This window comes from Prevotella ihumii (assembly GCF_900155655.1).
GTDB classification, from domain to species: domain Bacteria; phylum Bacteroidota; class Bacteroidia; order Bacteroidales; family Bacteroidaceae; genus Prevotella; species Prevotella ihumii.
Map to the genome: position 1 here is coordinate 2394974 of NZ_LT706987.1, position 57671 is coordinate 2452644.

Genomic DNA, 57671 nt, shown 5'->3' on the forward strand with positions numbered 1-57671 from the left:
CGGCAAGCCTGAAGACATTTGTCACCAATGACGTCGACTTCGGTTATGGCATACGGTCGCTGAAACTACCTAAGGGTAACACCCTCACCAAGCTGAGTTTGAAAAATATGGCTATCGACCAACTGGATATAAATGGCTGCACGGGACTGAAAAACGTTGACTTTATGAACTGCCAATTTAAGGAACTCGACTTCTCCACTGCAAAGAACCTAGAGAAGGTCTCCATTGGCGGAAAGAATCTTGAGAAAGTTTCTTTCGCACAAGATGGTAATATCAAAGAGCTACAGATAACAAATTGCTACGGCTTGCTCACTCCAGTTGTCCTGCCTGCAAACGTAGAGATATTCCGCCTTACTCACTGGAAACAGCAGCAACTCCCAGCGTTACCGACAGGGCTGCGTATCCTTGATTGTCTTATGCTTGATGAACTTACGTCAATGCCTGTTCTGCCAGCTTCATTGACGGAAATAAAAGTTTCTATGAGCAACCTGACTTCGTTTGACTTCACACCCTGCAAGGAACTGACCACGCTGATCTTGGAACACAATCAGATACACAGCGTGAAGTTCCCGACCGAAAGCAAACTGAACACCATTTCTATTGCAGACAACAGCATGAGCGAAGCCGATATGACAGTCTTCATCGAGGCGTTGCCGACTGTCAGCAGCGGAACACTGACGATGTGGTCGGGAGAGACTTCTGTCGCCAACCACTGCAATACCAAACATGTTGCAGCAGCCAAAGCAAAGGGCTGGAACGTCATTGATAAGCAGGGAAAGCCTTATCCGGGCATAACCCCGACAGGCATCAGCACCCCGACAACCGTTATGGAGGACGCAGCTCCTTATTATGACCTACAGGGTCGCCGCATTAAGAAGCCGACACAAAGCGGCATCTATATCCACAACGGCAGAAAGATTGTCGTCCGATAAAAAAAACTATTCAACGTAAGTTCCGATGGAAAGTCCTTCTTTCTGTCGGAACTTACATTCTCAATACAACAATAAAAAATCATACGAAAGGATGAAACATTACGCATGGATATTACTTCTCTTCGCAGGCTACACTTCGCTTTCGGCGCAGAACTACACGATGAAGGTGGAAAAGAAGAACGGCGAGGCTGTGGAAACACGGGCTGACGATGTAAAGGAAGTTCTCTTCAATAATGGAAGCATACGGATAAAGGGAAAGAATGGTACACAGACGGATTATGAGAAAGGTGCTATCAGGAGAATACGTTTCGTCCTCGACGAAAACGGACAAAGAAAAACTGCTTTTTCATTGCCACACTCCATTAAAAGTCCTATGGCAGCACAATTGCAGCTCACACTGACCAATCTCGAGACAAAGCAAACCTACAGGACTACGGCAGAACGCATAGAAGACAAAATAATCGTGGCAGAAGCAAACATTCCCAACGGAAGATACAGCATTGCTGCGCTCGGAACGATAGACTTTGAAAAAAGAATATGGAGCGAACTGCAAAAAAAATGGAACGTATTGGAAATGACCGCACAGGTGAAAGCTGACAAGGAAGTTGATTTCTCTGGCGACAACATTTCTGATGCTGTGGAAATACCGCTCAAGACTTATACCGATGCCGACGGCTTCCTGATTACGGAAGTATTCTTCGCCTCACCTCCAAGCAGAGAATACGACGACCAATACATCAAAATCGGCAATAATACGGACAGTGTGAAGTATGCCGACGGACTTGCCATTGTGGAAAGCAGATTCAACACCAATGACAGCACAGTAAACAATCCGCAGTTCAAGGATGAGATGATGACCATCACATGGGCATACGTTATTCCGGGAACAGGACGCGATGTACCCGTACAGCCGGGTGAGGAACTGGTCATCGCTCTCAATGCTGACAATTATAAAACGAAATATGGAACGTTCGACCTTAGTCATGCCAACTTTGAGTTCTACGACAATACGGGGATGGACACACAGAATGAAGATGTGCCGGACTTGGAAAACTGGACCAACGTCCACGGCGGACAGACTACACTCTCCACACGCGGCTGCAAGGCACTCGGATTGGTGAAGATTGGCGTGGACAGGAAGAAGTTCAAAGACGATTTTTACTATACCTATTCCGAAAAAGACATTCCTTCTGGATACGTCAATCCGTATGTGGGCGGTCATATCGTTCCCAATGCGTGGGCAGTAGATGTAGTAGAGATTGCCGCAAGTGCAGACCGACAATGGAACGTCTTTGACTGGGAACTTGATTGCGGTTTTACCTATGCCACCACACACCATGTGGGCGATGATTATGGGAAAGCTGTAGTAAGACGGAAGGTGCGCGGAAAATGGCGTGATACCAACAACTCAACCAAAGACTTCCGCCACGAAGCAACTTCAACGATGTACTGAAAATATCGTGAGTAAGGGGAGAGAGAATATTTTACAAATTATATTAACATAAAAAAAGAATGAAAATGAAGAAAAATTTACGAAATGCGTTTATTGCCGTCTTGGCAATGGTAGGAGTAAGTGCTAATGCACAAACTCTTGTAACTTTCACAGCAGGTACTGACAAGGGAAAACAGACAATGGTAGCTTCAGACCCTGACATGATGACTAAAAGTGATGTTACCATCAAAAGTAATAAAGCTGCTTTTGCAACAGCAGAATATCGTTTTGCCAAAAGATCAACGACAAATTTTTCATGTACAACAGGTAATATTACGAAGATTGTAATTACGGAATCTGCAAAAGCTTCCAAAAAAAATAAAAATCAGATTACTGGGTTTAATTCTGAGAATGGTTGGGTTGTTGACGGAGATGCTAAGACTGCAACTTGGACAGGAGAAGCAAATAGCGTTGAAGTTATTGCAGCAAACAACAAAGTGTATGCTGATAAAATTGTAGTTACTATCGCTGCAGCTGCCCCTGCTGCTATTGCTCCTCCAACTATCTCTGGTGAAACAACATTTACAGAAAAGACTACTGTAACTTTGACAGCTGAAGGTGCAAAGATTTATTACACTACAAATGGCGATGTACCAACTGAAAAGTCAGAATTCCTTTATACAAAACCATTCGACCTTACTGCAACTGCAACAGTTAAGGCAATTGCTGTAAAAGAAGGCAAGACAAGTTCAGTAGCAGAAAAGACTTTCACTAAGGAAGAAGTTAAAGTTGTAAATTCTATTGCTGAATACAAGCAACTTACTGCAAAGGAAAAGGCTACTTTGAAACTCAACGATGCTCAAGTTCTTTATACTTGGACAACCAATAAGGGCAATACTTCAACTTACGTTCGTGATAACTCAGGTGCAATTCTTTTCTATCAAGCAAAGGCTAACTTAGGTTTGAAGCAAAACGAAATGTTGAACGGCGAAATTACAGGTACATTCGACCTTTATAATAAAAGAATTCCTGAATTGGTTTATGCTGCTGGTTTAACAAATCTTGATAAGGTTGAACGTGCAGCAGGTAGCGATGCAAAACCAAAAGCAATCAAGGTTGGTGAAGCTATAGATAACCTCTGCGACTTAGTTGCACTTGATGAAGTTAAGTTCACAATTGAAAAAACAACAAATAAAAAAGGCAATCCAGTTAAGAATTTCTATGTTGTAGACGGCAATAAGAAAGTTCAAATTTATAATGGTTTCCACCTCGCTGCATACAACGATATGGCTTTTGATGCTGAAACAGAATATAATGTTGTAGGTATTGTAGGTTCTGTTTACAAAGAAGTTCCTTCTATTTATATCATCAAAGTTGAAAAGAATACAGCTGACGGTATCAACACTGTTGCAACAGAAACTATCAATGCAAACGCTCCTATGTATAACCTTGCTGGACAACGTGTTGGCAAGAACTATAAGGGTGTAGTTATTCAGAATGGTAAGAAGTTCATCAACAAGTAATTTCATTAATACTTATTGAATGTTTCATAAATCAAGGCGGCTCCAAATGCGGAGTCGCCTTTTTTAGTTTTATGGTAAGCATCCAATATTAGCCGCCTTTCACACCAACAAATAATCCTTATTATTGCTGTCCGGTAAAAATAAACTGAAAGCTCTGTATCTCTTTATCCATCGGTATTGCAGCCGTTTTACTCATCCAGGGGCTTGGTTTTCAGTTTCAAACTGTAAGCATTATAAAATGCACTTATTTTGACAAGAAAAGACCTATAATAACCGATAATTCTAAGAAATAATAAGTTTAAGTCTATTTTTACTAACACAGATAGCCACCAAAAAGTTTTACCGGACAGCAATATATCTTTTTCTTCGGTAGCAATTAGGATTTATACCTTCTATATAGAGTACCAATTTGTCCCAGCGAAGTTCATAAAATCCATTTCTCGCCCGTATGATTTTAGGACTCAGGCAACCCTGTGCCATCTGTTTATGATACACGACAAAACCACAGCGTTCCCAGTGCAGCAATTTAATTCGGTTACGGGATCGATTGTAGAAAACGTAGACAACACCATCAGAAGGATTGAAGTCATTGCGGCGTACCAATTGGGACAGGCGAAGGATACCCTGACGCATGTCCACAGGAGTGCAACAAACCCGAAAAACATTTGTTTCGTTGAGTACAAACATAAGTTTTTCGGGCAAAGGTAGTAAAGCAAGAATGCTACACAAAGGCGGCTAATATTGGATGCTTACACAAAACTTTGTAGAAATATGCAAGTTTGAAAACGATTATTTTATTGATAACCAGATGGTTAAATATTTTTCAAGGGGAGACTACTTACTACATTGCTCATTTACGTCTATGGTGTGCAATGAAGTATTCTCTTTTTTCTCTATTTAGGGTGTAAAACGATGATAAATGTAAAGGAATTGAGAAAAATAGTAGCGTGTTGGTTTGTGGAAGAATAGAACAACCTTATTTTTCACTTGATGTATTAAAATCCAGTTTGTAACTTATTGATTATTAAAGCGTTATAATCCTATTTCAAAACATATATGTTTTACCTTCCCAAACATATATGTTTTAGCCCCTCAAAGTTGAACTTTGACAATGCCAAACATATATGTTTTGGAAACGAAACATCGATGTATGATTTTTAAAAGTATGGGCGAGGAAAAATAGGACAATAAGAGTCTTGTGTGGTCTTGTTTTTGTATTGCAAATGTAAAGTTTATTTTCTGTTTATCCCAAATCGGTCGTTAGAATGAGAATGTATTTTGCGATTATTTTGAGATTTATTTTGCATATATCAAAGGAGCATAGCGGGCTATGTGACTGCAGATATAGGTAAAATAAAGCCAAAATAATCCAGAAGACAGCTCATAAGTTTCAAAAATAATAAAGTAAGCACCTAAACTGGTCTAATGACCAAATTGGGTTTATTTAGTGTCTCGACTTTGAAATCGCTTGTGTAAGTTGTATCTTTTTGTAATAAATGCGGTTATATAATAAGGTAGAGCAAAACAACAGTGTTTATTCTTGTACAATCAAGTAGAAATCAGTAACTTTGCGAAGACTCTATTTTAGTTCTTAAAAGTATCTTATGGCTACACATCCTTTATGGTCTGACGAATATTGGCTACTGCTTTTGCAACTCTATTTGCAAAAACCTGTGGGCATCAAACCTCAATACTCACGCGAGTTGGTAGAATTGAGTTTGGATCTACATATCCCACCCGTAAACTTGTACGAACAGCAGTTTGTGTTGAGGCGCAGAGAAAGTGCTGTACTCCAACTCGTTTGGGACAGCTATGCCGAAAGTCCACGCAAGCTGAAACGAGACGTAAAACGGCTGAGAGAGCTGAAAGGGTTTGGACATCAAGAAGAATTTTATGAAGGGGTAGAGGTGAAAGAAACCTTTGAGACAGATTTTCTGCCTTTGGAAAGCAACAGCGAACTGAAGCCCGTAATGCTGATAATGGTACTCGACCTCTACTTCCGCTTGACGCCTATCACGATGGTAAAGGACACACCAGAGGTGCAAGACTTGGCACGAATGATGAAAATATCGCCCTCAACTGTGGTAGAGATTATGGACGTGTTCCAGTTTTGTGACCCCTATCTTAATCGTGACGACTTTATGATTTCGCCACTCTTGCTGCCTTGTAGGGCGATATGGGACAGATATGGCAACGAAAATCCTACAAAACTTTCGGCTTTGGCAGCACAATTACGTGATTATTTCAAGTAGTTTGTCTTAGAAATTTAGTAATTTTGCATCGTAATTCAGGTTTCAATGGCACAGAGAAATATACAAATACAAGAACAAAAGCTTTTGCAATTGCAGCGACTTTCTCAACAACAACTGTTGCAGGTGAAGTTGCTCGAAATGCCGTTGACCGAATTGGAAGAAAGCGTTTATGCCGAATTGGACGATAACCCCGCCTTGGAAAAGGGAACAGACGAGGGAGAGACCAACGACAATGCTGACTTGGGAGAGGCGAACGACTTAGATTTTGACTCGCAAAAGGAGCAGGAAGAGCGCCAAGACGCATTGGATACGGCTTTGGAACGTATGCGGTCGGACGACGATTTGCCCACATACAGCGGTCAGATGCAAAACAACAATGCCGACTATGAGGAGATAGTGTATGGCGACACTACATCGTTTATCGACAAGCTCAACGAGCAAGTGGGCGAAAGAGAGATGAGCGAGAAGCAACGGAGTGTGTTGGAATATCTTATAGGTAGTCTTGATGACGACGGACTGTTGAGAAAAGAGCTTGATACTATAGCCGACGAATTGGCTATTTATCACGGCATAGACTGTACAGAGGACGAGATAATGCAGGCATTGAAGCTGTTGCAGGATTTCGACCCTGCTGGTATTGGAGCTCGCTCGTTGCAGGAGTGTTTGTTGTTGCAGATAGACCGAAAGGTGATAAACGAGGAATGGCAGAAAGACAATCCTGTTTACGTTTATCTTCACAAGATATTTTCACGATATTTTTATGCCTTTTCGCAGAACAATTGGGCAAAGATAAAGGAGCGTTTGCACCTTAACGATTTGCAAATAGGAGCTTTGCAGCGTGAAATACGTAAGCTCAACCCGAAACCGGGTGCAGCGATGGGCGAAACAATGGGCAGAAACTTGGAACAAATAACACCCGACTTCATTGTAGACACCGAAGACGATGGCACGATAAGTTTCACGCTCAACAGCGGACACTTGCCCGAACTCTACGTTTCGGAGAGCTTTAGCGAGATGTTGGCTGCCTATAAAGAAAACAAAAAAGGTATGAGCCGACAAGAAAAGGAGGCTCTGCTGTATGCAAAAGGTAAAGTGGAAAAGGCGCAGGGCTTTATTGATGCCATCAAGCAACGCCGCCACACGCTCTATGTTACGATGAAAGCTATTATTGACATTCAACGCCGATTTTTCCAAGAAGGCGATGAGGCCGAACTAAGGCCTATGACAATGAAGGATGTGGCTGAACGTACAAAGCTCGATATTTCTACTATTTCGCGTGTTAGCAATATCAAGTATGCGCAAACACGTTGGGGAACGTTTCCGTTACGCTTCTTCTTTACCGACAGTTATACCACAGATGATGGCGAAGAGCTGTCGACAAGAACCATAAAGTTGGCATTGAAAGAAGTGGTTGAGGCGGAAGATAAGAAGCACCCGATGAATGATGACGAGTTGGCAAAGGCAATGAAAGAACGTGGTTATCCCATTGCACGCCGCACGGTGGCGAAGTATCGCGAACAATTGAATATACCTGTGGCAAGACTTCGCAAGGAGTGAGAACAAAAGTAAATAGAAACAACGTAGGTTATAACACCATCTTTTATGAGTGAAAAGAACATCATCTTGACAGCACGTGTGGTAAGTATGCTGCTTACCCCATTCTATTTGCCTGTAATAGGTGTGTTGGCTATTCTTGTTTTCTCGTACCTTAGCACCTTTCCGTGGCAAGTAAAACTGTCGTTGGTGCTGATGGTTTACCTCTTTACGGTCTTGGTTCCCACCTTATTAATACATATATACAGACAGTATCACGGATGGACACTCCTTCAGTTGGGAACTAAGGAGCGACGAATGATGCCTTACATCATTTCTATCCTTTGTTATTTTGGCTGTTTGTACATTATGGATCTCATTCATTTGCCCCACCTTATCACGTCAATGCTTATGGTAGCATTGGTTATACAGGTGCTTTGTGCGGTTATTAATGTGTGGTGGAAAATCTCAACTCATACCGCTGGAATGGGAGGAGTATTGGGTGCGTTGGTTGCCTTTTCCTTTATTCTCAACTTCAACCCCGTGTGGTGGCTCTGTTTGGCCATTGTTGCATCGGGAATAGTGGGTTCGAGCCGTATCATATTGCGCCAACACACGCTTACACAGGTTACGGCAGGGCTTTTCTTAGGTATCGTCAGTGCGTTCTGCACCATTATGTTGATATAATAAAACAAGAAATAAACGTTCGTCAAGAACAAATTTAAAATCAGGAAATATGAAACCATTAGTAAGTATAATTATGGGTTCTACAAGCGACCTTCCTGTGATGGAGAAAGCTTGTAAGTGGTTGGAAGAGCAAGAAATACCATTCGAGATAAATGCACTTTCGGCTCATAGAACTCCTGCAGCCGTAGAAGCATTTGCCAAAGAAGCAAAGGGACGTGGCATTAAGGTGATTATTGCAGCGGCAGGAATGGCAGCAGCCCTACCAGGAGTTATTGCTGCTTCTACCTCATTGCCTGTCATTGGTGTGCCTATTAAGGGTATGTTGGACGGCTTAGACGCAATGTTGTCTATCATTCAGATGCCTCCCGGTATCCCTGTAGCCACAGTTGGTGTGAACGGAGCGCAGAATGCAGCCATCTTAGCTGCTGAAATGATTGCTCTTGGCGATGAAGAAGTGGCGAAGAAGGTAGACAATTGGAAGTCTACATTGGGCAAAAAGATTGAAAAAGCTAATCAAGAACTTGCTGAGATTAAGGACTACAAGTTTAAGTGCTAAGGCTTTTTAAAGGAGTTAAGAGGCTTTTTAACCCAAATCGGTCATTAGCCCGCAAAGGCTTTTAAAAGCGTTTAGCTGTTATGCTTTTCTTCGTCTTTGCACCTTATTTTGGCTTTTTTCGTTTGTTTTTTCAGTTGTTTAGCTCGCTAAACGTCTTCAAAAACAACCAAAAATAGCTCAAAATAAGCTCGCAAATCTCGAAGAAGTCTAACGACCGATTTGGGTTTAAACTTGTATTAGCGAAGGCTTTCCCTTGCTAAGAATAAATGTTTTTGAGATGATAGATTTATTTAATTACGAGCGAAGACAAAGCTCTACAACTCACGTTGGCACACTCGATATTGGTGGAACTAATCCTATCAGAGTGCAGTCAATGACCACCACCAACACAAACGATACAGAGGCAAGTGTAGAACAAGCCATTAAGATAATCGAAGCTGGAGGTGAATTGGTGCGACTGACCACTCAAGGAAAGCGTGAGGCTGAAAACTTGAAGCACATTAATGCGCTCTTACGCTCGAAAGGATACAATACACCGCTTTGCGCTGATGTACATTTCAATGCCAATGTGGCTGATGTGGCTGCTTTATATGCCGAAAAAGTGCGCATCAACCCAGGAAACTATGTTGACCCTGGACGCACGTTTAAAGTGTTAGCGTACACCGAAGAGGAATATGCAAAGGAGTTGCAGCGCATAGAAGACCGTCTTGTTCCGTTTATCAATATCTGTAAAGAAAATCATACGGCTGTGCGTATAGGTGTAAACCACGGAAGTCTTTCCGACCGCATTATGTCGCATTACGGCGATACGCCCGAAGGTATCGTTGAAAGCTGTATGGAGTTCTTGCGCATATTCAAGAAGTACAACTTCCACGATATTGTGATTTCCATCAAAGCATCTAATACTGTTGTGATGGTACGTTCGGTTCGCTTGTTGGTAGACGCTATGGATAAGGAGGATATGCACTATCCGCTTCATCTTGGAGTTACAGAGGCTGGCGAAGGAGAAGACGGCAGAATAAAGAGTGCGGTGGGTATCGGAGCATTACTCAATGATGGTATTGGCGACACAATACGTGTTTCGTTAAGCGAAGACCCCGAATGTGAAATCCCTGTGGCAAGCTATCTTGCACGTTATATACGCAAAAAACAAGGTCATCTTATCGTACCTGCAGAGGTTGCAGATGACTTCGATTACTTGCGTCCTGAGCGTAGAAAGACCACAGCTGTGGGCAATATCGGTGGCGAAAACGTACCTGTTGTCATCAGCACACGCAATGCCAACGACAATAAAGTGATAGTAGTAGCGACAGGAACACCAACCCCCGACTATATATATGTGAATGATAGGCTGCCCGAACACTTAATAAAAGGTCAGAAATACATCATCGATTACAACGTATATATCGAGTTAGCAACCAAGGGCGAACTACCTTCTGAAGATATTTATCCCATCTTCCCAACTCCAGCTATTCCTTTTATAGGAACAGTAAATGCAAAGGTGAAGTTCCTTGTGTTGAAGTATGGAACACCTTCAGAAGAGTTTCTTGCTTGCTTAAAGTATCACCCTGAAGTAGTGGTGGTAGCGGTGAGCAATCATCAAAACAAATTGGCGGAGCAACGTGCATTGACCCATCAGATAATGAAGGCAGGACTACAAAACCCTGTAGTTTTTGCTCAAATGTATCAACACTCTAACGATGAGGCGTCAACCACCAACGATGGCGAACCAACAACAAAAGATAGCAAACCATTGAGCGCACTCACGCCAACAGGCAAGGAACAATTCCAATTAGAGGCTGCAGCCGATATGGGTGCATTGATGATAGACGGACTTACCGATGGTCTATGGTTGATGAATGAAGGTAATATCTCACAAGACGATATAGAGCAGACTGCCTTTGCCATTCTTCAAGCTGGCAGACTCCGTATGGTAAAGACAGAATATATCTCTTGTCCAGGTTGTGGCCGCACGCTATACGACCTTCGTAGCACAATAGCTCACATCAAGGAAGCCACCAAGGGAATGACAGGCCTCAAAATAGGCATTATGGGCTGCATTGTGAATGGTCCTGGGGAAATGGCAGATGCCGACTATGGATACGTAGGTGCAGGTGTAAAGAAAGTAAGTCTTTATCGCAAGAAAGTGTGCGTTGAAAAGAATATCCCCGAAGAAGAGGCTGTTGAACATCTTTTAGCCTTGATAAAAGGCGACCAAGACCAATCATCGCCAATAGAGAGATAATAAAAAGAAAGCTAAAAGACCAATACGTGTTAAGAAAAGCCTTTAGAACGGCTTTCCTTAGCACGTATTTTTTTTGCTGTCTAACATAGGAGAGCCAAGCTTTGTAGATTAGTCCTAATATAATATTATTACTGTCCGCTAAACATAGAAATCCTCATTCCAACTCATTGAGACACAATAGTTCGGATGACAGCATATTAGTGACAAGCCCCCTTATTCATTTTCTGTTACCTCCGGTGGCGATTCCGCCGCTGCTTCAAGCATGAGTTTCATGTCGGCATCCGGCATATTGAAGAAATTATTCATGTTAAGGTATTCCATAAGTACAATGCGCACCATAGTAGCCAGCCCTGAGAAACTCCACCGCCTCTGCAATGAGCTTTGCAGCAGTGACAGTAATAGATTGGCAATGAGTGTGACCCAAATCTGTATCTTGATGGCGTTGGCACTCTCCCTATAGAAGTATCTAAGCGGGAAGTTCTGTTTTATCTACTTGAAAAGAGACTCTATCTGCCACCTTCTGCGGAAGATGGCTACGATAGTCTCCATGGACATATCAAAGTCGTTGGTAAGCAAGGACACCAACTTTGACATCTTTCCCTTCTTGATATCCACATAGGTGATGATACGCGCTATATGGTTGATATCGCCCTTCCTGAATACCACCACCTGCTCACGATATTCCATCAGCCCATCCTCGTTCATATCCATGCAGTCTGCCAACACCTCGTATTTGAGATTTTTCTTCATCTTGGTGACATAGACGACGTTCCTCTCGGTCAGTTCCTCAAACTTTTCATAGTTGATATATGCACGATCCAGGGCAATGATTTCATCATGCTTGAAATGGCTGGGGGCGAGCATAAAGGAATCGTTGGTCGCGGCAGAGGTGAACTTCACGTCACAATGAACTCCTTCGTTTGCATGAATGACGGAATGCACTTTTATGCCTCCCTTCTTCTTTCCCGTCTTAGGATGCCGTCCCACGCCCTTGAAGATGACGTTAGAGAATAGGGTTATCGTGGTGGAATCGATGATTCTCAGACGTTTTATCCATTCCTCCGTACCATTGCGTCGGCTGTCCGAAGAAAGTCTGTCTTTATTGGACTCGTAAAGGTCATGGTACACGTCCTCAAAGAACTTCTCCGAGCGTCTGGCGTTCGCATCTGACAGGGTACTGCGCTTAGGAACCCTGTCAATGCCAATGTGGCGAAGCTTGCGCACCTCAGCTGTCATTGCCGCCTCTATCTCGCGCAGGGAGTCGAAGCGTATGATGACTGCATACAGCATCGTAAGAAGATGGGTGAAGCCGTCAAAGGTCTTCACATACCGCTCACCGCCGTTTTGTCGGCTCATCGTAGCTCTTTTATAGTCTTTCGATGGGTCTTTCAAACCTAACATCAAGGCTTTTGCTGTCTCATAGTGGGTCAGGTGGTTACTTCACGATAATGAGGAAGTAGTTCTTCTTACCCTTTTGAATAAGCAAGTATTTGCCGTCAATGAGGTCTTCGGCTGTGATAATTTGGTCGAAAGCTTGAAGTTTCTCTTTGTTGAGCGAAACTCCGCCACCCTTAACAAGCTTGCGCATTTCGCTCTTACTTGGGAAGATGTTCATTCCTTCTTGGTTGCAGATTTCCACAGCTGGCTGTCCTAAGAGGTCTTTCGACACTTCAAAGTGTGGCACATCTTTGAATACATCGTTGAAAGTTTGTTCATCAAGTTGCAAAAGGTTTTCTTTTGTCGCCTTTCCGAACAAAATATTAGATGCAGCGATAGCCATATCAAGGTCTTCCTGTGAGTGTACCATACGTGTAACCTCTTCAGCTAAGCGACGTTGCAATGAACGGCGACCAAGGTCTTCCTTATGTTCAGCAATAAGTGCGTCAATAGTCGGCTTATCCAACGATGTGAATATCTTAATGTACTTTTCAGCGTCATCATCGCTAACATTGAGCCAAAATTGGTAAAAAGCGTATGGAGTGGTGCGATTGCGGTCGAGCCAGATGTTGCCACTTTCGGTCTTACCAAACTTCTTACCATCAGCCTTTGTGATAAGTGGACAGGTTAAACAATACGCTTCAGCCTCTTGTCCGAGTGTGCGACGAATAAGTTCTGTACCCGTAGTCATATTTCCCCACTGGTCGTTACCACCCAATTGGAGCTTCACACCATACTTTTCGTATTGATAAAGGAAGTCGTAACCTTGTAAAAGTTGGTAAGTAAACTCGGTGAACGATAAGCCATCACGGGTTTCACCGCTAAGACGCTTCTTCACACTGTCCTTTGCCATCATATAATTGACGGTGATATGCTTACCTACAAGACGAGCGAAATCGAGGAAAGTAAAGTCTTTCATCCAGTCGTAGTTGTTCACCATCTCTGCTTTGTTAGGTGCATCGCCATCAAAGTCTAAGAATTTGCTAACCTGCTTCTTAATCGCTTCTTGGTTATGGTAAAGCGTTTCAGAGTCAAGAAGGTTGCGTTCTTGGCTCTTACCTGATGGATCGCCAATCATACCTGTTGCTCCACCCACTAAAAGATAAGGTTTGTGGCCGCAAAGCTGAAAGTGGCGCAACATCATAATGCCACAAAGGTGTCCGATATGCAAAGAGTCGGCTGTAGGGTCTGTACCAAGATAAGCCGAAACCATTTCTTTCTGAAGAAATTCTTCAGTTCCTGGCATTACTTGTGCCACCATTCCACGCCAACGGAGTTCTTCTACAAAGTTTTTCATCATCGTCTATTTTGCTTCCTTATTATAGGAAATATTTGTTACAAATTGAGAGTTTTATTGTTATAAACCGAAGTTTAATCATTGCAAACTGCGAGTTTAATTTGTTATAAACCGAAGTTTATCATTACAAACTACGAGTTTTATTAGTTGAAAACTGCAAGCTTTTATTGTTATCAATTGATTCTTATCGCCTTGAGAATTGCTTATGGAACGGGGTCGTATCCACTTCCGCCCCACGGATTACATCTTAATATGCGCCATACGGCTAACGCTAATCCTTTGATAGGCCCGTGTTTTAGCAATGCTTGTCGAGCGTATTCCGAGCAAGTAGGCGTAAATCGGCACGAAGGAGGTGTGAAAGGACTAATCATTCGTTGATAAAACAACACTGGAATGATGAGCAGCCACGTCATAGTCTTCGATATGTAATGCAGTAACTTTTTCATTCTTGTATGTTTATCGTTTGTTGTTCGCCCTTGTTCATTCACGTTTGAGCTTGTAGCAGTTGCCCTCTTTCTTGCAGCAGTTTCCCCTTTTAGCTTATAATTTTTCGCTTATGCGCTGCAATAGGTTCACCACTTTGGCTTCCACCTCTGCCGTTTCGTGTAGCGAATTGTCTAACCAAATAAAGGATAAGAGCAATTCTTTGTTTGGGAAAGCTGCCATTTTATCTATCAGAATGTACTTATTCTTTCGATAAGCCTCCCTCACTTGTCGCTTCACTCTGTTGCGTTTTACGGCTCGTTTGAAGTGCTTTTTGGGCACACTCACCATAATTTTAACGCTCGGAGCTGCAGTTCTTGGTTGCGTTGTTTCAACCTTATCTATTTCGTTATTGCTTTCTTGCTCGTTTTCAAAGCCTTCTTGCACTTCCTCATACCCCTCTTTCACTTCTTCCCCCTCTGTATTGTCCATCAGTTGGGTAGGTTGCAAAGCCGTGATAGTATCATTAAGCAAATAGACAGCCCTTAAAGGAAATGCTGCCATAGAGCGGCTTTTCCCTCCTCCAAAGAGCTTATCAATGAGAATTTTACTACATATTCGCTCTTCTTTGCTCAATGTATATCTGCGTTTTACAGCGTTTGGAGTAGTCTCCTGTTCTGTTTGCCGCATTTGAGGAGCTTGCATTCGCAATATTGTTTTTTATTTTATTTGTTCTCTTCTAAGTACGCACGCAATGCACCTGTCATAGAAGGGTGTTTAGCAGATGGAGCCTCGAGGTCGAGACGGAATCCCTGTTCCACTACTTCTTTGGCTGTAGCAGGTCCAAAAGCTGCAATTTTTACATCGCCTTGTACAAAGTCTGGCACATTTTCTTTCAATGCCTTAACGCCTGTAGGACTAAAGAATACGAGCATATCATAGTCGAAATTCTTCTTTTCGTCCTCTGTCAAGTCGTTGCTCACTGTGCGATACATCACACATTCTTTGTGCTTCAACTTATGTTGTGTAAACATTGTGTTGATAGCATCTGTATGAACCGAGCTTTGTGGAATGAGGTATTTCTCCTCTTTATGCTTCACTATTGTAGGCATCAAGCTATCTATCTTGCCCGAATTGCCAAAGAAGATTTTGCGTTTTCTGTACTGAGTGTACTTCTGAATGTAGAGTGCTATGGTTTCTATTACGCAGAAATATTTCATAGTTTCAGGAATTGTAATGCGCAGTTCCTGTGCTAACTTGAAATAATTGTCTATTGCGTGACGTGATGTAAATACCACAGCAGTGTAGTCAAGTAAATTTATCTTCTGTTGACGGAACTCCTTAGCCGATAGTCCCTCAACCTTAAAGAATGGTCTAAATACCAATTCCACACCTAAATCCTTCTCAATATCGTAATATGGAGATTTGTCGCTACCTGGCTTAGGCTGTGATATTAAAATCTTCTTTATCATTTTGTCCTTAAAAATTTATAGTCAAATAGTTATCGGTGTATTGCAAAACACCCAATAGTGCTGCCAACGGCATTATTTCAAGGGTGCAAAAGTACAAAATTATTTGCAGACTTACAGCTGTTCTTCTGAAAAAGATGAGATACCCTTGATAAAACTGTACGATTTTCACCAATCCCACTATAGCAGCTATGTAGATAAGGGTGTAATACGGGCTCAAACCGAAATAAATGAGCAAGAGTACAGCAGGAAAAATAAGCACTCCTTCTGTTGAAAATAGGAACAAACTCAACTGCGACCACTGAATACTGCTTTTGCGGTCGAAGAACACCCAATTGACAAGCGAGTAGAGTAAGTTCTTGATAAGGAAATAACTTAAAAAGATGCCAGCAAAGATGCCCACAACTGCCAACTGTGAGTCTAATATGTAGTCGCCCCCATCGCCAGGCTTGGTAAAAAGGTAGTAGGCAACACTCATTAGCAGTGCCGTTTGCAACACGAGGAAGAACTGAAAGCGTATCTCGTGTGCTGTTTCGCCTACTGTGGTTCTGCGATAAGGCAGATTAAATATACTCTTGATTTGCCGAAGAATGAAGTTGCTCGACATTGAGGCTGCCAGCATTGCCAATACGAAACAGATAAGCACTGTGCCCGACACCAAGTTGTCGTTACTCACGTTGTAGGGCGCAGGGTCGCCCAACACGCCGCTGTGCGTCATTCCCAACTCTGGGCGATAGTAAGGATTGTTCTTAAAATAGCCCTCGTTTTGAAATCTTATCTCTCTGATGTTGAAAGCCTTCGGTGCTTTCCATTGCAGCAGACTTTTTCCCGTCTTAGCTTTCGTAGCCGATGAATCGGTTTTAGCCACATCGTTTACCGCCATTAAGCCATTAGCAGAAGCCTTTTCAGACTTCTGCTTTTTGGTATCTAATCTCTTCAGCAATGGCGGAACAGCTATGGAGTCGGATTTCGACATTGCTTATTTATAGGCTGAAATTCTTCTTTATATTGTCTACTTGGTCAAGCTTTTCCCAAGTAAAGAGTTCCACTTCCATTTCTTTTTCTTCGTGATAAAGACTTGTAAAGGTCTTCTTCACAACTTCGTTCTTTCTGCCCATATGTCCGTAAGCCGCCGTCTCTAAGTACATAGGTTGGCGGAGCTTCAATTGGCGTTCGATAGCTTTAGGGCGGAGGTCAAACATCTCTTTTACCTTCTGTGCTATCTCGCCATCGGTCATATTTACCTTCGAGCGTCCGTAAGTATTTACGTACACACTCATAGGCTGTGCCACGCCGATAGCGTAAGCCAACTGTACAAGAATTTCGTCGCTCACACCTGCAGCCACCATATTCTTAGCTATCCATCGTGCTGCGTAAGCTGCCGAACGGTCCACCTTGCTTGAGTCTTTGCCTGAGAATGCGCCACCACCGTGTGCGCCCTTACCGCCGTATGTGTCAACAATAATCTTACGACCTGTCAAACCTGTATCGCCGTGAGGACCACCGATAACAAACTTTCCTGTAGGGTTGACAAAGTACTTTATATCCTCGTTGAACAATGCCAAAACCGTTTCCGACTTGATTTGAGCCTTCACACGTGGAATAAGTATTTCTATGACATCTTTTCTAATCTTAGCCAACATTTCCTCGTCAGCCTTCAATTGTGCCTCAACAGAGTTGTCGGCAGGCTGTACAAAGTCGTCGTGCTGGGTAGAAACCACAATAGCATCAATGCGTTGTGGAATATTGTCATCGCTGTACTCGATGGTTACTTGGCTCTTTGAGTCGGGACGGAGGTAAAGCATTTCCTTTCCTTCCTTACGAATATCAGCCAATGTGGTCATCAAAAGATGCGCCAAATCCAAAGTTACAGGCATATAGTTTTCGGTTTCATTACAAGCGTAACCAAACATCATACCTTGGTCGCCTGCACCCTGATTGTCTTCGTCTTCACGGTCTACACCACGATTGATGTCCGAACTTTGTTCGTGAATAGCTGAAAGAATACCACAGCTGTTGCCATCAAACTGGTATTCAGCCTTGGTATAACCTATCTTGTTAATGGTTTTACGAGTAATGGCAGGAATGTCTATATACTCGCTTGAGCGCACTTCGCCCATAATCACTACCTGCCCAGTGGTGTTAAATGTCTCTATAGCACAACGAGAGTTCTTGTCGTAAGCCAAAAACTGATCTAAGAGTGCATCACTAATTTGGTCTGCCACCTTGTCTGGGTGTCCTTCTGAAACTGATTCTGATGAAAATAAATATGCCATTTCTATTTTGATGATTATCTATTAACTAATTATATTTGAATTTGCAAAATTACAGCAAGTTGAGCAGATAACAAAATAAACAACAAATATTTAGCGTTTATTAGCCACAAATAGCCCGTAGGCAAGGGCTTAACATTTTATTTATACCTGTTGGCGGAATTAATTTAGTGAGTATTTAACCCAATGGGTCATTAGCCCAGTCGGACCAGTCGGACCAGTCGGACTTGTCTGACACGTCCGACTGGTCTGACTGGTCTGACAGGGCTAATGACCAACTTGGGTTTAATTCTCCCAATGAGTTTTGCTGTTGTGCTGATTTAACATTTTAATTCCCCAAATAGAATTGTTTGATATTTCCTATTATATATTCTAAATCTCTTTTATTGATATTATAGAAAGCCAAAGTTCAACTTTGACAATGCCAAACATATATGTTTTACCACCTCAACATTGATGTTTGGCAAAGCTAAAGTTCAACTTTTACCTTCTAAAATACCACTTAATAGCACTTTTCTTGTTCATATTCTTCTTTTATTCATTCTATATTTCCGTAATCTAAGCACTATATTCTTGCACACTTTTTCCTGTTTACTCATTACTCATTATCAATCAACAGTTTACAATTGCACACCCATTTATGCCACTTTTGTGTATCACGCTTCTTTTCAACGCATATACGAGAATTATGACCCTTGTATTTAACACTTATCCGAAGTAAAACGGAAAAATAGAAAAAGATAAAAGAGAAATACGCTATCTATCGAATAAGGTAACAATTGGTATAGTAGCTAAAAAATAATTCCGCCAACGGGTCAGGTATAGATATTCAGCACATACCGCCTTGATGTCCTGATCCACTTCTCTGGTACAGAGATAAACCTGAAGACAAAGGCTTTTATGCGACTTGTTGCATTGCGTCCGAACTTCTTTACGGCTGGTTCTATAAATTAGCTTTGTTAGATTTTGACCTCAAAAACGGAGCAAGCCGAATGCAATCAATATTCTCTGCCATGAAGGATTTGGGCAATCTGTCCCACCCGAAACCATTGTTCATATCATCGAAGATACGTTGGATTTCATCCTTCGTTTTCTCTCCATGGCATAACTCGAACAAGCTCGATTCTGCTCATTTGGCTTAACGAAAACGTTCCCATAGGTGCCTCGCTGTGGGTCGCCTTGTGTGAAGAATATCTAAAGTAGGAGATTGTAGGGTTTCAAATGCGTTGTTTCTTCACCTTTTTCCAATAAGTCATTGGGGTAATGTGATTTGAATTATGAGATAACAGCGCAATATCATACATCTAAGGAGACTAAGTAGGGTCTGCTAATTAGCTTTAACTATCTAATAATTAACTATTTATGTTGTATGAAATTTAATCAATTCGCCCAAAAATGACTACTTTGGGATGTTAAACCCAAATCGGTCGTTAGCCCGCAAAGGCTTTTTAAAGAGTTTAGATGTTATGCTTTTCTTCGTCTTTGCACCTTATTTTGGCTCTTTTTGTTTGTTTTTTCAGTTGTTTAGCTCGCTAAACGTCTTCAAAAACAACCAAAAAAAGCTCAAAATAAGCTCGCAACTCTCGAAGAAGTCTAACGACCGATTTGGGTTCAAAGTGCAATTGAGGATGCTCCAAAGTGCAACATTTGCACTTTGAATACTAAAAAATGGCAGCAATGCGATAGACCTATCACGTTGCTGCCATTTTAGTTTTATAGAATGAATTGTATTCTTGCATCGCATCTACTTTATTGTATCCATATTGAGATACGACCGCAGAACCTTCACATGGTCGGCTAACGCCTGTGTGCCTGTGGGGGTAATGCTACACAAGGTTTGTGGCATCTTGCCTTTAAAGGTCTTTTTCACCTTTATATATTTAGCCTTTTCCAATTTGTCGATTTGTATGCTGAGGTTGCCCGATGTGGCTTTTGTGGTGTTCTTGATATAGGTAAAGTCAGCATACTCTGCCGTAGTGAGTATCGACATTATGCCCAATCTTAACTCATTGCTAAGGAGAGGGTCTAAGGGGAGAAACACTTTATCTGTCATTGCTAAACTTTAAATATAGTCCTGGAATAAGAAGGGTAAACACACCTGTTATAGCTATGTACAACAACACGTTGACACCCGGGTTGACGAGTGAAAGGTAGGAACAGACAATACTTGCGCCTGCACCCATAAAGGCGATAAACTTGTGTTTCATCAGCAATCCTGTTATCGATACAGCCACACCCATAAGCAGCAAAATGGTGGCAGCCATAGGCATTATTACGATGGGCGAAACGTGGCTTGTTGAAACAACACAAATATTAATAGCCCATAGCACGAATACGAAGACACCAAACGTACCCCACGTATAGCCTATGGCTTTGCTTACAATGCTTTCAGGCACAACCCATTGTTTGCTCATTCTGAATTGTAAAAGCATTCCAATAACAGTCATTGCTATCCACAACAAATGCCAAAGATTGGTATCTGTAGTGGGTTCAGCCAGCATATTGACCCCATAAATGACGAGTGAGGTTACGATTACCAATACACCCCACGAAATGATGAATTGAGCCGAGGCTTTAGCAATGTCGTTGCGACTTTGTTCGATAGTGCTTTCAATGAGTTTCAAACTCTCGATAGCGTTCAATGTTTTTTCTTCCATAGCTGTGATATATTTTAATTGTTAAACATAAAAAGTTCATACGCAAAGTTCGTAAAGAATGGTCTTCAAAGAGCTGTTTATCAACTTTAATAAGTTTATTATTTTATTTATATTTGCAAAGCTATATTAGTTTACGTTATAAACCAAATAATAAGTCCTTTTTATTCTTATCTATAACCTTCTTTAACACTTACCTTGTATCTTCTTTCGTCATACCTTATTATATATAAGGCTCAAAAAAATAAGGCTATGTTTGCAATTTTGCCCATTTTAGTGTATCTTTGTACCTATGAATTTACAAGAAACTCAAAACGTAAAACTGAGCGAAAATATCATTATCGTAGATGGTGATTATGTGGACAATGTGGCTTTCAACCTCGTTGTCAACTTTGAGCGAATGTTGAACCGAAAGATTTCGGAAACCGACCTTAGTCAGTGGATTGTAAACATTGCACTTGACGGGCGAATGAAGCAGGGAAACCACGAAACACAGGTGGTAATATTGCACGATAAAGCAAAAGAGAAGTTGGACAATTTTGTGCCTTCAGTCTTTGCTGACGAAATAGATAGGCAGGCTTTTCGTGACGAGCATTTGGGCGAGTTTTGCATCAATACCATTGCTACGGGGGGCGAACTGACCAACAAAGACGAAGTAATGGCAGACTTAGTGAAAACCATTGTCAGCCACGAGGAGGTGCGACGCATAATGATAGTACCTAATGCAGAAGAGGGCAACACGTACAGCACGCTTCGTAATTTGCTCCGCAACGTGGACGATGAGGAAAAGCACGTTACAATGTTTGCAATGATGCCAATGGAGGGAGGCAACTTTAAGCAACAAATATTGGGTTATTCGCTGATGAATGCTATGGGAATAACTGCCAACGAAATAGAAACAAAAATAAAATAAACAGATATAAGAACTATGGGAAGAGTATTGATGATAGGTGCTGGTGGTGTTGCCACGGTAGCCGCATTTAAGATTGTACAAAATCAAGATGTATTTACTGAGTTTATGATAGCAAGTCGCCGCAAAGAAAAGTGCGACGAGCTTGTGGCAGCAATCCACGCCAAAGGCTATAAGGCTGATATAAAGACAGCACAGGTTGATGCGGACGATGTGGAGCAATTGAAGGAACTGTTCAATTCGTTCAAGCCCGAATTGGTGATAAATCTCGCTTTGCCTTATCAAGACCTCACCATTATGGACGCTTGTTTGGCTTGTGGCTGCAACTACCTTGACACTGCAAACTACGAACCTAAAGACGAGGCTCACTTCGAATACAGCTGGCAGTGGGCTTACAAGGACAAATTTGAGAAAGCAGGTCTGACCGCTATTCTCGGTTGTGGCTTCGACCCGGGTGTTTCGCAGGCATTTACAGCTTATGCAGCTAAACATCATTTCGATGAAATTCACTATTTGGACATCGTAGACTGCAACGCCGGAAACCATCACAAGGCTTTCGCAACCAACTTTAACCCTGAAATTAACATTCGTGAGATTACTCAAAAGGGACTTTACTATGAGAATGGCGAATGGAAAGAAACAGAGCCATTGGCTGTGCATCAGGACTTGACTTATCCTAACATTGGTCCTCGTGATTCTTACTTGATGCACCACGAGGAGTTGGAGTCGCTTGTGAAGAATTTCCCAACTATCAAGCGTGCGCGCTTCTGGATGACTTTCGGTCAGCAATACCTCACTTATCTTGACTGTATTCAAAATCTTGGTATGAGCCGTATTGACGAAATAGAATACGAAGCACCATTGGCAGATGGTTCGGGCAAGACTACTAAGGTGAAGATTGTACCTTTGCAGTTCCTCAAAGCTGTATTGCCTAACCCTCAAGACTTGGGCGAAAACTATGACGGAGAGACCTCTATCGGCTGTCGTATTCGTGGTATAAAGGACGGAAAGGAACAGACTTACTACATCTACAACAACTGCAAACACCAAGAGGCATACGAAGAAACAGGTATGCAGGGCGTAAGCTACACTACAGGTGTGCCTGCTATGATCGGCGCAATGATGTTCTTCAAAGGATTATGGCGCAAACCTGGTGTGTGGAACCTTGAAGATTTCGACCCAGACCCATTCTTGGAACAACTCAACAAGCAAGGTTTGCCTTGGCACGAAGTGTTTGGAGGCGACTTGGAGCTCTAATCCGTTAGGGATATTTTTTTAGGAGTAAAGGGGAGAGTATGGCGTGTTCTTTAGATTTTATAGCGTTTGTTTGCAAGCAAATAGAGGCAGTTGGCGAAGTGAGATACCAAAAGATGTTTGGTGACTATATGATTTATGCTAACGAAAAGCCTGTTATTATAGCTTGCGACAATATAGCTTTTGTGAAGCAACACAAAGCTATTGAAGCACTAATGACGGAAGCAGAAAAAGGCTTTCCGTATGATGGAGCTAAAGAACACTACATACTTGATGTATCAAAAGCAGACTTTGCTGTTAACGTTGTGAAGATATTAGCAGAGGTTCTGCCGTATCCTAAAAGTAGAAAGAAGAAAAAATAATAATTTTAAGACAAAGAAAGAAATGGCAAAAGATAATATAGAAACCCCATCAACCAATGAAGGCAAACTCAAAGCCTTACAGGCTGCAATGTCGAAGATAGAAAAAGACTTTGGCAAAGGCTCTATTATGCGTATGGGTGATGAACAGATAGAAGATGTGGACGTAATTCCATCGGGCAGTTTGGGACTTGATGTTGCGCTTGGTGTGGGTGGTTATCCACGTGGACGTATCATTGAGATTTACGGTCCTGAAAGTTCGGGTAAGACAACATTGGCTATTCACGCCATTGCAGAGGCACAAAAGCGAGGTGGTATTGCAGCCTTTATTGATGCGGAACACGCTTTCGACCGTTTCTATGCACAGAAATTGGGCGTAGATGTTGACAATTTATGGATTTCACAGCCAGATAATGGCGAGCAAGCTTTAGAGATAGCCGACCAACTGATACGCTCTTCGGCTATCGATATTCTTGTTGTAGACTCGGTAGCTGCACTTACACCTAAGAAAGAGATAGAGGGCGATATGGGAGACTCGAACGTCGGTTTGCAAGCACGCTTAATGAGTCAGGCTTTGCGCAAACTTACATCTACCATCAGCAAGACAAACACTTGCTGTATCTTTATCAACCAGTTGCGCGAAAAGATTGGTGTGATGTTTGGAAACCCAGAAACAACCACGGGCGGTAATGCGTTGAAGTTTTATAGCTCGGTGCGCTTGGATATTCGCCGTGTTACATCGTTGAAAGACGGTGACAATGTAATTGGTAATCAAGTGCGTGTGAAGGTGGTAAAGAACAAGGTTGCACCTCCATTCCGTAAAGTTGAGTTCGAAATACTCTTTGGTGAGGGTATCTCAAAGATTGGTGAAATCCTTGATTTGGGTGTAGAATACAACATTATTCAGAAGAGTGGAAGTTGGTTCAGCTACAACGGTACAAAGCTTGCACAGGGTCGTGATGGCACTAAGACAATGTTGAAAGATAATCCAGAATTGGCAGAAGAAATCTCAGGATTGATAGCTGAAGCCATCGCTGCTAAGCAAGACAAATAATATAGGCAAACGATACGTGAATAAAACCGTGATAGACTAAAGTCTGATGATGGTTTTATACATAATAAAAGGAAACTAAAAAAGGTCTGCAAAGAAGTTTTAAGCTCTTTGCAGACCTTTTTTGTGTATGTACGCAAGGGGTGTGTAGGGGCTCGATTTATCGAGTTCCGCTTAACAACCTATGATAGGAGGAACTCGATACGTGTTGATGAGCTTGCGAATAAACCCAAATTGGTCATTAGACCAGTCGGACCAGTCGGACTATTCAGACGTGTCAGACAAGTCCGACTGGTCCGACTGATCTGACTGGTCTAACGACCGATTTGGGTTTAACAAAAATATTGCCATAAGAAAGCTCCTTTTGAAACAGATTTTAATGTGCACAAGGGGCGTGTAGGGGCTCGATTTATCGAGTTCCGCTCAGTATAAACTGTTAAGCGGAACTCGGTAAATCGAGCCCCTACGTTACCCACACAAGCATTTGGGCATAATACCCTTTAACCCAAATCGGTCGTGAGAATGAGAATGTATTTTGCGATTATTTTGAGATTTATTTTGCATATACCAAAGGAGCATAGCGGGCTATGTGACTGCAAATATAGGTAAAATAAAGCCAAAATAATCCAAAAGACATCTCATAAGTTTCAAAAATAATAAAGTAAGCACCTAAACTGGTCTAATGACCAATTTGGGATAAAACAACCCGTTGGCGGAATTATTTTTTAGCTACTATACCAATTGTTGCCTTATTCGATAGATAATGTATTTCTCTTTTATCTTTTTCTCTTTTTCCGTTTTACTTCGGATAAGTGTTAAATACACTGGTCATAATTTTCGTATATGCGTTGAAAAGAAGCGTGATACACAAAAGTGGTATAAATGGGTGTGCAATTGTAAACTGTTGATTGACAATGAATAATGAGTAAACAGAAAAAAGTGTGCAAAAATACACTGCTTAGATTACGGAAATATAGAATGAATAAAAGAAAAATGTGAACAAGAAAAGTGCTATTAAGTGGTATTTCAGAAGGTAAAAGTTGAACTTTAGCTTTGCCAAACATCAATGTTGAGGTGGTAAAACATATATGTTTGGCATTGTCAAAGTTGAACTTTTGCTTTCTATAATATCAACAAAAGAGATTTAGAATATATAATAAGAAATATCAAACAATTCTATTTGGGGAATTAAAATGTTAAATCAACATAACAGCAAAAACCATTGGGTTAAACAGAGATGTCATAAAGAATAGAAGTCGTGTTATAGACTTCTTGAAAACATTCAGCCTACCTAATGCTTATTGAACAACCAAATCGTTGCTATAAACATAAGGTAGGCTAAATGCTTTATTATCAAGTTATGCGTATGCTACTATCGCTTTGAAAACCCTATCGAGTTAGACTTAACTTGAGGCTTACACCGAAGTCGTGTGTCGTAGTAGGATAGCTGTTGGCAGCAAGCAATGGCGTATTGATTTGAATATCATAATACAGGCTTGCTGTAATCATACGACTCAAGGTGTAATCGCCCGTAAACGATGCTTTAAAGGCGGTGTTACCACTTGAGGCTGCTGATGTTAGCGAGGCTATATCACGAGTAATGGCTGACTGTTGGCGATAGCTGAGGTCGAGACGGAGGTTGAGGTCGTGATTTATACCTCCCTTATTCCTATTGCTTATCGAATTGTTGGTTGATTGTTTTTGCTGGTTATCGTCTCCACCTTTAGCTTTTTTATTGTTCTTCACTATGCGTGAGTTGCGTCCACCGAAGAGATTAAAGTTGTTGATGCGATAACCCAAGCCCACAACCCAATCCTTAGACACCGCTTCGCTCACCTGAACACTTGTCATAGAGAGCGAAATGACACGTGTTTGGCGGTATTCTAATCGGGCTGTAAGGTTGTTTTGCATTGTTACATCAATACCCAAGAGAGGCGAGAAGGCTTCGTTGATACTTACCTGACCAATGTTGTACATCGAACTTGGTATAGGTGCGCCCGTTGTAGCATCGGTTACGAAACCTAAACCATTCATGTACTCCTGCCACGTGCTATAACTTTGGTATGAGCCAATGGCAAAGATGCTCTTATAAGAGTGGTTCAGATTGACGCTCTTGAATATACCTTCGAACAATGGCAATCGTGACAGACCGCTATAACGTACAGTCCAGTTAGGCAAAAGGCTCTTCAATTGTGGGAACACGTTCAGTCCGTTACCGCTCATACTTGTATAAGCATCAAGGAAAGCTGGTATCATTACGTCCGAACTATACTTATTCACAGTTCCATTAGCTGGATTAAAGTCGCCTCCACCGTGTGATAAAGGATACTGCGTTCCTATATATTGAGCCTCAACACGCTGCTGAAAACCTTCTAATGAGCGAACAAACTTTTCGAATGTTGCGCTATGATAGCCGTTATTAGCATTACCTTGACTTTCGAAAGCTGTGCCTAACGAGAGCGTTGTCATTGTAAGCGTTCCGCTCTGTGTAGTAGGATTGCCTGCGTACATATATTGTATGCTCTTGGCCACGGTCTCTGTACGACTTGCATTAAGGTCAATCTTGACATCTCGAACAGGCTCAAGCGTCATTCTTAGTTGCAAGTCTTCGGTCTTATTGGTTGTTGCAGGCGTTGCAATATTGTCTGCCATCAACAGCCAATTGTGTTCTCTTGCCTTCTCGATATAGCTATCGTCAACCAATCCGAATGCAAAGTCGAGACCCGGCGACATCAGTCCATGGCCACGAGTTTGTCCGAATGCGTCACCCACAGTTGGCATAAAGCCTGGCAGCGACATAGCGTATTGATTGCGATAAGAAACGCTTGCCGAGCGTACCGTCATCAATGCGCGTGCTACGCATTGTGCTGTCTTATACCATCCCTTGTCGTCTAATGGTTCTTTAGGCGTTACGGTGAGTTTCAAACGTAGCACCGAGTCGGTTTTATTGTAAAGTTTCAGCTTATTAGCGTCCATCTTTTTCCACTTCAACTTCACAGTGTGTCCGTCTGCATCTTTAAAGGCCACACGTATGCGCTTGGTATTTTTCGAGTGCGAAATAACCATTGCTGTATCAGCATTAAGGGTTATTTCTTGCTCATAGCTCTTTTGGTTCTTTGGCAACTCTGTCTTTTTCTTATCGTCATCATCGTCACCATTGGTTAGCGATTTGATGGTACGATCTGCTAAAGCTATGTTTTCTATACGCTTAGTTGCCTCTTTATTTATTGCTTTAACAGCTGCAGAGACGTTTTTAAAGCCCTGTCCTTTCTTTTTTGATAGCGATCTACTAAACCTTTCGTTCGTTTTCTTGAGGAACGGAATATGGTTGTACAATCGTTCAAAGTTGAGCGTTCCATTGATATTGAGTGTGCGATTGGCTGTAATGGTATTGCCCAACGATGTTCCATCTTCCAGACTTGTTCCACGTACCCACGTATAAGCTGCATTATAGTTTGCATCGGTATTCACCCAATCGAAAGCAGGGATAAGGTTTAGTGGCAACTGATACGAGAGTGTGAAGTTCTGTTGATAGTCCAAAGGTGTACCCAAATTCTTAATACTTGTCCACACCGAGTCTTTCCACGCTTGATATTGGTCGGCGTATAAGTCCTTATTGATAGGCGTATAAGGCTCTTCTATCTCAGCGTGAGTAGCACTTTGGAAGGTCATGTGCAGATTGCGTGTCAAGTCCCAACGCAACGTAAAGTCACGATTCCACAAGAATTGCTCGTTAAAGGTGAGTGGTAGCATTGAGTTTTCGGTAGCTTCCATATCTCGCTGTTGCAACTCGTAGTAGTTACGGGTTATCTCTGTGTTGAACGCAACATTCTGTGGCAACCAATTCAACTCAAATCGCTTGAGTATGTCAAACCATTTCGACTTGCTCTTAATTAGATTATTGAATGGTTTTAAAGCCTTGTAAACAGGTGTCCAACTATAATTCAATGCGCCTCGCCATTGGTCTTCTTTCTCATAAACCGTTGTTTCTCCGCTTGTGTGAGAATGAGAGTGGCTGTATGAGAATGAGAAGTTGGCAGGGTCGTAAGGCATTGGGTGACGCTTGTTCTGTATGCCTACACGCACATTCGACAAAGAGAAGTTTGTAGTAGTTCGCCTTGTTACAGCTATCGACTCAATAGAGTCGCGCTCGTGTTGCGTTGCTGCAGCATCAAGCGATGCATCTAAGTCCATATCGGTGTCCAACGGATTGTACTTTGGACGGCTCTCGCTCTTTGTAACACTATAATATAAAGGTGCAGAAACACGAGCCTTGTCGGGGAAGAACTTACCCAATTCCAAAGAAGTAGTTACAGACATATCTGTCTTGGTTTCTTTTTGGCGTTGGCTTACACCTTGTTCCAATCCTCCAAAGCCATCTGTGCTGTGGCTGGCGTTGACATCTACTGTACCAAAGTCGGAGAGTTGAATGTTCAATTGTCCACGTGCAGCCCAACCACCTTCGTTGTTGAACTCCAAGAGGCGCAACTCGTTACACCATACCTCACCACTTTTTTCGCCTGTTGTAAGGTTTCGTACACCCACAATCATTGTCTTTATTTCGCCCAAGGTAGGATTACCCATCACCGAAACACGATTTGCAGGTTTTTTGTCGTCGTACATTGAGAACTCACGATTGAAACTTGCCGTTCCGTTTGCACGACCTTCATTGCGCTTACGCTTTACATTGGTGAATAAAGAGATAGGCACATCAAGCATATTCTCTAAAGGCCATACCGCCTCACTACCCTGTCTTGAATAGGTATCATATCGTCCAGGGGCAGTGAGCTTCAATGGTATTTCGTATTCGTAGTAGTTGTTCTTGTAGTCAGAACCCAAACGAATGAATACTGCCAATTGATTGTCCGTAAGGTTTGTGGTATTCTGTTCCAATGCGTTAGCGTGTACAAACATCTGCAAACGCTTGTACTGTCGAATGTCAAGCGTAGTATTCTTATACACCGCCTTCGATTCTTTGTTGCCCAAGTTGTTCACTGTAATCGCCAAAGCCTGCTCGTTGCTCTGTACAAGTTGGGGTTGTGTAGGGTCTTGCTCACGAGAGATGCCGGGAGGAAGAACGTAGTTTACAGGCACTTTGTCGTTGTTCTCCTCAATGCTCACTGCACTTACAGCCATTGTTCCTGAGGTACTTGCCGAGTTGGTGAGGTTCTGTTGGTATTGTCGCCATTCACCTCTCACAAGGTCGAATGTGGCAAAGCGCAATACGATAGGTTTCTCAAAGTTGGTCAAGAACATACGCATAAAACGGATACTTGTAAAGTCGCTAATGCTACCCACACGCTTTTGATAGTCGCGCACTGGTATTCTGAACTGATACCACGTAGCGTCTTCGGTCTTACCATTGCGCAATTTCACCGAAGCAACACGTTTATCAACGATATGGTTTTGACCTACCACCAAGTCTTCTGGACGTATGCTCACCTTGTACTGGTAGTATTTCTCGTACTCGTTCAACGTATAGTCTTGATTGATGTCTTCTACGTCAGGTGTAGTTTTATACGAGGTGTCGTAACGTTCGTTTCTACTGTCGCTATCGGGCGAGTTTCCTTGCGGATTGTTAATGCGTTTGTAGCGTTGAAGTATAGGTGCTTGTATTCTATCCCAATCCGAACCGCGATAATAATGGTAGTCGTCGTTGGCTGGGTCAGCCCATATAGAGTCGAATACGGCTTGATTGGTATGGCTTCGAGCGTATGTAAGGAATTCTTGATACGACTCAAACTTCTGTTCCTCTTCGTCTGTAAGCCCATTAAAGCCCACATCTTGCTTTGCACGGCTACCACTTGTAGTTGCGAAAGCATAGGTTACAGTGCTCTGTGTTGGTATTTTACCCCACTGTGTTGTAACCCACGACTGGCTACCATCGACAGGCATACCGCTTTCGTAGAATTTCTTTCCATCACGAAGCACGTCTTCCGACACTTCACCAAGGTTGATGTAGAAGTCGCCACCATATTTTGCAGCTTCTCCCGTTTTATTAGTGTAAATGAAAGGGTCGAGCATCCAGAATTCAACATACTCGATATTGGCTGTTTCAAAGTCGTTTGTATCCAACTTACGCATCATTCCACCCCACTTCTGACGAGGGTTTGGAAGATGACCATTCAAAGTGAGGGTTGGACTAAAGTTATACGGGCCACGCTCTTCTGGGTAGTAAGCGAGGTTAAGGATAGCCAATGTAGATGTAGAACCATTATAACTGCTTTGGTCACGATTAGGGAAAAGCTCGTGAACGTACACTTCGCGCACATAGTGGTTCGACAATTGGTCTAAATCGCTCTTGATATGACCTGGGGTAAGCGAACTGCTACGACGTGTAAACAAAGGATCAATGTTGTACCAAGCCAACAAACTGCGGTTGAAACCACTACGCAAACCTGTTTTGTCGGCAGCTTCGGGAAAGTCGGTGGGCACACTTGATATAATCCAACTTGTAGGTTGGCTTACGTCAATGGTATTTTTGGTATTCTCAAAGTCGTCCAAGTAAGACGCATTGTCTTGTGTTCCGCTGCTCTGACCTGCAATAAGCTGTGCGAACTCTGCTGTTAGCGAGATATGCGAAGGCTGTGTAAGGTGGAGGAAAGGTATCTTGTCGAGCATATTGGTCAGCCATTGGCTTTCCTTCTTCCAACTCATATTCAGTCCCCACAAGGTGTTGTTGATAGGTTCGGCACCCATATTCACCTTTGTGGTTAAGGCTTGTTCAGACAAGTGCATAAACGTACCGCCGAGCATAAAGTTCTTTGAGAAGTCGTACTGCCAGTTTACGCCCACCATCGTTTTGCGTTGCTGTCCGTAATCGCTCTGACTTTCCAACGAAACATTCACCGCTGTACCTGCATCTATAATGCTTTGGTTAAGAATGGTTACCTCTCCCGCATTGTAGTCTACGCTATAATCCGAGCCTTCCATCAGTTTTACACCGCCAGCCGTTACCACTACTGAGCCTTGAGGAACATTGAACGCACCGAGCGAAATAACATTTGCACTCGTTCCGCGGAACTGTCCTGTGAGTTGATATTTGTTTTTCTCAGCTATCTGTTTTGCAATGGTCTTTGTAGAGTCGTACAATTCGGTGAAAGCATACTTCTTTGCCTGTTCGTCAGGTACACCCTTTGAAATCAAGAACTTGTACATATACTCGCCAAAAGGTTCGGCAGCAGGGAAGAACACACGACCATTAGAAACCGTGTAACCGTCCACATAGTCGAAATAGCCGTTGGAATGTGGATTGTTGTTATTGTCCAAGCGGTCTGCGCCCAATAGTTTTATAATAGGCAGTTTCTTCACTTGGGGTTCAGGGATATAGGGTAGATACACACCTGCCGTATCGCTTTGGAACTTCACATCAAGGCGGAACTTCTCACGCTCTACATTTGAGGCGAGATAGTACACGTTTTTCATCATCAAGTCCCAGTTGGCTTGGCGTGGGTTATTGCTTGTGTTCTTCAGTGCCTTCACAAACAAGGCTTCGTTCACATTGGTGCGGTCGCTTGCAAACTCACCCACCTGATGCGTTTGCCCATTGTAAGTGTACTCATAAGCCACTGCCAAAACTTGGTCGCTCTGCAGTCCCGTGCGCAAAGATACATATCCGAGAGCCTGATTTAAGCTGTATTCAGAGCTATTGAGCAATCGTGCGTTCGACAACTTTTCGTAATCCGCCCCTCCAATCATTCCTAAGCCGTCAAGCACTGTAGCCGTTTGGTCTATATTGCGTGCTTCGGGATGATTTTGGGCTATGGTTTGGTATTCCGAGTTTGCGCTGTTGCTTGGCACATCTCCTGTTCCCATACCCCAAAGGTCGGTTCTGCCCACCTTGGCATTCTCTCCAAGGTCGGTCAAAGCTATGATATTACGGGTGTTGTTGGTAGTTCCCGTCTTGTTAGTTACCCATATTTCCACACGATTGATGGTTACACCCGTTGCAAGGTTGGGCAATGTCTTCATAGCCTCATCATAATGATTGCGGAAATGATGCGAGAGGAAGAAGTGGCGGTTCTCTTCATAGTCGGCTGCCGACATATCGAATGGGGTCAGCTGCTTACCACCCTTAGAACTTACACTCTTATTAGACGATTTCTTTTGCGAAAGCACAGTCTGCAAAGAGAGCTTGCCAAACTGCATATCGGTACGAATACCAAAGAGCGACGATGCACCTTGCACCAACGAGTTGTTGGAAGGGAACGACACGTTACCGCCTTCCACCAGTTTTATGATTTCGTCTTCCTTACCCTCATACTTCAGCTTAAAGTTTTGAGCATCAAAGTCGAACGTAGCATCAGTGTTGTAGTTGAGGTTCATATTCACCTTGTCACCCACCTTACCATTGACGTGAAGATTTATCTTTTCGTCAAAATTCATTGTCGTAGTCTTACGATTGCGAATAGGGAGCGAAGGGTTGTCGATGTTTTTGAGCGTAGCACCAAACTTTATTTCTGCTGTTCCTTGAGTTTTAATGCTCACTCCTCCAGGACCAAATATCTTTTCGGCAGGTCCGAGCGAGAAGTGCATATCGGTGAAATCAAACTTCTCTTTGCCTTGTTTTTCAAGTATTTCTTTGTTTTTAAGACGATAATAATCGGCAAAACTTCGTTTCTCGCTCCACGCACGATACTCTTCTGGTGTCATCATAATAGGGGCTGTGATATAGGTATCTCCTATCTTGTTGCCTATCACGTACATATTGAGCGTATCGTTGTAAACAATGCTCTGCTTCAGGTTTTCGGGATGTTTCAGGTCGGTAGAACCTTGGTTTAAGTCGTTGTAAGTTACAGGCGTAGTGCGTTGCACCTTCCATCGTGGGTGGAGCAACGAGTCGGGTATCGACTCTTCGTCTATCACAACCTCCTGTACAGCAGCAGGCTTTGTCTTTTTAGCTGTATCGGGCGGAGCAACCAACGACAAAAGCGTGTTGGCCAATGGAGAAGAACGCTTAATAAAGCCTCCCCACGCTAACAAACTAATGCCAACGCACAGAAAAAGTAGAGATATGATGTATTTCCTTTGTCTCATACGTATTTATCGCCTATCAAATCGATTTATTCGATAGCGTCTTTGCAACTATTTTATTTGTTTCAATGCCAATTTCACTACTTGTTCCACTGGCAATTCAGGCTCTTTGGTCAATATATCGACCACCACTTTGGCTGATGGAGCAGGCGAAAAGCCCAACATCGTGAGTGCGCTTACCGCCTCATCTTTCACGGCTGCGTTCACATTCGCTGTGCTTGCATCACGGCTCACGTGCAGTTCTTCGGCTATACCGCTCTGCATTATCTTATCTTTCAGGTCTACAATGATGCGTTGCGCTGTTTTCAGTCCTATTCCTTTCACAGCTTTGAGCATCTTTTCGTCGCCATTGGCTATAACGTTGCACAATTCGACAGGGGTGAGCGATGACAATATCATTCGAGCCGTATTAGCCCCCACGCCCGACACAGTGATGAGCAGGCGATAGAGCGAACGTTCTTGCTGAGTAGCAAAGCCATAGAGCGTGTAACTATCATCGCGTCCTCCTGTCGTAATAGCCTCGTGTACAAATAGTTTCACTTCCTTCTTACCCTGTACAGCAGTGTATGTATTGAGCGAAATATTGAGGGCGTAACCCACTCCGTATGCTTCAACAACAGCCATAGCAGGGGTAAGGTCAGCCAATTCGCCTCGGATATATTCTATCATAATCAACTAAAAAAATTGCGTTCTGCTTCGAGGGCAGAAACATTGTATATATACAAAATAAAAAACGAAGAATAAGGCTTTTTATTGCATAGAAGGAGAGAAAGTTTAACCCAAATCGTCATTAGAAAAAACTTTTTGTCATTTTCTAATGACCTATTTGGGATAAACGTATTGTTATTCACATATCTTTCTACTTGGACTTGGTTGTGTTTCGATTTTAGCAGTACAGCACATAATATGTATAAGGTGAGAAATGGTACAAGGCTATTTATTGTTCTATTCTTCCTTTGCTTATCCCGCAGATTTAATACATCAATCTTTTGTTTGCAAAACATATATGTTTGGCAGTGTCAAAGTTCAACTTTGGGAGGGTAAAACATATATGTTTTGGGTGGTGAAACATATATGTTTTAGAATGGGTTTGTAAACACCTTATTATCAAAAGGTTACATTGTTGATTTTTATTTTTTTAGTCTCTTCCGTTATTGTTCTATTTTTCTGTTACCACAATATAGTTTTTGCCCTTGATAACTCCACTTAAGGCTGGTTCTATAAATTACCACCGCATATCGTCATTAAATTTTTATGAAATACGTTTTGTTATCTTTTGGCTTCTTTTGGGTTCAAAATGTAAGTTCGTTCAGTCGTGTAGCTCGCTACACTCCTTCACGCTCTTGCATTTTGACCTCAAAAATAAGCTCAAAATCTAACAAAGCTAATTTATAGAACCAGCCTTAATTGGGTGCAATATGGCGAAATTGTATAGGCAAACAACAACTTTGAGCGAATAAGACCCTAAATATTTGGTGCTATAAGTGAAGATAGCTATATTTGCAAACTAAGCAACAATTACATTTATGCAAGCTGCATAGAGAATGAAACGCAAAGATAGGACACTCATCATCGTTAGTGACGCACTTTTTCTATTGTCCTATGCCGTAGGACAGTGTAACAGTGAAAGGAAGCGTAGCACACGTGTTGGCACGCCTTCTTTATAGAGCGATACTGCCCAAACGCATATACCGAACAAAACGAATTGGACTATTACCCCCTCGGCATCAAAGACTGATGTGCAAGCCGTTGTTGACCCTTTTCAAGAAGGATATGAGGAAGGGTTTCCTGACGGAAAAATGGACGCACGCAAAGAAACAGAGGGCTTTTTGTATGATGACACAAACGATTTTGAAGGCAAGGCTAAGCGTGAGTACGAGGAAGGTTACGAGGAGGGTTATGGCGACGGGTATGATGCCGAACTATCGCGAATAGAAGATGGTGAAGAACCTGAAGAAGAATGAGAAAGCATAGTATTGAAATATGAAACTTAAAACTTTTATAACGCTACTTTTCATCGCCGCATCCTTGTCGGTATGGGGGCAACGCCCTAAAATAGGTTTGGTATTAGGTGGAGGTGGAGCGAAAGGAGCTGCCGAAGTGGGCGTGCTGCACGAAATAGAGCGTGCAGGGGTGCATATCGACTATATTGCAGGAACAAGCATCGGGGCGATTGTGGGCGGACTGTACAGTGTGGGCTATCGGGCTGCCGACCTCGATACGCTGTTTCGGTCGCAAAATTGGCTCACACTATTATCGGATAGAGACACTACGCACTGCAAAAAAATTGTGAGAGAGGAAGATGGCGTAACTTATCTTTTTGGCTTTCCTGTACGAAGAACCAAAGCGGTGGGTAAAAAGGCTAAAGGCTTCGGACTGCTCCGTGGCGACAATGTTTATAATTTTTTGGATTCGTTGGTCGCAAATGCGCCTATCTATCGCCAAAGGAACACACACTTGCAGCGTATTCCTTTCCGTTGTGTGGCTTTCGATGTGCGCCGACAAAACGAGGTAATTCTCACGGAGGATAGTTTGGCACGCAATATGCGAGCAAGTATGGCTATCCCTGGTGGCTTTAAGTCGGTATCTATCGACTCGATGACCTTGGTAGACGGGGGAATGATAAACAATCTGCCTGTGGACATTGTGCGAGCAATGGGGGCTGAGATTGTGATTGCTGTCGACCTGACACAGACCAAACACGATGATTTTGATGCGCCACTGAGTTTCCTTAGAGGATTGGGTGGATTTATAAAATGGTTAGTGGAACGCCCTGATATTGTGCGTTATAACGAAAATCGTAAACAAGCAGATGTGTATATCAACCCCAATTTGAAGGATTATGGTGTAACAAGTTTCAATCCAAACGCCATTGCAGATATGATAGAGATAGGAAAGAAAGCTGGCGAGGCACAACGTGAGGCGTTGAAAGGGGTAAAGCTAAAAAAGCAAGCCTTATAGAAAGGTTTTTTTAAGTCTGCCCTTTCAGCGGGTAGGGGCTCGATTTATTCGCAAGCTCATCAACACGTATCGAGTTCCGAATAATACAAAAGGGGCGTGTGTTTGTTATTTCAGTTGTTTAGCTCGCTAAACGTCTTCAAAAACAACCAAAAATAGCTCAAAATAAGCTCGCAAATCTCGGAGAAGTCTAACGAACGATTTGGGTTTAATAATTCATATAAAATTCTCTTAAAAGTACTACAAAGATAATAAAAAATTTATATCTTTGCATTGTAACCCCCCAGAGTCCCTGATGTTTCATCAAACTTTGGGGTTAAGTTTTTCTATATGGGAAGTATCTTTTCTCAACCTTTCCTCCCTCAAAGTTCCTTATCGAAACATTTTCGCTCACCACTTCTTGGGTGCGTAAACGCTAAGTGCGCAGCGTGCAGGTAAAGTCTGTCGGCAGCAGTGCCATAGAGCGTGTCGCCAATGATGGGAGTAGAAAGCCCCTCGCAGTGTGCGCAATGCACACGAAGCTGATGTGTGCGCCCTGTTTTCGGACTTAATTCCACCTTGACAGCTCTCTTTATCTTGCTATCTGTCAATATTGTTTCGCCTATGATGCGATATTGCGTAAGTGCTTGCTTGCCATTTTGGAAGTCTACTTTTTGTCGTGGACGGTCTAATGGGTCAGGGGTAAGGGGTAGAGCGATGCTGCCCTCACGAGGTAAATTAGCCTTCAGGATAGATACATCAAGTAGGGCGGTGTAGCGTTTAACGATGGTATGCGCTTTAAATTGGGCTTGGAGGTGCTGATGGGTCTCTTTATTGCGTGCCACAACCATTAGTCCACTCGTTGCCATATCCAAACGATGCACCATAAAGGGCTCGTTCTCGTTTTCCCACCTTTGCTTTAAGATGCTATAAACCGACTCTCGCTGGCTTCTTCCCTGTACGCTCAACATACCAGAGGGCTTGTTGACAACAGCCAAGTCATTGTCTTCGTACACTATTTCAAGACTTTGTGCAGCTTGCTGTTCTAAGGGGTTCGGAGCAACGTTGAGCCCTTTGAGCATCCAAGTCAGCAAGGGCTTGCACTTACCATTGCACGCAGGATAGAAATTGGCGTGCTGACGGATTTCGGTGCGTGGCGATGCACCCCACCAGAACATAGCCATAGAGAGGGGACGCATATTGTGTGTGTAGGCATATTGCAGGAGTTTAGGCTCGCAACATTCGCCCGTACCCGATGGTGGGAGAAGGGTTTCGGGAGTAAAACGTTGGGTAATAGCCGTAGTAGGGTGAAGCGTGAAATAGTAATCACGGAAGATGTCGAGCAGGTTACGTTCCTCGTTCTTGCCGTTGCGGAATATGAATTGGGCGAAAAGCCAACGTTGCAGATGGTCAGACTTTTGCTTTCTACTTCGTTTCAATGTGTTTATCTGCCCTTTAAAATCGTTGCAGACACTTTCTGCCGCTGTTATCTGTGCTGCATAATAGCGTTTTACACGATGCAACTCTGCTTTTAAGAATTGGCTTTCACGCACCATTTCCGCCTTGTCGTTCTCGGATATGAAAGTCTCTTTACGTCTTTTGTCGCGCATCATTTTAGCCACAGTCATTGCATCTTGCTTTCGTGCAATAGCTTCTTGGGCGTCGTATTGAATACGGTTCAATGCGTTTTGAGCTTCAAGATAAGATTTGGTGTTTTCAATTTCAGTAATTTGTCGGTTCAAAGCCGATATTTCAGCCTCGTGAGTTTTGAAATAACCATCGGGTTGTAGATAGTCGTAAACCGCAGGCACAAAGTTGTCGTTCTCATACGCCTCTACTTGCCCTGAATAGGCTTGCAAATAACCTATTTGCCCTTCGTATTCCACCACCAAAACACCATACATTTTTCCTTCATTGGTCGTCGTTAGCTCGCTTTGCAACTGTTGGGCAGCCGTGAGCGACAAAGTATCGGGTTCGTAAAAGAAAGGATTGGGGAATGGAGCGTGGTGCAATGCTTCTTTATCGCATTGCTTTAATTGGTCGGGGGTGAAAGGGTGAAAGTATTTCATACCACAAAGATACGCCTTTTAGCTGAATATTGATAGTTGTAGCGTTACAAAAGTGTAGGTGTGTACACACAGGTATAACGAATTGGACGTGCAGGAATAACATAATATACACGTGTGTACAATCTAAAAAGAGTGAGAAGAACGTGAGTTACAAAGAATTTTATTACCTTTGCAGTCTAAAAAACAGAACTATAAAAGATATGAAGATAGAAGACCAAATAACAACCGCAGCACTCGCTGCCGTAAAGGAATTGTATGGCGCAGAGGTGCCTGCACAGATGATACAGTTGCAAAAGACGCGTACCGACTTCGAGGGTAATCTTACGCTCGTGGCTTTCCCATTGCTCAAAACTTCACGCAAGAAGCCTGAAGATACAGCGCAGGAAATAGGAACATACTTGAAAGCAAATTGTAAAGCGGTGGCAGACTTTAACGTGGTGAAGGGTTTCCTCAATCTTGTTATAGCTCCTGCTGCTTGGATAGGCTTGTTGAACGATATTCACGCTGATGAGAAATTTGGCGAAAAGCGTGCCACAGCAGACAGTCCGTTGGCAATGGTGGAATATTCTTCGCCCAATACCAACAAGCCTTTGCACCTTGGACACGTGCGCAACAATCTTATTGGTTGGTCATTATCGCAGATTATGGAGGCAAACGGCTATAAGGTGGTGAAGACCAATATTGTGAACGACCGTGGTATTCATATCTGTAAGTCGATGTTGGCTTGGCTCAAATGGGGCGAAGGCATTACTCCTGAAAAGGCAGGCAAGAAGGGCGACCACCTCATTGGCGACTTCTATGTGGCTTTCGATAAGCATTATCGCGCTGAACTCAAGGCGTTGACAGAGCAATTCCTTGCTGAGGGAATGACAGAAGATGCTGCTAAGGAGCGTGCAGAGAAGGAATCGCCGCTGATAAAGGAAGCTCACGAGATGTTGGTGAAATGGGAAGCTAACGACCCTGAAGTGCGTGCGCTTTGGAAAAAGATGAACAACTGGGTGTACGAGGGCTTTGATGAAACCTATAAAGCACTTGGCGTGGGCTTCGACAAGATATATTACGAAAGCAACACTTACCTTGAAGGAAAGAAGAAAGTAGAGGAAGGCTTGAAAAAGGGCTTGTTTATCCGCAAAGAAGACAACTCTGTGTGGGCAGACCTTACCAATGAGGGCTTGGACCAAAAGCTTTTGCTCCGTAGCGATGGTACATCTGTGTATATGACACAAGACATTGGTACAGCAGATATGCGCTTTAAGGACTTCCCTATCGATAAGATGATTTACGTTGTAGGCAACGAACAGAACTATCACTTCCAGGTGCTTTCTATCTTGCTCGACCGCTTAGGCTTCAAATGGGGTAAGGACTTGGTTCACTTCTCATACGGAATGGTGGAATTGCCTAACGGTAAGATGAAGAGCCGTGAGGGTACAGTAGTTGATGCTGACGATTTGGTGGCTTCAATGATTGAGAATGCGAAGACCTTGAGTGAAGACAAAGTGAACAAACTTGACAATATCACCGAAGAAGAGAAGAACGAAATAGCTCGGATTGTGGGAATGGGTGCGTTGAAATACTTTATCTTAAAGGTGGACGCACGTAAGAATATGCTTTTCAACCCTGAAGAGTCTATCGACTTCAATGGCAACACTGGTCCTTTTATTCAATATACTTACGCTCGTATTCGCAGCATTCTTCGCAAGGCAGAAGCACAAAGCATAGCTGTGCCAGCTGTATTGGCTGACGATGCGCCATTGAACGAAAAAGAAATAGCTTTGGTACAAAAGCTCAACGACTATGCAGCCGTTATCGCTCAGGCAGGCATCGATTACAGCCCAAGTGGCATTGCCAACTACTGCTACGAATTGACTAAGGAGTTCAATCAGTTCTATCACGACTACAGCATTCTCAATGCTGACACCGAAGCAGAGAAGACCACACGCCTTGTCTTGGCACAGAATGTGGCTAAGATTATTAAGAATGGTATGGCACTCCTCGGTATCGAAGTTCCTGAACGTATGTAAGATTTGCCCGTTGTATCCCTTCTCGGAAGGGATACAACGAGCATTTTTTATACCTATAGCCTAATTTCATAATTAAACCCAAATCGGTCGTTAGAATGAGAATGTATTTTGCGATTATGTTGAGATTTATTTTGCATATATCAAAGGAGCATAGCGGGCTATGTGACTGCAGATATAGGTAAAATAAAGCCAAAATAAGGCAAAAGACAGCTCATAAGTTTCAAAAATAATAAAGTAAGCACCTAAACTGGTCTAATGACCGATTTGGGTTAAAAAGCCAATGTTAGAAAACCCTCCATCGTACCGCAATGATACTGTTTTATCACTTCCCACAGAAGTGTCCGCTTCCGCTTGGGCAGTAGATGCTGCTTGTTCGGGAAACCCCGGACCGATGGAATATCAGTGCATAGACCTTGCAACGGGGGGGCAGGAGTTTCATTTCGGACCTGTTCTGGGTACAAACAACATTGGTGAATTTTTAGCTATTGTACACGCATTGGCATTGATGGAGCAGCGAGGAATTAAGGATAAAGTGATTTATAGCGACTCGTACAATGCCATTTTGTGGGTCAAAAAGAAGAAGTGCAAGACCACTTTAGTGCGCAATGAAAAGACTGAAAAGCTGTATCAAATCATTGCACGAGCTGAACAGTGGCTACGTTCGCACGCTGTAACCACACCTATTATTAAATGGGAAACAAAGCTTTGGGGCGAAATACCTGCAGACTTCGGTCGCAAATAACCTCTTCTTATCTATTGTTCTCACCACTTATAGTGTACGAAAGTAAAGACTTCAGCCTCTAATATCTGCCTTTCAGCACCATTCTACGTGAAGCAAAAAGCAACACAGTATAGATAATAGCTGCCGAAACTAAGCCACCGAAAACATCTACAAGGTAATGGGCTTGGATATAAACCGTAGCACAGCAGAGGAAGAAATAGAAAGGTAAGAGGCAATAGAGCAACCGCTTATTGCGACTATGCCACACCAACAACATACAAATGGTGCTTACACCAACGTGCGAACTTGGGAAAGCTGCCGTTGGACGTTCGCCTGCTTCTTTCGCATCTTCAACAAGTCGATAGAAGAAACCATCGGTATAACCTGGGCTTGGCAGGCAGTCCTGATGCGTATTGAAGTAGTCGTGAACATTAGGGAACACACCTTGCGCTATCTCTTTCAAGCCCACTGCCTTATAATAAAAGGTAGGTCCTGTTACGGGAACAAAGATGTAAATAATGTAATAGATGAAGAATGAAGCCAACATAATAAAGGCTACACGTTCGAACTCTTGGTATTTATAAATGAAATAATAGAACACCGTGAGCGCAATCATAGGATAATAAGCCGCATAACCCATATCGAACAGCTCGCTAAACACAGCATCGGGCAACTCTTTAGAGAAGTGGAGTGCAGGCTGACACCCAAACCACGCTTGTTCCCATTGGGCAAAAAGATGGTCGAGGTTGGGGAAAAGGCGGTTAAACTCGTAAGTATCGGGATACCACCACGCCAACAATCCCAATTGAGCGGCTACTCTTACAAAGCGAGTAAACCTACACGGTGCTATGCGATAGACCAACCAAAGCGCAGCCGTCATAGCCACTACTTGCAGTCTACCAAAGATTAAGGCTTGCGGATTGTCCATCTTGGTGTAGAGAAAGAACACCATTACGAGCGTAAACACGAGGTAGGCAAGCATTGCCCACTCTAACGCCATCAATCCTTTTAGTGGTTTATTTTCTTTTCTAAAAAGGTCTACTATGAATTTTATCATCGTTTCTTTGTATTTGTTTTACGGTTTTAGAACATTTATATTCTCATCGTTTTAAAGCCATTTCTCAGCCTTATACCACGCAATGGTTTCTTTCACACCTCGCTGCAAGTCGTATTCGGGCTTGTAACCCAATTCCTTTCGGGCAGGTTCGATGTTGCATCTCCAATTGCGTTGTTTCAGTATCTGAAACTTATCGCTGTTCAATGCCGAGATATTGCCTGTTGTTCTGCCAATAAAATCGCCAATGCACGTTATCACACGCAGCACCCAAATGGGAGCTGTAATGCGTATCCACCACGGCTTACCCAATTCCTCGTGAATGAGATTGCTAAAGGTTTCGCTCTGATACACATTGCCGTCGGAAAGAAAATAGGCACGCTTGGAAGTTCCACGTGCCAAGGCAAGGAACACAGCCTGCACCACATCTTGCACATAAACAAAAGTGATGTCTTGCTGCTGATAACCCACAGCAAAGTCGATATGTCCCTTTATGGATTTAGCCATCAAGAAATAATCTTTCTCGCGTGGGCCATAAACACCCGTAGGACGAAGAATAATGGTTGGAAGTTTCGATTTCTGCACCAATGCTTCTGCCTTTAGCTTGCTTTCGCCGTATGCCGTGTTGGGCTGAGGTTGGTCTGCTTCGTCTATATCTTGATAAGGTTGCTGCTCGTGGATAGCTCCAAAGATGCTCAAACTTGACAGATATACAAACCTTTCCACAGGCATTGCCAATGCTACGATAGCGTTAAGAAAGTTCTTAGTGCCATCGGTATTGTTGCGGAAGAAGTCTTCACGATGCAAACACTTGGTTGCACCTGCTGCGTGAACAATATAATCGAACTTGTGGGGACGAAGTTGTTCACAGAGTTTCGCCTCTGATGAGAAGTCCAACTCTATGAAATGAATACGTGGGTCTTGCAAGTATTTGCGTGACGAACTTGCCCTTACGGCTGCCCAAGTTTCCATTCCTAACTGCAAAGCTTGTTCTACAATAAACGAGCCGATGAAGCCTGATGCTCCTGTAATTAGTATCTTTTTCATTAAAATATTGTGAAACGCTTGCAAAGATACAAACTTTTTCGTTACTTTGTCATTACAATCAAAGTGCAATTTAGTTATGGGCAAAGAAAAGAAAGGTAAGAAACGACTCAATAAAGTTCAGATGGCAGAGTTGCTGACATCATTTTTCTCACAGCAACCGGGCGAAACATTCAGTTTTAAACAGATTTTTCGTGCCTTAAAACTCACCACTCACCCAGCCAAGATGTTGGCAATAGACGTGATGGAAGAGATGGCTTGGGATGACTTCCTTGCAAAGGTGGGCGAAAGTGCTTACACCCTTAATACCAAAGGACAGGTGCAAGAAGGCGTTTTCCTGCGCAAATCGAATGGCAAGAACTCGTTTCTTCCTGACGAGGGAACACCTATCTTTATTTCCGAACGCAACTCTATGGCTGCTTTCCATGGAGATAGGGTGCGTGTACAGCTATTAGCACGCCGAGAAAACCATATCAAGGAAGGTATGGTTATCGAAATATTGCAACGCAAGAAAGACACTTTCGTCGGCAGACTGCAAGTGGAAACGGACATAGCTTTCCTTATTACACAGGAAAACCTCTTTGTTCACGACATTCTTATTCCTAAAAAGGCTCTCCACGGTGGAAAGACTGACGACAGGGCATTGGTGAAAATCACCAAATGGCCCGATGCACAGCACAAAAACCTTGTAGGCGAAGTGGTTGATGTATTAGGTCAGGCAGGCGACAACGACGTGGAAATGAATACCATACTTGCCCAATACGGCTTGCCTTATAAATATCCAAAGGCTGTAGAAGAAGCGGCTGAAAAGATAAGTAGTGAGATTACCCCACAAGACTTTGCCGAACGTGAAGACTTCCGCAACGTTTGGACTTGCACCATCGACCCTCGCGATGCCAAGGACTTTGACGATGCCTTGTCGCTGCGCAAGTTGGAAAGCGGATTGTGGGAAGTGGGTGTACACATTGCCGATGTTTCGCACTACGTAAAGCAAGGCGACATCATCGACCGTGAAGCGCAGAAGCGTGCCACATCTATCTATCTTGTGGACAGAACCATTCCGATGCTGCCCGAACGTTTGTGCAACTTCATCTGTTCATTGCGTCCGAACGAAGAAAAGTTGGCTTATAGTGCCATCTTCGACCTTGACGACGAGGCTAATATACACAATTTCAGAGTGGTACACACCATCATCAAGAGCAACAGACGCTACGCTTACGAAGAGGCACAACAACTTTTGGAGGACAACGGTGTAGTGGACGGAACTGGCGAACCAGCTCCTAAACTCAAAAAGGGCGAAACGTACAAGGGAGAGTTTGCCGATAAGATTATTACGCTCGACCGTCTTGCCAAGCTCATTCGAAAAGAACGATTTAAGAGTGGTAGCGTGAAGTTTGATTCGGAGGAACTCCACTTCGATATAGATGAAACAGGAAAACCTACTCGGGCTTACTTTAAGCGATCTAAAGACGCCAACAAGCTCATCGAAGAGTTTATGCTTTTGGCCAATCGCTATGTGGCACAAAGCATAGGAAAGGTAGCTAAGGGCAAGAAGGCCAAGACCCTTCCTTATCGTGTGCACGACAATCCAGACCCTCAAAAGTTTGAGAACCTGCGCCAATTCACAGCCAAATTTGGCTATAAGCTCAAGTCGTCAAGCACAAAGGGGGCTACTGCACGTGCGTTGAACGCCTTAATGGACGAGGTAGAGGGCAAACGAGAGGCAAAAGTGATACAGACCATCGCCCTACGCTCAATGATGAAGGCGAAATACACCACCCACAACATTGGACACTTCGGACTTGCATTCGACTATTATACACACTTCACATCGCCTATTCGTCGCTATCCCGACACAATGGTGCATCGTTTGCTCACCCGATATGCAGCGGGCGGTCGGTCGGTGAACCAAGACGCAACCGAGGAGTTGTGCGAACACTGCTCGGATATGGAGCAAGTGGCTCAAAATGCCGAACGTGACAGCATAAAATACAAGATGGTAGAATTTATGGGCGACCACCTTGGCGAATGTTACGATGCACATATCAGCGGTATTCAGAGCTTTGGTATCTATGCCGAAATAGACGAAAACCACTGCGAGGGTATGATACCTATGCGCGACTTGGACGATGATTACTACGAGTTTGATGAGAAAAACTACTGCCTTGTAGGGCGTCGCCGTCACCACATTTACCAATTGGGCGACCCTATCCGTATAAAGGTGGCACGTGCCAACCTTGAGCGCAAGCAGTTAGACTTCACCTTGGCAGACGATGTAGAAGGGTCTAAACTGCATCCTATTGGCGAGAATAAGCCTACAAAATCGCACGCTGCATCGAACGGAAAGGCAAGTGCAGGAAGTAAAGGCAAGTCTGCCAAAAGAGGCAAAAGCCGTCACAGATAAATGAAATGTAAACGACTGACAAGCATTGCTCTAATGCTTCTCCTTGTTGCTCTTACCCTTCAGGGGCAGGAGCAACAATTTGTACGCTTGAAAGGCTACTATCGGGTTTATCAAGCCACAAATGCTATGCTTGCATACTTTATTGATGGTATGGTAGAAATGTATGTTCCGATAGCCGACACTTCACAATCTTCTTCTTCCACAACCCACGCTCGTTCTACCTTTGTAGACCGAAAATTTCTTGGCGAACGTCGTTGCAAAGCTCCGCAAGCCAATGGTGACGAAACGTTTGTGCGTATGAATATGCCTCAATTGGAAACTATTCCACTTGTCGAAAGTATCAATAGCGAGGAATACTCTACACGAAACAATGGTGACGTGTACCGATGGGCTGACAAGTGTGGACAAATAAACCACCACAGATTGGACAATGAGCCACACACAAACACAGGACTGACCATAGAAATAGACAATCTTGCAGGGCAACCCAACCACGAATTGGAGCTGAACCAACTGAAAATGTATGGCATCGTAGCAAGAATGACAGCTTTTGAGGAAAGCGAAACCTATGCAGAACAAAACGCTCGTAACTATACCTTGGCTGACTTGCACGCAGCCCATAAGCATCAAACCTTTATGGCACACTACCGTGGCGAGGACGAAGATGAACAGATAGATGTTTGGAGCGACTTCTTTGTAACCGACAAAATGGTGATTTCGGAACGTGAAATGAAACGAATAAAGAAAGAAAAGCCCCAAAGTCGCACCTTCACCATTCCCTCTTCTGTGCCACAATTAGAAGAGAACATAGCTGAAGCGTGGGCAAAGATGGTGGAATACTAATTGGATGAAAGGCTCAAATCGTATTCCATTATTTTTTAACCACTACCCCACTCCCTTCCCCCAATAAGTCCTAACAAGCCTTTCGCTTATTCTTTTCCATATTTCTCCTTAACCAAGCAATTGTGTTAAAACCACCCTTCATATTTCCAATCAATAGCGTCAAGGGCTGTTATTTCGAAAACTACCTCCACTAAAACAAAGCACACCCAAAAGAGGAGCACCTTTAATCCCAAATCGGTCGTTAGACTTCTTCGAGATTTGCGAGCTTATTTTGAGCTATTTTTGGTTGTTTTTGAAGACGTTTAGCGAGCTAAACAACTGAAAAAACAAACGAAAAGAGCCAAAATAAGGTGCAAAGACGAAGAAAAGCATAACAGCTAAACGCTTTAAAAAGCCTTTGCGGGCTAATGAGCGATTTGGGTTTAACCCAAATCGGTTGTTAGACTTCTTCGAGATTTGCGAGCTTATTTTGAGCTATTTTTGGTTGTTTTTGAAGACGCTTAGCGAGCTAAACAACTGAAAAAACAAACGAAAAGAGCCAAAATAAGGTGCAAAGACGAAGAAAAGCATAACAGCTAAACGCTTTAAAAAGCCTTTGCGGGCTAATGAGCGATTTGGGTTAATATGTATTGCAAATACTTGTTGCTAATATTCATCATTCTATCTGTTCTGTTATAAAGGGTGATATACAACAAAAGGCAGATACCCACGAGGAATATCTGCCTTTGTTTAAAGTGTTATTATTCTCAAAGTAATAAGAACTTACTCTGCATCTTCCTGACCTATGCGGTTCTCAATGCGCTTGCCCAATACAAGGTAAGCCACAGGAGAAGCAATGAAGATAGAAGACAATGTACCGAAGAATACACCGAGAATCATTGCGAATGCGAAGCTACGAATGCTATCACCACCGAGGATGAAGATAGAGAGCAACACAATCAAGGTAGAGAATGATGTATTGATAGTACGTGTCAATGTTTGATTGATAGAGTCATTGAACAGTGTCTGATAATCTTGTTTTGGGTGGAGTCGCATATTTTCACGAATACGGTCGAACACTACCACCTTATCGTTGATAGAATAACCGATTACGGTCAAAATAGCACCAATGAATGTTTGGTCGATTTCGAGTGAGAAACCTATCCAACCGTGACAAACAGAGTAGAAACCAATTACAATCAAAGTATCCAACGCCAATGCAACAATAGAGCCTACTGAGAAACCAATGTTGCGGAAACGTACCAAAATGTAGATAAAGATGAAGAACAATGCCAAAGCAACGCTTATCATGGCACCATTTGTAATATCCTTAGCCACAGATGGACCTACCTTAGACGAACTTACGATAGAACCACCTTCACGAATGTCAGGGTTCTTGAACGCATCTACATTTGCTTGACTTACAAAGTTACCCTTCTTCAAAGCATTGTAGAGCAATGTTTCTGCGTGGTCGTCTTCCTTAGGATCGTTCGACTCGATGTTATAGTTGGTAGATACACGAATGGTGTTGCCTTCTGTACCCAACGCAATTACATTTGTTGTTGCTTGTTTACCCTTGTTTTCACCTATTGTATTTACGAACGCACCGTTCAAAACCTTACGTACATCTTCTACGTGTACTTGCTTATTGAGGGTGATAACATAGTTGCGACCACCTGTAAAGTCGATACTCTTGCTCAAACCACGTACAAACAAGATGCTTACGAGGAAGAGTACAGCTGCAACTCCCCAAATAGTAAAGGTAGTCTTGTAAGTGCTCATAAAGCGGAAACGAGTGTTCTGCAGCAAAGACTTGCTTACAGAAGTGCAGAACTTCTGGTTCAACCACTTATCCTTCTTCAAACGATTTTCGAAAACGATACGTGTCAAGAATACAGCAGTGAAGAATGAACATACGATACCAATAATCCAAGTTGTAGCAAAACCACGGATAGGACCTGTACCTGCAACGAGAAGAATGATACCTGTAATGAGTGAAGTCAAGTTAGAGTCGAAGATAGCAGAGAAAGCATTGCTGTAACCAGCATTTAAAGCTTCCTTCAATACCTTACCAGCTCGGAGTTCTTCCTTGATACGCTCGTAAATAAGCACGTTAGCGTCCACAGCTGTACCGAGTGTCAATACAATACCCGCAATACCAGGCATAGTCAATGCCGACTGGAAAGATGCCAAAATACCGAGTGTGAAGAACAAGTTGGCCAACAAAGCACAGTTTGCCAACATACCAGGAATGAGGTCGTACATCACAACCATATATACCATCAAGAGCACGAATGCGATTGCGAATGACCAAAGACCCTGTTGGATAGACTGTGCACCCAATGTAGGACCTACTACCTCTTCTTGTACGATACGTGCAGGTGCAGGCATACGACCTGATTTCAAGGTGTTAGCCAAGTCTTTAGTATCTTCGATAGTGAATGAACCACCTGAGATAGAAGACTGACCACCATCAATCTCGCCATTGATACGAGGTGCAGTGTAAACAAGTCCATCGAGCACTACAGCAATTGCTTTACCAACATTTGCCTTGGTAATAGCCGACCACTGACGAGCACCATCCGAGTTCATTGACATACTAACTTCAGGACGTCCAAATTGGTCGAACTGGTCTTTAGCGTCTGTAATAACGTCACCTTCCAATGGAGCGCGGCCGTCTGAAGTTGTTACCTTCAAAGCGTGAAGCTCGTAAACATTCTTCTGTTGGATTCCATCTGCTGGTTTAGCACTCCAACGTAAACGAAGGTCGGCAGGCAAAACCTGTTGTGCCAACTGGCTGTAAATAATCTTGTTGATAGCAGCAGTATCACGAACGCTTGCATAACCTACAATGCTCAAAGCATCACCAGGGATAAGCTGAAGCATAGAAAGCAATGGGTTAGCCTTCTTTGCTGCTGCTCTCAAAGCATCGTCCTTAGCATTTGCGCCCAATTTCTTACCCTTCAAAGAGAGCTTAGAAGCAGCTGGCTTGGTTTCAGCCTTTGCCATTTGCTTGGTAGCATCTGTAGCTGTTGTGTCTTTTGCTTCTACCTTTGTATCGCCATTAGCCAATCTTTGGTCTAACTGACTCAAGTAAGGAGCAATCTCTTGGCTGTTGTATGTTTCCCAGAACTCAAGGTTAGCCGAACCTTGGAGCAACTTACGCATACGTTCAGGTTCACGAATACCTGGCATTTCTACCATCAATCGACCTTCCTGACCTTCAAGTTTCTGAATGTTAGGCTGTACTACACCAAATTGGTCGATACGGTTGCGCACTACGTTGTATGAGTTGTCGATAGCTGCAGTAACCTCTTCACGGAGTGCAGCTTCCACTTCTTTGTCTGTGCTTTGTGTGCTTACTTTACCCTTCAACTGCTGTGTTGCAAAGATTTCAGCGAGCTTTCTACCTGGTGCATTCTTGTGGAAAGCATCGATAAAGAGCGAAATGAAGTCGGTCTGACTTGTTGTTTCCAACTCGCGAGCTTCCTTCATCGACTTTACGTAAGCAGCATCTGTCTTGTGATCCGCCAATACATCGACAACATCTGGCACAGATATTTCGAGAATAACGTTCATACCACCCTTTAAGTCAAGACCAAGTCCGATTTGGGTTTCAAGACACTTTTGGTAAGAATAAATACCCAAATACTTCACAGAGTCCTTGTAGTCCTGCTGCTCAATAGGGTCTTTAATCTCTGCTGCCTTACCATCGTAGTAGCTTGTAGCCACCGAGAACGACAAGTAGAATATACTTGCGAGCGTGAGTAAGACAGCAATACAAATTACTAATCCTTTGTTTTGCATTTTGTTTATATGTTTTAATTATTATCTTTCAACGTAGTTTGCCTCTGTAGGGTATTACTAACAAGAGACCAAGTATTAGCTTTTGCCGTGTAGAGGTTGTTTTTCACATTCCTTACACCCAACTATTGCTGCTATCTTTGCGAAGCGGTACTTGATAAATCAAGCCCTACTCTTTGCCAATCTATTGCCAACGAGCGCAATACAAACGTGTTTGTAAATTGCCGAGTGCAGCTATAGAGTATGCAAAGATAATTATTTTTTCATATTTTGGAAAATTTAAACGCTTTTATTCGTCAATTTTTAAGGTTTTGGGCGGTATTTTAGCCAAGTAAGCAACGGATAATGGTCCGATGCGTTCACTTTGTTATCCACTTTAGCTTCAAATGGTTCAAATTCATCAGAGCAGAATATGTTGTCTATACGTACAAACATTCCGCTTTTATGATACGAGAACCCAGGCCCATTGCCTGTCTTTATGTAGCAGTCTGTCAATTGTTCAGCTATCTTTCTTCGAGTATAGCTCAACGGATTATCATTGAAGTCGCCACAAAGAATAACGGGTACATTGCGTTCACGATATTTTTTAACATACGAGGTCACAGCGTCCACTTGTGGTGCACGCACTTTAGATGCTTCTCCGAGCTTATGTAGCAAGCTAAACGACTCTTTTTTAACAGCATCACCTTCAAAGGGCTTGGTTATCATACGTTTGTATTCGTGCTTGTCCTCTTCACTAAGATGATTGCTTTCGAAATGGTTGTTCACCACCAACACTTCTCGTCCGTTATAATTGATGATGTATGCCATACTGATATTTCCTTGTGAAGCATACTTGATGCGCTCTTTTTTAAGAATTTTATACTTGCTTAGGAACATCATGTGCTGATCGCCCGTCTGCCATGTTCTGATATTATCCGAATATGGGTAAGCCGCTTTAAGTGTATCGTATATCCCTGCTCCGCCTTCGTAGTAAGCCTGTGTTTCTTGCAAACAAACAATGTCGGCTTTGCTATCAAGTATATAGCGAAGAATAGGATTTTCTTTGCTATCCAAATAGTCCCACGTATTGAAAAGAAATACATTGTAAGTCAATACTTTCAACGATTTAGCAGGGTGTTTCGCTGTTAAGTTGAAAGGGGTATAAATGCGTATTGAGCCATAGCATAGCAGCAAACCAACGATAGGCAACCATACCATACGAAAGCGCACCACCGTCCACAGCACCAAGAAGCCCAAATTGAGAGCCAAGAGAAGCGGAAAGCCCAAGGGGATATTGGATAACAAAGGGTGTTCCACAGGGCTTAATTTATCAATATTTCCAACAAGAAACATCAATATAATAGCCACACCATTGCTTACCACAAGTGCCCAATAAGCTGTCGATTTGAGGGTACGAAACATGCTTTATCACTTACTGCTGTCAAATAGTTTTTGTTTCTCTTCCTTGCTCAAACTATCGTATCCGCTCTTGCGAATTTTATCCAATATGCGGTCTATTTCGGCTTGTTCCTTGTGTTTGCGTGCGTTATAGTCCCAGTCGCTTTCGGGTTGTTGTTGCTTCGCTGTAGTATTGGTATTCCATTTGAAACCGTCAGCCCCTCCTTGCTGCTGATTTGCCGAACGATGGGTGCGATTTTCCCAATTGTTACGCATCTTATCAAAGAACTGTTGACCCTTATTTGCGCCAAAGTCGCCCCCACTATAAGGGTGCTTCTGCCAATACTTTATGAGCAAATAGCCAAAGAACATACCGCCCAAGTGTGCCAAATGAGCCACACCATCACCATTCATTCCGATGGCATAGAACAGCTCCATTGCGATAGAACCGATTATTATCCATTTTGCTTTGACAGGGAATGGGATAGGAATGATAAACATACGCTCTTCGGGGAAGCTCATCCCGAAAGCCAACAGCACACCATAAACCGCCCCCGAAGCACCTACCGTAGTCCAAAGGTTAAGATAATCGGCCATCGGAATACGTGCCGTTCCTGTGTTCACATACTCGTATTGTGCCAAATTTTCAATCATATACGAGCCATACTGCGCCAACTCTTGGCACAAGCCTGCACCAATGCCACACACGATGTAATAAATGAGAAACTTCTTCGAGCCCCACACGTTTTCCATCACCACGCCGAACATCCACAACATAAACATATTCATCAATATGTGGGTAAATCCGCCGTGCATAAACATATAGGTAAGCAACTGCCAAAGATGGAAATCTTCAGCCATAAAGAAGTGTAAACCAAACAAGTCGTTGAGGTCTATCCCCATACCTTTCAGTACGTAAGAAGCCGCAAAGGCAAGTACATTAATAAGGAGAAGATTTTTTGTTACTGTGGGTATATTGCGCATAATTTTATTCGTTTATGGGTTTGCAATACATCGATTTATGCTTTGACGGGCAAGCCAAGACCTTAGCTTCTTTCGCCCCTCAATGCCTCGCTATCCTATGATTTTAAGCAGAGTGCGCACAAGCAAATGCATCGCATATCTATTATAAGTGCAAATTTACTAAAAAATCCAATTAATGAGCATAAAATCAAGGAATAAGGGCTTTTTTAAAGAAAAAATTTGCATTTCTTTCACTTTTTGTTTGTTTTCTAAAACTAAACAAGTATATTTGCAGACAAAGATAGAATAATTCATAGATAATCAATTAATAATTCAAAATTATGAACAAAACAGAGTTAATCGATAAGATTGCAGCCAACGCCGGAATGAGCAAGGCTGACGCAAAGAAAGCATTAGACGCTACAACTTCAGCTATTAAGGAAGCACTCGTGGCAGGTGATAAAGTTCAGTTGGTAGGCTTCGGCACTTACTCTGTAACAGAACGTCCAGCTCACGAAGGTATCAACCCAGCTACAAAGCAGAAAATTCAGATTGCAGCAAAGAAGGTTGCTAAATTCAAGCCAGGTGCTGAACTTACTGATGCTATCAACGCATAAGCAATAGCGCAAAAGGCATACAAAGCTTTACACCTCCTATCCGCACACCTATCTTAAAGGTGCTGTAGGCATACAAGTTGTAACAACTTGAAAGGGAAACAGATCTAAAGGCATTTAAACGACAATTCACCAAACGAAGGGTCGCTAAATGCCTTTTGTTGTATTCTATCTTTTATTCACAGCCCATTATTGTTCTGTTTTTCGGCTTTCCATCTATCCAAAATAAAACATCTATCTTTCATTTCCAAAACATATATGTTTGACATTGCCAAAGTTCAACTTTGACAGGGCAAAACATATATGTATTGGGTGATAAAACATATATGTTTCAGAACCCAAATATAACCTATTGACTTTCAATTGTTTACAATCACGCTTCTTTAACATACACCTCCAACGAATATTGTTCTATTTTTCGGCTTCAAGAAATGAGGAAGAAGGACAAAAAGCATTGAACCCCAAGCGGTCATTAGACCAGTTTAGGCGCTTACTTTATTATTTTTGAAACTTATGAGATGTCTTTTGGATTATTTTGGCTTTATTTTACCTATATCTGCAGTCACATAGCCCGCTATGCTCCTTTGATATATGCAAAATAAATCGCAAAATAATCGCAAAATACATTCTCATTCTAACGAGCGATTTGGATTGAACGAGGAAAAATAATAGGTCACCAACTACCATTTCTTCACATCAAGTCCAAAAGTAGCAAACCTTTTGTCCATAGGAATGAAAGGATAAAACGAAAAAAATAATCATAAATCTTGGTATATCCAACATTTTACATTAACTTTGCAATCGGTTTGCCGCAATGGTGGAATTGGTAGACACGAGGGACTTAAAATCCCTTGGCCAGTAATGGCTGTGCGGGTTCGAGTCCCGCTCGCGGCACAAACTATTTAGATAGCTTATCTAAAACATTATAGAAACCTCCTAAACCCTTACTCCGATGAAGCAGATAGTTTATGCGTTGTTAGTTGCCTTACTATTGGTTTCGTGTGGAAAAAAAAGCGAACATTTCAAAATCAATGGTCGATTGTTACATATCAATCAGGGCGAATTGTATGTGTATAGCCCCGATGGAGCTATCAGCGGTATGGACACCATAAAGATAGAAGGAGGACGATTTACCTACGACATTCCGTCGCAATATAAAGCAACCCTCATTATTGTATTTCCCAACTTTTCTACCCAAGCCATCTTTACCGAACCTGGCGAAAAGGTAGAAGTTAAGGCCGATGCGTCTCACTTGAAGGAAATGCAGGTGGAAGGTACGGACGATAACGAATTGATGAGCGACCTTCGCCAACAGATAGCATCGGTGTCGCCCCCTGAAGAGGTGAAGTTTGTAAAACAATTTATAAAAGACCATCCCGAGTCGGCAGTAAGCGTGTACCTCGTTGAGAAATATTTTATCCTCAACAATGCGCCCGACTACAAGGAAGCCTCACACCTTATTAATATAATAACCAAGGCTCAACCCGATAATGGCAATGCCAAACGATTGAAAAATCAGTTGCAAGGCTTAGGCAAAAATGTCGTAGGAGCAACAATGCCACAATTCACAGCTAAAGACATTTTTGGTAAAAACGTATCATCGGCTTCTCTAAAGGGCAAAGATGTAGTTGTGAATGTGTGGGCTTCGTGGAGCTATGAAAGTATGGAAATGCAACGTGCGCTCAACGAATGGGCGCAAAAAGATACTCACGTAGCAGTGATAGGCATCTGTTTAGACGCATCTAAAAAGGAAGCACGCCAATTAATAGAACGTGATAACATCAGTTTTCCTAACCTTTGCGATGGAAAAATGATGGAAAGCCCCTTGCTAAAAACATTCGGACTGAATACCATACCCGACAATATTGTTTTCAAAAATGGACGCATTGCCGAGCGTCACCTCAATGTGAATACGCTCAGACAACGTCTGCTAAATCTTTACTAATAATGCTTGTAAAAACATACTGTGCAGCGGTTAACGGTATGGAGGTAACTACCGTTACTGTGGAAGTAAGTATAACACGGGGAGTGATGTATCACCTCTCGGGGTTGGGTGATACCGCAGTGAAAGAAAGTCACGACCGCATAGCCGCAGCCTTGCTCAATACAGGACACAAGTTTCCTTCTGCCGATATTACAGCCAATCTTTCGCCTGCCGATTTGCGCAAAGAAGGCTCAAGCTTCGACCTACCCTTAGCCATTGCCATCTTAGCCGCTAACGAGGATATGCAGACCGACCATTTGGCGCAGTATATGCTTGTAGGCGAATTGAGTTTGGACGGAACATTGCAACCCATTAAGGGAGCATTGCCCATAGCTATCAAGGCAAGAGCCGAACGCTTTAAGGGGCTTATCGTTCCAAAGGCTAACGAGCACGAAGCGGCTGTGGTAGATACGCTCGAAGTATATGGTATGAGCAACATATCGGAGGTTATCAACTTCCTAAATGGTAAATACCAGCCAGAGCCTTGTTATGTCAACACACGTGAAGAGTTTTACAACAATCAGTATGTAAGCGACCTCGACTTTGCAGATGTACGAGGACAAGAGAATGTGAAACGTGCCTTAGAAGTGGCTGCAGCAGGTTCGCACAACGTCATCATGGTAGGTCCACCTGGTAGTGGTAAGAGTATGATGGCGAAACGCTTACCTTCTATTCTCCCTCCATTGGCTTTGTCGGAGAGTTTGGAGACTACTCAAATTCATTCCATTGCAGGTAAGCTGAAGAAAGATACAGGTCTGATAACCCAACGACCTTTCCGAAGTCCACATCACACCATCTCGGAGGTGGCACTCGTGGGTGGTGGCAACAATCCTATGCCTGGTGAAATAACGTTAGCACATAATGGTGTGCTTTTCTGTGACGAACTCCCAGAGTTTAACAAACACACCTTAGAGGTGCTTCGCCAACCCTTAGAAGACCGCAACATCACCATTTCGCGTGCCAAATATACCGTAACTTATCCTTGCAGCTTTATGTTTGTAGCCAGTATGAACCCTTGTCCGTGTGGCTACTATGGCGACCCAACCCACCATTGTGTATGTACACCAGGACAAATACAACGCTACTTATCGAAGATTTCAGGTCCGTTATTAGACAGAATTGATATTCAGTGCGAAATAGCTCCATTGCCTTTCAAAGATTTGTCGCAAGCTAAGGCAGGAGAGAGCAGTGCGGTGATACGCGAACGGGTAATAAAGGCACGTACTATACAGACCGAACGATTTAAGGATTACCCCGAAATACACTGCAATGCACAGATGTCTGAACGTATGATACATCAATTTGCAGAGCCTGACAGTCGGTCGTTAGACTTGCTTCGTGCAGCTATGGAGCGGTTGAAGTTATCGGCTCGTGCATACAATCGTATATTAAAGGTGGCAAGAACCATTGCCGACTTAGACGGTAGCGAGAAGGTGCAGTCGCATCACATCGCTGAAGCGATAGGCTATCGCAATTTGGACAGAGGCGATTGGGCGGAACGAGGCATCTAAAAGGTTGCGCAAGCGAGTGGATATAGACATATATGATGTGGATATAGACCTTATATTATAAGATGAAGGAGGAATAAGTATGAAGCGTTTTTTTATATTTGCAGTGGTAATGGCATTGCTTTACAGTTGTAAAAAGGAAGTAAAGTATGCTGTAAGAAGCGAGAAGATAAGCTGCGACATAAAGCTGAAAACTACACCCATAAAAAATCAAGATGCAAGCTCATTATGTTGGGTGTACGCTATGTTGGCTACCATCGAGACCGAACACTTGATGCAAGGAGACTCCGTTAATCTTAGTCCCGATTATGTAGCACGTATGTACCTTATGGAGCAAGCCAATCAACGCTTGTTAAGTAAGAAGCGACACGCTGTATGGGGAAATTCGGCTGATGGTATCACCACACGTGGAATGTCGGCAATGGCGATAGACCTGATACAAACTTATGGCTTGCAACATTTCGATGCGTATCACAGACGTGAGGAAACCAACTATAACGTGATTGCACGCAAGCTAAACCAAATGGTTATGGCACCTAAGGCATTCTCATTATCAAGTGTTCAGGGGGAGATAAACGAAATGTTGGATAAAGAAATCAATCTTTTGCCCAAACAGGTGTTTATGTTTGGGGCGATTTACACACCACAAGAGTTTGCCCGAAGTGTGTGTCGTGCGGACGAGTATGTGGCGTTGACGAGCTTTTTGCACCATCCTTTTGGCGAACAATTTACATTGGAAGTTCCTGATAATTATTTTCATAACACCTTTCTGAACGTTCCACTAAATACGATGATGGAACAAATAGAACGCACAGTACGAAGTGGACACCCTGTTTGTTGGGAGGGTGATACATCGGAAAATGGTTTCTTGTTTAATGAAGGTATAGCACGAAACGATGATGAATCGATGGTAATAACTCCAAAAGTGCGCCAAAAAGCCTTTGAAAACCACCAAACCACGGATGATCATTGTATGGCTATCGTAGGAATGGGGCACGATAAGCAAGGCAATAAATACTTCTTGTG

Annotated in this window: 39 protein-coding genes, 1 tRNA gene and 2 pseudogenes (2 of these 42 running past the window's edge); 23 read left to right on the top strand and 19 right to left on the bottom strand. The window is 42.8% G+C overall.

The features are described 5' to 3' along the window. The 3 genes from CZ367_RS10605 to CZ367_RS10615 form a co-directional block, all read left to right on the top strand. Window positions 1-932, top strand: partial view of a hypothetical protein gene (locus CZ367_RS10605; RefSeq protein WP_144005981.1) — the 3' end only. The gene continues 1855 nt to the left of window position 1, outside the view; the window shows 932 of its 2787 coding nt (coding positions 1856-2787); its start codon lies off the left edge, out of view; it ends in the stop codon at window positions 930-932. Window positions 933-1023: 91 nt separating this feature from the next. Continuing rightward, complete coding sequence (locus CZ367_RS10610) at window positions 1024-2385, top strand: DUF4876 domain-containing protein (protein ID WP_161942334.1); 1362 nt, start codon at window positions 1024-1026, stop codon at window positions 2383-2385. 65 nt (window positions 2386-2450) lie between these two features. Further along, window positions 2451-3887, top strand: a complete 1437-nt coding sequence (locus CZ367_RS10615) for a chitobiase/beta-hexosaminidase C-terminal domain-containing protein (protein ID WP_237581689.1) — start codon at window positions 2451-2453, stop codon at window positions 3885-3887. Between the two features lie 339 nt (window positions 3888-4226). Here CZ367_RS10615 and tnpB read toward each other — a convergent pair whose 3' ends face one another. Next, entirely contained in the window at window positions 4227-4574 is a 348-nt protein-coding gene (gene tnpB, locus CZ367_RS10620; protein ID WP_077196839.1) for an IS66 family insertion sequence element accessory protein TnpB, read from the bottom strand. A gap of 917 nt (window positions 4575-5491) precedes the next feature. On the opposite strand from tnpB, the gene CZ367_RS10625 reads away from it, so the two are divergent. From CZ367_RS10625 to CZ367_RS10645, 5 genes are all read left to right on the top strand, one after another. Next, a complete protein-coding gene (locus tag CZ367_RS10625) occupies window positions 5492-6139 on the top strand; it encodes a hypothetical protein (protein ID WP_077196840.1) in 648 nt (215 codons plus the stop codon). Window positions 6140-6184: 45 nt separating this feature from the next. Continuing rightward, window positions 6185-7696 carry an RNA polymerase factor sigma-54 gene (rpoN, locus tag CZ367_RS10630; RefSeq protein ID WP_077196841.1) on the top strand — a complete coding sequence of 504 codons (1512 nt, stop codon included), beginning with the start codon at window positions 6185-6187 and terminating at the stop codon, window positions 7694-7696. A 45-nt stretch (window positions 7697-7741) separates the two neighbouring features. After that, window positions 7742-8359 (top strand): phosphatase PAP2 family protein, encoded by a 618-nt coding sequence (locus CZ367_RS10635; protein ID WP_077196842.1) that lies wholly within the window; start codon window positions 7742-7744, stop codon window positions 8357-8359. 49 nt (window positions 8360-8408) lie between these two features. Continuing rightward, window positions 8409-8915: a 5-(carboxyamino)imidazole ribonucleotide mutase gene (gene purE, locus CZ367_RS10640; protein WP_077196843.1), complete on the top strand. Its 507-nt coding sequence runs from the start codon at window positions 8409-8411 to the stop codon at window positions 8913-8915. A 277-nt stretch (window positions 8916-9192) separates the two neighbouring features. After that, on the top strand, window positions 9193-11160 hold the full coding sequence (locus CZ367_RS10645) for a 4-hydroxy-3-methylbut-2-en-1-yl diphosphate synthase (protein WP_077196844.1): 1968 nt from the start codon (window positions 9193-9195) through the stop codon (window positions 11158-11160). 213 nt (window positions 11161-11373) lie between these two features. Here CZ367_RS10645 and CZ367_RS10650 read toward each other — a convergent pair. From CZ367_RS10650 to CZ367_RS10695, 10 genes and pseudogenes are all read right to left on the bottom strand, one after another. Then, window positions 11374-12561: pseudogene (locus CZ367_RS10650) on the bottom strand (IS4 family transposase). Window positions 12562-12595: 34 nt separating this feature from the next. After that, a complete protein-coding gene (gene tyrS / locus CZ367_RS10655) occupies window positions 12596-13894 on the bottom strand; it encodes a tyrosine--tRNA ligase (protein WP_077197433.1) in 1299 nt (432 codons plus the stop codon). A 203-nt stretch (window positions 13895-14097) separates the two neighbouring features. Continuing rightward, window positions 14098-14340, bottom strand: coding sequence for a membrane protein insertion efficiency factor YidD (gene yidD, locus CZ367_RS10660; RefSeq protein WP_077196845.1), 243 nt, complete (start codon window positions 14338-14340; stop codon window positions 14098-14100). Window positions 14341-14434: 94 nt separating this feature from the next. Then, window positions 14435-15007 carry a ribonuclease P protein component gene (locus CZ367_RS16575; protein ID WP_084793552.1) on the bottom strand — a complete coding sequence of 191 codons (573 nt, stop codon included), beginning with the start codon at window positions 15005-15007 and terminating at the stop codon, window positions 14435-14437. Between the two features lie 35 nt (window positions 15008-15042). Further along, window positions 15043-15789 (bottom strand): uroporphyrinogen-III synthase, encoded by a 747-nt coding sequence (locus CZ367_RS10670; protein WP_077196847.1) that lies wholly within the window; start codon window positions 15787-15789, stop codon window positions 15043-15045. 7 nt (window positions 15790-15796) lie between these two features. Then, window positions 15797-16762 (bottom strand): DUF4271 domain-containing protein, encoded by a 966-nt coding sequence (locus CZ367_RS10675; RefSeq protein WP_077196848.1) that lies wholly within the window; start codon window positions 16760-16762, stop codon window positions 15797-15799. A 7-nt stretch (window positions 16763-16769) separates the two neighbouring features. Then, on the bottom strand, window positions 16770-18062 hold the full coding sequence (gene metK / locus CZ367_RS10680; protein ID WP_077196849.1) for a methionine adenosyltransferase: 1293 nt from the start codon (window positions 18060-18062) through the stop codon (window positions 16770-16772). Between the two features lie 812 nt (window positions 18063-18874). After that, window positions 18875-19134: pseudogene (locus CZ367_RS15150) on the bottom strand (IS1380 family transposase); the annotation flags it as partial. A gap of 669 nt (window positions 19135-19803) precedes the next feature. After that, the gene (locus tag CZ367_RS10690) at window positions 19804-20112 is read right to left on the bottom strand and encodes a winged helix-turn-helix domain-containing protein (RefSeq protein WP_077196851.1); all 309 of its coding nucleotides are present in this window, start codon (window positions 20110-20112) and stop codon (window positions 19804-19806) included. Further along, window positions 20102-20716 carry a hypothetical protein gene (locus tag CZ367_RS10695; RefSeq protein WP_060940845.1) on the bottom strand — a complete coding sequence of 205 codons (615 nt, stop codon included), beginning with the start codon at window positions 20714-20716 and terminating at the stop codon, window positions 20102-20104. Before CZ367_RS10695 ends, CZ367_RS10690 begins: the two co-directional genes overlap by 11 nt. Before the next feature lie 289 nt (window positions 20717-21005). Here CZ367_RS10695 and CZ367_RS10700 point away from each other — a divergent pair, with 289 nt between their 5' ends. Genes CZ367_RS10700 through recA form a run of 4 tightly spaced genes read left to right on the top strand, consistent with a single transcriptional unit; the run spans window position 21006 to window position 24290 of the window. Continuing rightward, window positions 21006-21626: a DUF6621 family protein gene (locus tag CZ367_RS10700; RefSeq protein ID WP_060940846.1), complete on the top strand. Its 621-nt coding sequence runs from the start codon at window positions 21006-21008 to the stop codon at window positions 21624-21626. Between the two features lie 15 nt (window positions 21627-21641). After that, the gene (locus CZ367_RS10705) at window positions 21642-22880 is read left to right on the top strand and encodes a saccharopine dehydrogenase family protein (RefSeq protein WP_060940847.1); all 1239 of its coding nucleotides are present in this window, start codon (window positions 21642-21644) and stop codon (window positions 22878-22880) included. A gap of 38 nt (window positions 22881-22918) precedes the next feature. Beyond that, the gene (locus CZ367_RS10710) at window positions 22919-23239 is read left to right on the top strand and encodes a transcriptional regulator (RefSeq protein WP_077196852.1); all 321 of its coding nucleotides are present in this window, start codon (window positions 22919-22921) and stop codon (window positions 23237-23239) included. 22 nt (window positions 23240-23261) lie between these two features. Continuing rightward, window positions 23262-24290 (top strand): recombinase RecA, encoded by a 1029-nt coding sequence (gene recA, locus CZ367_RS10715; protein ID WP_060940849.1) that lies wholly within the window; start codon window positions 23262-23264, stop codon window positions 24288-24290. 1386 nt (window positions 24291-25676) lie between these two features. Here recA and sov read toward each other — a convergent pair. After that, window positions 25677-33230 (bottom strand): T9SS outer membrane translocon Sov/SprA, encoded by a 7554-nt coding sequence (sov, locus tag CZ367_RS10720; protein WP_449421169.1) that lies wholly within the window; start codon window positions 33228-33230, stop codon window positions 25677-25679. A 141-nt stretch (window positions 33231-33371) separates the two neighbouring features. Continuing rightward, a complete protein-coding gene (ruvA, locus tag CZ367_RS10725) occupies window positions 33372-33989 on the bottom strand; it encodes a Holliday junction branch migration protein RuvA (RefSeq protein WP_077196854.1) in 618 nt (205 codons plus the stop codon). 1070 nt (window positions 33990-35059) lie between these two features. Here ruvA and CZ367_RS10735 point away from each other — a divergent pair. Together CZ367_RS10735 and CZ367_RS10740 are read left to right on the top strand one after the other, a co-directional pair. Then, entirely contained in the window at window positions 35060-35284 is a 225-nt protein-coding gene (locus tag CZ367_RS10735; RefSeq protein ID WP_077196856.1) for a hypothetical protein, read from the top strand. 19 nt (window positions 35285-35303) lie between these two features. Beyond that, window positions 35304-36281: a patatin-like phospholipase family protein gene (locus CZ367_RS10740; protein ID WP_077196857.1), complete on the top strand. Its 978-nt coding sequence runs from the start codon at window positions 35304-35306 to the stop codon at window positions 36279-36281. A 359-nt stretch (window positions 36282-36640) separates the two neighbouring features. Here CZ367_RS10740 and CZ367_RS10745 read toward each other — a convergent pair whose 3' ends face one another. Beyond that, window positions 36641-38326, bottom strand: coding sequence for a pseudouridine synthase (locus tag CZ367_RS10745; RefSeq protein WP_084793511.1), 1686 nt, complete (start codon window positions 38324-38326; stop codon window positions 36641-36643). A 200-nt stretch (window positions 38327-38526) separates the two neighbouring features. Here CZ367_RS10745 and argS point away from each other — a divergent pair, with 200 nt between their 5' ends. Beyond that, the gene (gene argS, locus CZ367_RS10750) at window positions 38527-40347 is read left to right on the top strand and encodes an arginine--tRNA ligase (RefSeq protein WP_077196858.1); all 1821 of its coding nucleotides are present in this window, start codon (window positions 38527-38529) and stop codon (window positions 40345-40347) included. Between the two features lie 280 nt (window positions 40348-40627). Then, window positions 40628-41089: an RNase H family protein gene (locus CZ367_RS10755; protein WP_077196859.1), complete on the top strand. Its 462-nt coding sequence runs from the start codon at window positions 40628-40630 to the stop codon at window positions 41087-41089. 58 nt (window positions 41090-41147) lie between these two features. Here the strand turns inward: CZ367_RS10755 and CZ367_RS10760 are convergent, their stop codons facing one another. Together CZ367_RS10760 and CZ367_RS10765 are read right to left on the bottom strand one after the other, a co-directional pair. Continuing rightward, the gene (locus CZ367_RS10760; RefSeq protein ID WP_077196860.1) at window positions 41148-42125 is read right to left on the bottom strand and encodes a phosphatase PAP2 family protein; all 978 of its coding nucleotides are present in this window, start codon (window positions 42123-42125) and stop codon (window positions 41148-41150) included. A gap of 51 nt (window positions 42126-42176) precedes the next feature. Next, window positions 42177-43169 (bottom strand): NAD-dependent epimerase/dehydratase family protein, encoded by a 993-nt coding sequence (locus CZ367_RS10765; protein WP_077196861.1) that lies wholly within the window; start codon window positions 43167-43169, stop codon window positions 42177-42179. A gap of 76 nt (window positions 43170-43245) precedes the next feature. Between CZ367_RS10765 and rnr the strand changes: the two genes are divergently transcribed. Further along, window positions 43246-45570, top strand: coding sequence for a ribonuclease R (gene rnr / locus CZ367_RS10770; RefSeq protein WP_077196862.1), 2325 nt, complete (start codon window positions 43246-43248; stop codon window positions 45568-45570). Then, a complete protein-coding gene (locus CZ367_RS10775) occupies window positions 45571-46413 on the top strand; it encodes a hypothetical protein (protein WP_077196863.1) in 843 nt (280 codons plus the stop codon). It abuts the gene before it with no gap. Between the two features lie 762 nt (window positions 46414-47175). Here CZ367_RS10775 and secDF read toward each other — a convergent pair. The 3 genes from secDF to CZ367_RS10790 all read right to left on the bottom strand — a co-directional run bounded on the left by secDF (window position 47176) and on the right by CZ367_RS10790 (window position 52560). Beyond that, entirely contained in the window at window positions 47176-50199 is a 3024-nt protein-coding gene (gene secDF / locus CZ367_RS10780; RefSeq protein ID WP_077196864.1) for a protein translocase subunit SecDF, read from the bottom strand. A 300-nt stretch (window positions 50200-50499) separates the two neighbouring features. Continuing rightward, the gene (locus CZ367_RS10785) at window positions 50500-51600 is read right to left on the bottom strand and encodes an endonuclease/exonuclease/phosphatase family protein (protein ID WP_077196865.1); all 1101 of its coding nucleotides are present in this window, start codon (window positions 51598-51600) and stop codon (window positions 50500-50502) included. A gap of 6 nt (window positions 51601-51606) precedes the next feature. Then, the gene (locus CZ367_RS10790) at window positions 51607-52560 is read right to left on the bottom strand and encodes a rhomboid family intramembrane serine protease (RefSeq protein WP_077196866.1); all 954 of its coding nucleotides are present in this window, start codon (window positions 52558-52560) and stop codon (window positions 51607-51609) included. A 320-nt stretch (window positions 52561-52880) separates the two neighbouring features. Between CZ367_RS10790 and CZ367_RS10795 the strand changes: the two genes are divergently transcribed. From CZ367_RS10795 to CZ367_RS10815, 5 genes are all read left to right on the top strand, one after another. Beyond that, window positions 52881-53156 carry an HU family DNA-binding protein gene (locus CZ367_RS10795; protein ID WP_077196867.1) on the top strand — a complete coding sequence of 92 codons (276 nt, stop codon included), beginning with the start codon at window positions 52881-52883 and terminating at the stop codon, window positions 53154-53156. An 805-nt stretch (window positions 53157-53961) separates the two neighbouring features. Continuing rightward, a tRNA-Leu gene (locus CZ367_RS10800) sits at window positions 53962-54047 on the top strand. Between the two features lie 58 nt (window positions 54048-54105). Beyond that, window positions 54106-55098 carry a TlpA disulfide reductase family protein gene (locus tag CZ367_RS10805; RefSeq protein ID WP_077196868.1) on the top strand — a complete coding sequence of 331 codons (993 nt, stop codon included), beginning with the start codon at window positions 54106-54108 and terminating at the stop codon, window positions 55096-55098. Between the two features lie 2 nt (window positions 55099-55100). Next, the gene (locus CZ367_RS10810; protein ID WP_077196869.1) at window positions 55101-56648 is read left to right on the top strand and encodes a YifB family Mg chelatase-like AAA ATPase; all 1548 of its coding nucleotides are present in this window, start codon (window positions 55101-55103) and stop codon (window positions 56646-56648) included. A gap of 79 nt (window positions 56649-56727) precedes the next feature. Beyond that, window positions 56728-57671: the 5' portion of a C1 family peptidase gene (locus CZ367_RS10815; protein ID WP_077196870.1), read on the top strand. The gene runs 106 nt beyond the window's last position; the window shows 944 of its 1050 coding nt (coding positions 1-944); the start codon lies at window positions 56728-56730; its stop codon lies off the right edge, out of view.

Excerpts from the sequence above, each read along its gene's own strand:
- CZ367_RS10610 (WP_161942334.1), top strand. The coding sequence starts at position 1,024 with ATGAAACATTACGCATGGATATTACTTCTCTTCGCAGGCTACACTTCG.
- CZ367_RS10615 (WP_237581689.1), top strand. The coding sequence starts at position 2,451 with ATGAAGAAAAATTTACGAAATGCGTTTATTGCCGTCTTGGCAATGGTA.
- tnpB (WP_077196839.1), bottom strand. The coding sequence starts at position 4,574 with ATGTTTGTACTCAACGAAACAAATGTTTTTCGGGTTTGTTGCACTCCT.
- CZ367_RS10625 (WP_077196840.1), top strand. The coding sequence starts at position 5,492 with ATGGCTACACATCCTTTATGGTCTGACGAATATTGGCTACTGCTTTTG.
- rpoN (WP_077196841.1), top strand. The coding sequence starts at position 6,185 with ATGGCACAGAGAAATATACAAATACAAGAACAAAAGCTTTTGCAATTG.
- CZ367_RS10635 (WP_077196842.1), top strand. The coding sequence starts at position 7,742 with ATGAGTGAAAAGAACATCATCTTGACAGCACGTGTGGTAAGTATGCTG.
- purE (WP_077196843.1), top strand. The coding sequence starts at position 8,409 with ATGAAACCATTAGTAAGTATAATTATGGGTTCTACAAGCGACCTTCCT.
- CZ367_RS10645 (WP_077196844.1), top strand. The coding sequence starts at position 9,193 with ATGATAGATTTATTTAATTACGAGCGAAGACAAAGCTCTACAACTCAC.
- tyrS (WP_077197433.1), bottom strand. The coding sequence starts at position 13,894 with ATGAAAAACTTTGTAGAAGAACTCCGTTGGCGTGGAATGGTGGCACAA.
- yidD (WP_077196845.1), bottom strand. The coding sequence starts at position 14,340 with ATGAAAAAGTTACTGCATTACATATCGAAGACTATGACGTGGCTGCTC.
- CZ367_RS16575 (WP_084793552.1), bottom strand. The coding sequence starts at position 15,007 with ATGCGGCAAACAGAACAGGAGACTACTCCAAACGCTGTAAAACGCAGA.
- CZ367_RS10670 (WP_077196847.1), bottom strand. The coding sequence starts at position 15,789 with ATGATAAAGAAGATTTTAATATCACAGCCTAAGCCAGGTAGCGACAAA.
- CZ367_RS10675 (WP_077196848.1), bottom strand. The coding sequence starts at position 16,762 with ATGTCGAAATCCGACTCCATAGCTGTTCCGCCATTGCTGAAGAGATTA.
- metK (WP_077196849.1), bottom strand. The coding sequence starts at position 18,062 with ATGGCATATTTATTTTCATCAGAATCAGTTTCAGAAGGACACCCAGAC.
- CZ367_RS10690 (WP_077196851.1), bottom strand. The coding sequence starts at position 20,112 with ATGACAGATAAAGTGTTTCTCCCCTTAGACCCTCTCCTTAGCAATGAG.
- CZ367_RS10695 (WP_060940845.1), bottom strand. The coding sequence starts at position 20,716 with ATGGAAGAAAAAACATTGAACGCTATCGAGAGTTTGAAACTCATTGAA.
- CZ367_RS10700 (WP_060940846.1), top strand. The coding sequence starts at position 21,006 with ATGAATTTACAAGAAACTCAAAACGTAAAACTGAGCGAAAATATCATT.
- CZ367_RS10705 (WP_060940847.1), top strand. The coding sequence starts at position 21,642 with ATGGGAAGAGTATTGATGATAGGTGCTGGTGGTGTTGCCACGGTAGCC.
- CZ367_RS10710 (WP_077196852.1), top strand. The coding sequence starts at position 22,919 with ATGGCGTGTTCTTTAGATTTTATAGCGTTTGTTTGCAAGCAAATAGAG.
- recA (WP_060940849.1), top strand. The coding sequence starts at position 23,262 with ATGGCAAAAGATAATATAGAAACCCCATCAACCAATGAAGGCAAACTC.
- ruvA (WP_077196854.1), bottom strand. The coding sequence starts at position 33,989 with ATGATAGAATATATCCGAGGCGAATTGGCTGACCTTACCCCTGCTATG.
- CZ367_RS10740 (WP_077196857.1), top strand. The coding sequence starts at position 35,304 with ATGAAACTTAAAACTTTTATAACGCTACTTTTCATCGCCGCATCCTTG.
- CZ367_RS10745 (WP_084793511.1), bottom strand. The coding sequence starts at position 38,326 with ATGAAATACTTTCACCCTTTCACCCCCGACCAATTAAAGCAATGCGAT.
- argS (WP_077196858.1), top strand. The coding sequence starts at position 38,527 with ATGAAGATAGAAGACCAAATAACAACCGCAGCACTCGCTGCCGTAAAG.
- CZ367_RS10755 (WP_077196859.1), top strand. The coding sequence starts at position 40,628 with ATGTTAGAAAACCCTCCATCGTACCGCAATGATACTGTTTTATCACTT.
- CZ367_RS10760 (WP_077196860.1), bottom strand. The coding sequence starts at position 42,125 with ATGATAAAATTCATAGTAGACCTTTTTAGAAAAGAAAATAAACCACTA.
- CZ367_RS10765 (WP_077196861.1), bottom strand. The coding sequence starts at position 43,169 with ATGAAAAAGATACTAATTACAGGAGCATCAGGCTTCATCGGCTCGTTT.
- rnr (WP_077196862.1), top strand. The coding sequence starts at position 43,246 with ATGGGCAAAGAAAAGAAAGGTAAGAAACGACTCAATAAAGTTCAGATG.
- CZ367_RS10775 (WP_077196863.1), top strand. The coding sequence starts at position 45,571 with ATGAAATGTAAACGACTGACAAGCATTGCTCTAATGCTTCTCCTTGTT.
- secDF (WP_077196864.1), bottom strand. The coding sequence starts at position 50,199 with ATGCAAAACAAAGGATTAGTAATTTGTATTGCTGTCTTACTCACGCTC.
- CZ367_RS10785 (WP_077196865.1), bottom strand. The coding sequence starts at position 51,600 with ATGTTTCGTACCCTCAAATCGACAGCTTATTGGGCACTTGTGGTAAGC.
- CZ367_RS10790 (WP_077196866.1), bottom strand. The coding sequence starts at position 52,560 with ATGCGCAATATACCCACAGTAACAAAAAATCTTCTCCTTATTAATGTA.
- CZ367_RS10795 (WP_077196867.1), top strand. The coding sequence starts at position 52,881 with ATGAACAAAACAGAGTTAATCGATAAGATTGCAGCCAACGCCGGAATG.
- CZ367_RS10805 (WP_077196868.1), top strand. The coding sequence starts at position 54,106 with ATGAAGCAGATAGTTTATGCGTTGTTAGTTGCCTTACTATTGGTTTCG.
- CZ367_RS10810 (WP_077196869.1), top strand. The coding sequence starts at position 55,101 with ATGCTTGTAAAAACATACTGTGCAGCGGTTAACGGTATGGAGGTAACT.